Annotated in this window: 51 protein-coding genes (2 of these 51 running past the window's edge); 29 read left to right on the top strand and 22 right to left on the bottom strand. The window is 71.4% G+C overall.

The window, feature by feature from the left end; genetic code table 11:
- Window positions 1-197, bottom strand: partial view of an XRE family transcriptional regulator gene (locus tag ACWCWD_RS03300; protein ID WP_450769863.1) — the 5' end (the start) only. It extends 385 nt beyond the left edge of the window; 197 of the gene's 582 nt are visible here — the first part of the coding sequence; its start codon is at window positions 195-197; its stop codon lies beyond the left edge, outside the window.
- Window positions 198-244: 47 nt separating this feature from the next.
- Between ACWCWD_RS03300 and ACWCWD_RS03295 the strand changes: the two genes are divergently transcribed.
- The 4 genes from ACWCWD_RS03295 (at window position 245) to ACWCWD_RS03280 (ending at window position 4,562) form a co-directional block, all read left to right on the top strand.
- Window positions 245-1,237 (top strand): class I SAM-dependent methyltransferase, encoded by a 993-nt coding sequence (locus ACWCWD_RS03295; RefSeq protein ID WP_450769861.1) that lies wholly within the window; start codon window positions 245-247, stop codon window positions 1,235-1,237.
- 86 nt (window positions 1,238-1,323) lie between these two features.
- On the top strand, window positions 1,324-2,655 hold the full coding sequence (locus tag ACWCWD_RS03290) for a sensor histidine kinase (protein WP_450770355.1): 1,332 nt from the start codon (window positions 1,324-1,326) through the stop codon (window positions 2,653-2,655).
- Window positions 2,652-3,314: a response regulator gene (locus ACWCWD_RS03285; RefSeq protein ID WP_450769860.1), complete on the top strand. Its 663-nt coding sequence runs from the start codon at window positions 2,652-2,654 to the stop codon at window positions 3,312-3,314. The genes ACWCWD_RS03290 and ACWCWD_RS03285 overlap by 4 nt, the downstream gene beginning before the upstream one ends.
- Window positions 3,315-3,356: 42 nt before the next feature.
- Entirely contained in the window at window positions 3,357-4,562 is a 1,206-nt protein-coding gene (locus ACWCWD_RS03280) for a cytochrome P450 (protein WP_450769858.1), read from the top strand.
- A 40-nt stretch (window positions 4,563-4,602) separates the two neighbouring features.
- Here ACWCWD_RS03280 and ACWCWD_RS03275 read toward each other — a convergent pair whose 3' ends face one another.
- Both ACWCWD_RS03275 and ACWCWD_RS03270 read right to left on the bottom strand, forming a co-directional pair.
- A complete protein-coding gene (locus ACWCWD_RS03275; RefSeq protein WP_450769856.1) occupies window positions 4,603-6,243 on the bottom strand; it encodes an ABC transporter permease in 1,641 nt (546 codons plus the stop codon).
- Window positions 6,240-7,223, bottom strand: coding sequence for an ABC transporter ATP-binding protein (locus ACWCWD_RS03270; protein WP_450769854.1), 984 nt, complete (start codon window positions 7,221-7,223; stop codon window positions 6,240-6,242). Before ACWCWD_RS03270 ends, ACWCWD_RS03275 begins: the two co-directional genes overlap by 4 nt.
- A 314-nt stretch (window positions 7,224-7,537) precedes the next feature.
- Between ACWCWD_RS03270 and ACWCWD_RS03265 the strand changes: the two genes are divergently transcribed.
- Both ACWCWD_RS03265 and ACWCWD_RS03260 read left to right on the top strand, forming a co-directional pair.
- The gene (locus ACWCWD_RS03265; RefSeq protein WP_450770353.1) at window positions 7,538-7,954 is read left to right on the top strand and encodes a GbsR/MarR family transcriptional regulator; all 417 of its coding nucleotides are present in this window, start codon (window positions 7,538-7,540) and stop codon (window positions 7,952-7,954) included.
- A gap of 109 nt (window positions 7,955-8,063) precedes the next feature.
- A complete protein-coding gene (locus tag ACWCWD_RS03260; RefSeq protein WP_450769852.1) occupies window positions 8,064-8,840 on the top strand; it encodes a hypothetical protein in 777 nt (258 codons plus the stop codon).
- Window positions 8,841-8,924: 84 nt separating this feature from the next.
- Here ACWCWD_RS03260 and ACWCWD_RS03255 read toward each other — a convergent pair whose 3' ends face one another.
- On the bottom strand, window positions 8,925-9,803 hold the full coding sequence (locus tag ACWCWD_RS03255) for a diacylglycerol kinase (protein ID WP_450769851.1): 879 nt from the start codon (window positions 9,801-9,803) through the stop codon (window positions 8,925-8,927).
- 185 nt (window positions 9,804-9,988) lie between these two features.
- On the opposite strand from ACWCWD_RS03255, the gene ACWCWD_RS03250 reads away from it, so the two are divergent.
- A complete protein-coding gene (locus ACWCWD_RS03250; protein ID WP_450769849.1) occupies window positions 9,989-11,272 on the top strand; it encodes an adenylosuccinate synthase in 1,284 nt (427 codons plus the stop codon).
- 176 nt (window positions 11,273-11,448) lie between these two features.
- Here ACWCWD_RS03250 and ACWCWD_RS03245 read toward each other — a convergent pair whose 3' ends face one another.
- Window positions 11,449-12,963 (bottom strand): PstS family phosphate ABC transporter substrate-binding protein, encoded by a 1,515-nt coding sequence (locus ACWCWD_RS03245; RefSeq protein ID WP_450769848.1) that lies wholly within the window; start codon window positions 12,961-12,963, stop codon window positions 11,449-11,451.
- Between the two features lie 257 nt (window positions 12,964-13,220).
- Window positions 13,221-15,602, bottom strand: coding sequence for a serine/threonine-protein kinase (locus ACWCWD_RS03240; protein ID WP_450769847.1), 2,382 nt, complete (start codon window positions 15,600-15,602; stop codon window positions 13,221-13,223).
- A 444-nt stretch (window positions 15,603-16,046) separates the two neighbouring features.
- Between ACWCWD_RS03240 and ACWCWD_RS03235 the strand changes: the two genes are divergently transcribed.
- A complete protein-coding gene (locus tag ACWCWD_RS03235; RefSeq protein WP_450769846.1) occupies window positions 16,047-16,940 on the top strand; it encodes a glycoside hydrolase family 19 protein in 894 nt (297 codons plus the stop codon).
- Between the two features lie 156 nt (window positions 16,941-17,096).
- Window positions 17,097-17,669: a hypothetical protein gene (locus tag ACWCWD_RS03230; RefSeq protein WP_450769844.1), complete on the top strand. Its 573-nt coding sequence runs from the start codon at window positions 17,097-17,099 to the stop codon at window positions 17,667-17,669.
- 136 nt (window positions 17,670-17,805) lie between these two features.
- Here the strand turns inward: ACWCWD_RS03230 and ACWCWD_RS03225 are convergent, their stop codons facing one another.
- Window positions 17,806-18,051 carry a DUF6332 family protein gene (locus ACWCWD_RS03225; protein ID WP_450769842.1) on the bottom strand — a complete coding sequence of 82 codons (246 nt, stop codon included), beginning with the start codon at window positions 18,049-18,051 and terminating at the stop codon, window positions 17,806-17,808.
- Window positions 18,052-18,312: 261 nt separating this feature from the next.
- Between ACWCWD_RS03225 and ACWCWD_RS03220 the strand changes: the two genes are divergently transcribed.
- The 5 genes from ACWCWD_RS03220 (at window position 18,313) to ACWCWD_RS03200 (ending at window position 23,441) form a co-directional block, all read left to right on the top strand.
- Window positions 18,313-18,474: a hydrophobic protein gene (locus ACWCWD_RS03220; RefSeq protein WP_266707077.1), complete on the top strand. Its 162-nt coding sequence runs from the start codon at window positions 18,313-18,315 to the stop codon at window positions 18,472-18,474.
- A gap of 255 nt (window positions 18,475-18,729) precedes the next feature.
- On the top strand, window positions 18,730-19,083 hold the full coding sequence (locus ACWCWD_RS03215) for a PRC-barrel domain-containing protein (RefSeq protein ID WP_450769840.1): 354 nt from the start codon (window positions 18,730-18,732) through the stop codon (window positions 19,081-19,083).
- A 1,091-nt stretch (window positions 19,084-20,174) separates the two neighbouring features.
- Window positions 20,175-21,557, top strand: coding sequence for an aminotransferase class III-fold pyridoxal phosphate-dependent enzyme (locus ACWCWD_RS03210; protein ID WP_450769838.1), 1,383 nt, complete (start codon window positions 20,175-20,177; stop codon window positions 21,555-21,557).
- A gap of 274 nt (window positions 21,558-21,831) precedes the next feature.
- Window positions 21,832-22,521, top strand: a complete 690-nt coding sequence (locus ACWCWD_RS03205) for a GntR family transcriptional regulator (RefSeq protein ID WP_450769836.1) — start codon at window positions 21,832-21,834, stop codon at window positions 22,519-22,521.
- A 269-nt stretch (window positions 22,522-22,790) separates the two neighbouring features.
- Window positions 22,791-23,441 (top strand): hypothetical protein, encoded by a 651-nt coding sequence (locus tag ACWCWD_RS03200; RefSeq protein ID WP_450769834.1) that lies wholly within the window; start codon window positions 22,791-22,793, stop codon window positions 23,439-23,441.
- Between the two features lie 75 nt (window positions 23,442-23,516).
- On the opposite strand, the gene ACWCWD_RS03195 is transcribed toward ACWCWD_RS03200, so the two are convergent.
- The gene (locus ACWCWD_RS03195) at window positions 23,517-24,317 is read right to left on the bottom strand and encodes an SLATT domain-containing protein (protein ID WP_450769832.1); all 801 of its coding nucleotides are present in this window, start codon (window positions 24,315-24,317) and stop codon (window positions 23,517-23,519) included.
- Window positions 24,318-24,685: 368 nt separating this feature from the next.
- On the opposite strand from ACWCWD_RS03195, the gene ACWCWD_RS03190 reads away from it, so the two are divergent.
- The 3 genes from ACWCWD_RS03190 (at window position 24,686) to ACWCWD_RS03180 (ending at window position 26,478) form a co-directional block, all read left to right on the top strand.
- Window positions 24,686-25,021, top strand: a complete 336-nt coding sequence (locus tag ACWCWD_RS03190; protein WP_387371182.1) for a YbaB/EbfC family nucleoid-associated protein — start codon at window positions 24,686-24,688, stop codon at window positions 25,019-25,021.
- Between the two features lie 135 nt (window positions 25,022-25,156).
- Entirely contained in the window at window positions 25,157-25,756 is a 600-nt protein-coding gene (gene recR, locus ACWCWD_RS03185; RefSeq protein ID WP_450769830.1) for a recombination mediator RecR, read from the top strand.
- Window positions 25,757-25,818: 62 nt separating this feature from the next.
- On the top strand, window positions 25,819-26,478 hold the full coding sequence (locus ACWCWD_RS03180) for a DUF5063 domain-containing protein (RefSeq protein ID WP_450769829.1): 660 nt from the start codon (window positions 25,819-25,821) through the stop codon (window positions 26,476-26,478).
- 89 nt (window positions 26,479-26,567) lie between these two features.
- Here ACWCWD_RS03180 and ACWCWD_RS03175 read toward each other — a convergent pair whose 3' ends face one another.
- Window positions 26,568-27,332, bottom strand: a complete 765-nt coding sequence (locus ACWCWD_RS03175; RefSeq protein WP_450769827.1) for an SDR family NAD(P)-dependent oxidoreductase — start codon at window positions 27,330-27,332, stop codon at window positions 26,568-26,570.
- 108 nt (window positions 27,333-27,440) lie between these two features.
- Here ACWCWD_RS03175 and ACWCWD_RS03170 point away from each other — a divergent pair, with 108 nt between their 5' ends.
- The 6 genes from ACWCWD_RS03170 to ACWCWD_RS03145 all read left to right on the top strand — a co-directional run bounded on the left by ACWCWD_RS03170 (window position 27,441) and on the right by ACWCWD_RS03145 (window position 35,191).
- Window positions 27,441-28,130, top strand: coding sequence for a TetR/AcrR family transcriptional regulator (locus ACWCWD_RS03170; protein ID WP_450769826.1), 690 nt, complete (start codon window positions 27,441-27,443; stop codon window positions 28,128-28,130).
- 602 nt (window positions 28,131-28,732) lie between these two features.
- Window positions 28,733-29,983, top strand: coding sequence for a hypothetical protein (locus tag ACWCWD_RS03165; RefSeq protein WP_450769824.1), 1,251 nt, complete (start codon window positions 28,733-28,735; stop codon window positions 29,981-29,983).
- A gap of 233 nt (window positions 29,984-30,216) precedes the next feature.
- The gene (locus tag ACWCWD_RS03160; RefSeq protein ID WP_450769822.1) at window positions 30,217-31,488 is read left to right on the top strand and encodes an aspartate kinase; all 1,272 of its coding nucleotides are present in this window, start codon (window positions 30,217-30,219) and stop codon (window positions 31,486-31,488) included.
- Complete coding sequence (locus tag ACWCWD_RS03155) at window positions 31,485-32,564, top strand: aspartate-semialdehyde dehydrogenase (protein ID WP_450769820.1); 1,080 nt, start codon at window positions 31,485-31,487, stop codon at window positions 32,562-32,564. The genes ACWCWD_RS03160 and ACWCWD_RS03155 overlap by 4 nt, the downstream gene beginning before the upstream one ends.
- A gap of 552 nt (window positions 32,565-33,116) precedes the next feature.
- The gene (locus ACWCWD_RS03150) at window positions 33,117-33,701 is read left to right on the top strand and encodes a SigE family RNA polymerase sigma factor (protein ID WP_450770352.1); all 585 of its coding nucleotides are present in this window, start codon (window positions 33,117-33,119) and stop codon (window positions 33,699-33,701) included.
- Window positions 33,698-35,191: a hypothetical protein gene (locus ACWCWD_RS03145; RefSeq protein ID WP_450769818.1), complete on the top strand. Its 1,494-nt coding sequence runs from the start codon at window positions 33,698-33,700 to the stop codon at window positions 35,189-35,191. Before ACWCWD_RS03150 ends, ACWCWD_RS03145 begins: the two co-directional genes overlap by 4 nt.
- 52 nt (window positions 35,192-35,243) lie before the next feature.
- On the opposite strand, the gene ACWCWD_RS03140 is transcribed toward ACWCWD_RS03145, so the two are convergent.
- The gene (locus ACWCWD_RS03140) at window positions 35,244-36,137 is read right to left on the bottom strand and encodes an SURF1 family protein (RefSeq protein WP_450769817.1); all 894 of its coding nucleotides are present in this window, start codon (window positions 36,135-36,137) and stop codon (window positions 35,244-35,246) included.
- A 97-nt stretch (window positions 36,138-36,234) separates the two neighbouring features.
- The gene (locus ACWCWD_RS03135) at window positions 36,235-38,106 is read right to left on the bottom strand and encodes a S9 family peptidase (protein ID WP_450769816.1); all 1,872 of its coding nucleotides are present in this window, start codon (window positions 38,104-38,106) and stop codon (window positions 36,235-36,237) included.
- A 215-nt stretch (window positions 38,107-38,321) separates the two neighbouring features.
- On the opposite strand from ACWCWD_RS03135, the gene ACWCWD_RS03130 reads away from it, so the two are divergent.
- Together ACWCWD_RS03130 and ACWCWD_RS03125 are read left to right on the top strand one after the other, a co-directional pair.
- Window positions 38,322-39,134 (top strand): alpha/beta fold hydrolase, encoded by an 813-nt coding sequence (locus ACWCWD_RS03130; protein ID WP_450770350.1) that lies wholly within the window; start codon window positions 38,322-38,324, stop codon window positions 39,132-39,134.
- Window positions 39,135-39,196: 62 nt separating this feature from the next.
- Window positions 39,197-39,643, top strand: a complete 447-nt coding sequence (locus tag ACWCWD_RS03125) for a nuclear transport factor 2 family protein (RefSeq protein WP_450769815.1) — start codon at window positions 39,197-39,199, stop codon at window positions 39,641-39,643.
- 179 nt (window positions 39,644-39,822) lie between these two features.
- Here ACWCWD_RS03125 and ACWCWD_RS03120 read toward each other — a convergent pair whose 3' ends face one another.
- Window positions 39,823-40,617, bottom strand: a complete 795-nt coding sequence (locus tag ACWCWD_RS03120; RefSeq protein ID WP_450769813.1) for an SGNH/GDSL hydrolase family protein — start codon at window positions 40,615-40,617, stop codon at window positions 39,823-39,825.
- 452 nt (window positions 40,618-41,069) lie between these two features.
- Between ACWCWD_RS03120 and metG the strand changes: the two genes are divergently transcribed.
- Window positions 41,070-42,815, top strand: coding sequence for a methionine--tRNA ligase (gene metG / locus ACWCWD_RS03115; protein WP_450769811.1), 1,746 nt, complete (start codon window positions 41,070-41,072; stop codon window positions 42,813-42,815).
- Between the two features lie 208 nt (window positions 42,816-43,023).
- Here metG and ACWCWD_RS03110 read toward each other — a convergent pair whose 3' ends face one another.
- The gene (locus ACWCWD_RS03110) at window positions 43,024-44,181 is read right to left on the bottom strand and encodes a helix-turn-helix transcriptional regulator (RefSeq protein ID WP_450769810.1); all 1,158 of its coding nucleotides are present in this window, start codon (window positions 44,179-44,181) and stop codon (window positions 43,024-43,026) included.
- Between the two features lie 280 nt (window positions 44,182-44,461).
- Between ACWCWD_RS03110 and gltX the strand changes: the two genes are divergently transcribed.
- Both gltX and tatA read left to right on the top strand, forming a co-directional pair.
- Window positions 44,462-45,832: a glutamate--tRNA ligase gene (gene gltX, locus ACWCWD_RS03105; protein ID WP_450770349.1), complete on the top strand. Its 1,371-nt coding sequence runs from the start codon at window positions 44,462-44,464 to the stop codon at window positions 45,830-45,832.
- A 127-nt stretch (window positions 45,833-45,959) separates the two neighbouring features.
- On the top strand, window positions 45,960-46,229 hold the full coding sequence (gene tatA, locus ACWCWD_RS03100) for a Sec-independent protein translocase subunit TatA (protein ID WP_450769808.1): 270 nt from the start codon (window positions 45,960-45,962) through the stop codon (window positions 46,227-46,229).
- Window positions 46,230-46,335: 106 nt separating this feature from the next.
- On the opposite strand, the gene ACWCWD_RS03095 is transcribed toward tatA, so the two are convergent.
- A complete protein-coding gene (locus ACWCWD_RS03095) occupies window positions 46,336-46,569 on the bottom strand; it encodes a hypothetical protein (protein WP_327177043.1) in 234 nt (77 codons plus the stop codon).
- 521 nt (window positions 46,570-47,090) lie between these two features.
- Between ACWCWD_RS03095 and ACWCWD_RS03090 the strand changes: the two genes are divergently transcribed.
- A complete protein-coding gene (locus ACWCWD_RS03090; RefSeq protein ID WP_450769806.1) occupies window positions 47,091-50,006 on the top strand; it encodes a BTAD domain-containing putative transcriptional regulator in 2,916 nt (971 codons plus the stop codon).
- Between the two features lie 58 nt (window positions 50,007-50,064).
- Here the strand turns inward: ACWCWD_RS03090 and ACWCWD_RS03085 are convergent, their stop codons facing one another.
- From ACWCWD_RS03085 to ACWCWD_RS03050, 8 genes are all read right to left on the bottom strand, one after another.
- Window positions 50,065-50,244, bottom strand: a complete 180-nt coding sequence (locus ACWCWD_RS03085) for a hypothetical protein (protein ID WP_450769804.1) — start codon at window positions 50,242-50,244, stop codon at window positions 50,065-50,067.
- Window positions 50,245-50,296: 52 nt separating this feature from the next.
- Window positions 50,297-50,821, bottom strand: coding sequence for a luciferase domain-containing protein (locus ACWCWD_RS03080; RefSeq protein WP_450769803.1), 525 nt, complete (start codon window positions 50,819-50,821; stop codon window positions 50,297-50,299).
- A 16-nt stretch (window positions 50,822-50,837) separates the two neighbouring features.
- On the bottom strand, window positions 50,838-51,320 hold the full coding sequence (locus ACWCWD_RS03075; RefSeq protein ID WP_450769801.1) for a deaminase: 483 nt from the start codon (window positions 51,318-51,320) through the stop codon (window positions 50,838-50,840).
- A 26-nt stretch (window positions 51,321-51,346) separates the two neighbouring features.
- On the bottom strand, window positions 51,347-52,033 hold the full coding sequence (locus ACWCWD_RS03070) for a RibD family protein (protein ID WP_450769800.1): 687 nt from the start codon (window positions 52,031-52,033) through the stop codon (window positions 51,347-51,349).
- A complete protein-coding gene (locus ACWCWD_RS03065) occupies window positions 52,030-53,052 on the bottom strand; it encodes a formylglycine-generating enzyme family protein (RefSeq protein ID WP_450769798.1) in 1,023 nt (340 codons plus the stop codon). Before ACWCWD_RS03065 ends, ACWCWD_RS03070 begins: the two co-directional genes overlap by 4 nt.
- A complete protein-coding gene (locus ACWCWD_RS03060) occupies window positions 53,045-54,751 on the bottom strand; it encodes a WD40 repeat domain-containing protein (protein WP_450769797.1) in 1,707 nt (568 codons plus the stop codon). Before ACWCWD_RS03060 ends, ACWCWD_RS03065 begins: the two co-directional genes overlap by 8 nt.
- On the bottom strand, window positions 54,748-55,383 hold the full coding sequence (locus ACWCWD_RS03055; protein ID WP_450770347.1) for a GTP cyclohydrolase II: 636 nt from the start codon (window positions 55,381-55,383) through the stop codon (window positions 54,748-54,750). Before ACWCWD_RS03055 ends, ACWCWD_RS03060 begins: the two co-directional genes overlap by 4 nt.
- A gap of 91 nt (window positions 55,384-55,474) precedes the next feature.
- Window positions 55,475-56,229, bottom strand: partial view of an MFS transporter gene (locus ACWCWD_RS03050; RefSeq protein ID WP_450769796.1) — the 3' portion only. 520 nt of this gene lie beyond the right edge of the window; 755 of the gene's 1,275 nt are visible here — the last part of the coding sequence; the start codon falls outside the window, past its right edge; the stop codon is at window positions 55,475-55,477.

Below are 56,229 nucleotides of genomic sequence, written 5' to 3'. Positions count from 1 at the left end.
AGGGTGGTTCCGAGGGCGCGTGCGATGGTGCTGAGCTGATCGAGGCTGATCCGCCGGTGGCCGGTCTCGATACGGCTCAGGGTGGACGGGCTGAGGAAGCAGCGCGCGGCCAGATCGTCGAGCGACCAGCCCTGCGCGGTACGGAGTCCGCGTATCCGCTTGCGGACCAGGGAGTCGAGTTCACCGTCTTGCGTCATACGCAAGATGCTATGCGTTCCGCGCAAGGCCTGCGTAGGCTCGAAGCATGAGCGCACACGAGGAGCACCAGCACGGGCACGGCCACGGGCATCAGCACGACAGTGTCCACGGGCACGGGCACGGGCACGGCCACGGCCACGGCCACGGCCACGGCCACGGCCACGGCCACGGGCACGGGCACGGTTCGGGGGACGCCGACTTCTCCGTACTGACCGAGATGCTGGACCTCGACGCCGAGGTGCTGCGCGAGCACCTGGACGAGCTGACCGGCTGGATCGAGGAACTGGGCGGCGGGACGTCCGACGCGTCGGCAGGCCCCGGCCCGCGCGTGCTCGACCTCGGCAGCGGCACCGGCGCGGGCACCTTCGCCCTGCTCCAGCGCTTCCCCGGCGCCGAGGTCACCGCCGTGGACGTTTCGCCGGAGATGGCCGCCCGCCTGGCGGAGAAGGCCGCCGCGCTGGGGGCCGCCGGCCGTGTCCGTACCGTGGTCGCCGACCTCGACACCGAGGCCCTGCCCGCCGGGCCCTACGACCTGGTGTGGGCCTCCGCCTCGCTCCACCACATGGCCGACCCGGGGGCGATCCTCGCCCAGGTCCGCGAGGTGCTGCGCCCCGGTGGGCTCATGGTGGCGGTCGAGCTCGAAGGCTTCCCGCGCTTCCTCCCCGACGACCTCGGCATCGGCCGCCCCGGTCTGGAGAACCGCGTGCACGCGGCCCAGGCCGAGGGGCGGAAGGCCGCCGGGATGCACATGACCGAGGACTGGGGGGCGAGGCTGCGCGAGGCCGGGCTCGACGTGGTGGCCGAGCGGGTCGTCGACATCGACCTCGCCGCCCCGCTGCCCGCCGCCACCGGCCGCTACGTCCTGGCCTCCCTCACCCGCGTCCGGTCCGCGCTCGACGACGTACTCGACGCCGAGGACCTCGCTGCCCTGGACGCGCTCACCGACGCGGACGGCCCGCACGGCGTGCTGCACCGGGACGACCTCACCGTCCGCACCGAGCGGAGCGTCTGGGTCGCCACGCGTCGCGGAGCCGCGTAGTACCTGAGGGGGAGACCCCGGTATCCGCTTCCGTGGGGACGACCCGGGCCCGTGCCCCGCCCTACCGTGAGCACGTGACCGAGACCCTGACGCAAGCGAAGACGAAGGCGCCCGAACTCCGCTGGGTGCGGGGAGCGGTGGAGAGCCTGCGGGAGGACCTCCTCCAGGACGTGACGGCCTACCGCCCGCTGCCCCCGCTCAGCGACGAGGGGCCGCTGCTGCGCCGACTGCCCGCGAGCGCACGGGAGAAGCTCGTCTGGACCCCGCACGCCCTGGTGCTGACAGCCGCGGTGATCTGCCTGCTCTTCGGGCTGAACGCCGAGAGCGAGCAGTTCGTCCTCGGGGTGGTACCGGCGATTCCGGTGGTGCTGACGCTCGTCCGGCCGGTGGCGGCCTTCTGGGGGTCGATGGCCGCCACGGTGGTCGTCGCCCTCGCCGGTACGGGCTGGCCCTGGGGCCCGAGCAGCTTCTGGGGCCACCTGGTGGTCCTGGTGGTGTGCGCGGCCCGCACCCGGCCGCGTGCCGCCGCCGGGATGTGGGTGCTCACGCTGGTGCTGGGCATGCTGCTGGGGACCGTCGCGCCGTACCGGCTGGGCGTTTCCACCGCCGCCCCGATGTTCGTGGTGTCGGCGCTCGCCCTGCTCGTGGTGACCGTCGTCCAGGTCCGGCGCGAGGCCGAGCGCGAGGTGAACGAGGCCGAGCGGGAGGTGACGGTCCAGCGCACGGTGACGGCCGTCGAGCGCGACCGGCGCACGCTCCTGGAGGAGCGCACCACCATCGCCCGCGAGCTGCACGACGTGGTCGCCCACCACATGTCGGTGGTGGCGATCCAGGCCGAGGCCGCCCCCTACCGGGTGGAGAACCCGCCGCCCGAGCTGGCGCAGGCGTTCGTCACCATCCGCGAGAACGCGGTCGCCGCGCTCACCGAACTCCGCCGTGTGCTCGGTGTCGTACGGGCGGAGGACCAGGAGGCGCCGGACGCCCCGCAGCCCACCCTCGCCCGGCTCGACCGGCTGCTGGACAACGTCCGCGAGGCGGGCCTGGAGACGGAGAAGACGGTCACCGGGGCGGTACGCGAACTGCCGCAGGGCGTCGAGCTGTCGGCGTACCGGATCGTCCAGGAGGCGCTGAGCAACACCCTGCGCCACGCGCCGGGCGCCACCGCCGTCGTCGAGATCGCCTACGTCCTCGGCGGGCTCGGGGTACGGGTCGTCAACGGGCCGCCGACCGGCCCGGTCGACGCCTCGCCGGGCGCCGGGCACGGCATCACCGGGATGCGCGAGCGGATCGCGATGCTGGAGGGCGAGATGACCGCGGCGGAGACCGAGGAGGGCGGCTACGAGGTCGCCGTGTTCATCCCCGTGCCCCGGGCGGCGGACGGCGTCGCCTCCGCCACGGAAGAGGAGGCCGCCGCGTGAGCGACATCGGGGTTCTGATCGTCGACGACCAGATGATGGTCCGCGAGGGCTTCTCGGTACTGCTCAACGCCATGCCCGGGATCGAGGTCGTCGGCGAGGCGGTCGACGGGCGGCAGGCGGTCGAGAAGGTCGCCGCGCTCGCCCCGGACGTGGTGCTGATGGACATCCGGATGCCGGAGATGAACGGCATCGAGGCCACCCGCGAGATCGTCGCCGCCGACGCGGAGGCGAAGGTGCTCGTGCTCACCACGTTCGACCTGGACGAGTACGTCTACCAGGCCCTGCGCGCCGGGGCCTCCGGCTTCCTGCTCAAGGACGCCTCCGCCCGCCAACTCGCCGATGCCGTACGGGTGGTGGCCTCCGGCGAGGCGCTCCTCGCACCCACCGTGACGCGCCGGCTGATCGCCGAGTTCTCCAAGCTCTCCCAGGCGCCGAAACCCCCGGCGCTGGCCCGGATCGGGGACCTCACCGAACGCGAGACGGAGGTACTGGTACTGGTCGCGCAGGGGCTCTCCAACGCGGAGATCGCCGCGCACCTGGTGGTCGCCGAATCCACCGTCAAGACCCATGTGAGCCGGGTCCTGGTGAAGCTCGGGCTCCGCGACCGCACCCAGGCGGCGGTCTTCGCCTACGAAGCGCGCCTGGTCACGCCGGGGTAGGGCCGGTCCTCGCGCGGGGGCACCTGCCGGTAGCGTCGGGTCATGCACGTGTCCTTCGACCCCTGGTCACCCGCGTTCGTCGCCGATCCGTACCCCGCCTACGCCGCGCTGCGCGCCGCCGGCCGGGTCCACTATTTCGAGCCGACCCGGCAGTGGCTGATCCCGCACTACGCCGACGTGTCGGGGCTGCTCCGCGACCGGCGGCTCGGCCGGACGTATCTGCACCGCTTCACCCACGAGGAGTTCGGCCTCACCCCGCCTCCCGCCGCGCACGAGCCGTTCACCACCCTCAACGGCCAGGGCCTCCTCGACCTGGAGGCACCCGACCACACCCGCATCCGGCGCCTCGTCTCCAAGGCGTTCACGCCGCGTACGGTCGAGCGGCTCGCGCCCACCGTGCGGCGCCTGGCGGCCGAGCTGGTCGACACGTTCGTGGCCGAGGGCGGCGGCGACCTGCTCACGGCGGTCGCCGAACCCCTGCCGGTCGCCGTGATCGCCGAGATGCTGGGCGTCCCGGAGTCCGACCGGGCGCTGCTGCGCCCCTGGTCGGCCGCGATCTGCGGGATGTTCGAGCTGAACCCTTCGGAGGAGACCGCGCGGGCGGCGGTTTCGGCGTCCACCGAGTTCTCCGCGTACTTGCGCGAACTCATCGCCGTACGGCGGGAGAAGCCGGGCGAGGACCTGATCTCCGGTCTCATCGCCGCCCACGACGAGGACGAGCGGCTCACCGAGCAGGAGATGATCTCCACCTGCGTGCTGCTGCTGAACGCGGGCCACGAGGCGACCGTCAACACCACCGTGAACGGCTGGCGCACCCTCTTCCACCACCCCGAGCAGCTCGCCGCGCTCCGCGCCGACCACGGCCTGCTGTCCACAGCTGTGGAAGAACTCCTGCGCTACGACACCCCGTTGCAGATGTTCGAGCGCTGGGTGCTGGACGACATCGAGATCGCCGGTACGGTCGTCCCGCGCGGCTCCGAGGTGGCGCTGCTCTTCGGCTCCGCCAACCGCGACCCGGAGCGCTTCGCCGACCCGGACACCCTCGACCTCTCCCGCCCGGACAACCCGCACATCACCTTCGGCGCGGGCATCCACTACTGCCTGGGCGCCCCGCTGGCCCGCATCGAACTCGCCGCCTCCTTCGGCGAGCTGCTGCGCAAGGCGCCGGGGATGCGGCTGGCCGAGGAGCCGGAGTGGCACCCGGGGTACGTCATCCGGGGGCTGAAGGAGCTCCGCGTGGAGGTGTGATCCCCGGGTCGTGTCCGCCGCCCGGACCTGCGGGGCTCGCTCACCCCCGCAGGTCCCGGCGGCGCAGTGCGGCGAGGCCCGCCGCGACCAGGGCCGCGGCCACCGCCGTTAGCGCGATCAGGGCCGCTGCCCGCAGGCCGGCGCCCGGGAGCTTCGGCAGATGGGTGAAGGGCGACACGTCCAGCACCGCCTGCGGCAGGTCCACCGCCGGGCCGATCCAGCCGAGCGCCAGGCAGAGCCCGGCAGCGCCCCAGGAGCCGGCGGCGGCGATCCGGGGCGCCGCCCCGTACAGCAGCACGGCCACCCCGCCCAGCAGCCAGATCGCGGGGAGCTGGACCAGGGCGGCGCCGAGCACCGCCGGGAGGCGGTGGCCGTAACCGGCGGCGAGGCCGAGGCCGCCGGCGCCCATCACGAGGACCGAGCCGCCGAACGCGATCAGCAGGTGCCCGCCGGCCCACGCGGTCCGGGCGGCGCCCGCCACGAGGACGGGTTCGGCCCGGCCGCCGGTCTCCTCGGCGAGCGGCCTCAGCGCCGAGGAGACGACGTACAGGGCCGCCACCATGCCGAGCATCCCGGCCATCGCGGCGAGGAACGCGTCGGTCAGCCCGGCCGCGCCACCCATCCGCGCGATGATCTCGCGGGTCTGCTCGTTGTCGCCGACGAGGTCGGCCGCCCCGTCCGCCAACCGCCCGAAGACGAGCCCGGTGACCGCGAACGACACGGTCCAGCCGGCCAGCGAACCGCGCTGGAGGCGCAGCGCCAGCCCGTACGGGGTGGCGATCCGGCCGCTCGCGGCCCCCGGGCGGGTGGCGAAGAGGCCGCTGCCCAGGTCCCGCCGGCCGGCGAGTACGACGGCCAGGGCGAGGAGCGCGCCGGTACCGGCCACGAAGACCAGCAGCACCCACCAGCGCTCCCCGGCGTACGCGCGGGTGTTCTCCACCCAGCCGAACGGGGAGAGCCGGGTCAGCACGGAGGAGGCGCCGGTGCTCGCCGCGTCACCGGCGGCCTTCAGGACGAACGCGGCGCCGATGGCGGCGGCGGTCACCCCCTTCGCGGCGCGGGCGCCCCCGGTGAGCTGGGCGGCGACGGCGGCGGTCGCGGCGAAGAGCAGGCCCGTACCGGCGACCGCGAGGCCCAGCGCGTACGCACCGGGGCCACCGCACCCGGCGGCCGTCAGCAGGAGCACCACGAGCGCGGCGAGCGCCAGATCGGCCACGGCGGCGGCGAGCAGGGCGGCGGTCAGCGGGGCCCGGCGGCCGACCGGCGCGGCGGAGAGCATCTCCTGGCGGCCGGTCTCCTCCTCCTCGCGGGTGTGGCGCACGACGACGATCAGCGACATCACGGCGGCCAGTCCCGCCCCGAAACCGCCCATCCGCCAACTGACGAGCGCACCGGCGGAGTCGCCGAGGACGGGTCCGTACAGCGCCCGGAGGCTGCCGTTGGCGTTGGTCGTCGCGGCGAGCGCGGCGCGGTCGGCGACCGCCGGGTAGAGGGAGGCGAAGGAACCGGCCACGGAGGCGAACGAGCCGCCGATCGCCAGGAGCCACACGGGGATCAGTACCCGGTCCCGGCGGAGCGCGAGCCGCAGCAGGGCGAGGGTGCCGGTGAAGGGGCCCGAGCGGGCGGCGATGGTGTCGCCCGAACCGGTGCGGGGCAGCGCGCCCGAAGCGGCCGAGGTCATCGCGGGGCCGCCTCGTCCTCGACGCGGCCGCTCTCGTCGCGCTCGTTTCCGTCGCGGTCCGGGGCTGGGTCCTGGTCGCGCTCGTCCTCCGGGGAGCCGTCCGCCGCGTAGTGGCGCAGGAAGAGTTCCTCCAGCGTCGGCGGGGCGCAGCTCAGTGCGCGTACCCCGGCGGCGGCCAGCGCGGCGAGGACCGCGTCGAGTTTGTCGGTGTCCACCTGGCAGCTGATCCGGGTGGACCGCACGTCGAGTCCGTGCACCCCGGGCAACGCGGCCAACCCGGCAGGTACGGAGACGAGTTCGGCGGTGATGCCGGTACGCGCCAGATGCCGCATCCCGGCCAGTGAACCGGACTCCACCGTGCGGCCCCGGCGGATGATGCTCACCCGGTCGCAGAGGGTCTCGACCTCGCTGAGGAGGTGGCTGGAGAGCAGCACCGTGCACCCCCGGTCGCGCGCCTCGGTGACGCAGTCGCGGAACACCGACTCCATCAACGGGTCGAGCCCACTGGTCGGTTCGTCCAGGATGAGCAGTTCCGCGTCGGAGGCGAACGCGGCGACCAGGGCGACCTTCTGGCGGTTGCCCTTGGAGTACGTACGCCCCTTCTTCGCCGGGTCCAGTTCGAACCGCCGGATCAGCGCGTCGCGCCGGTTCCGGTCGAGTCCGCCGCGCAACCGCCCGTACAGGTCGATGACTTCGCCGCCGGTGAGGTTCCGCCAGAGCGTGACGTCGCCCGGTACGTACGCGAGCCGGCGGTGCAGGGCGACCGCGTCCTGCCAGGGGTCTTGGCCGAGCAGCCGCGCGGTGCCGGAGTCGGCGCGCAGCAGGCCGAGCAGGACCCGGATGGCGGTGGATTTCCCGGCTCCGTTGGGGCCGAGGAAACCGTGCACCTCCCCGTGGTCCACGGTGAGTTCGAGACCGTCCAGTGCGGTGGTCCGGCCGAACGACTTGTGCAGTCCGGACACGGAGATGGCCGTCGTCATGGTTCTGAACGTACGCTGGTTTCACAAATTTCTGAAGTTAAAGAACCGTATAAAGTCGGGAGCCGGGTGACCTCCGGAGCCGGGTCGTGTGGGACACCCCTGAGGGGCAGGCCGGGCCGCGTGAGCCGGGGTGAGCCGGATCGGGAGGATGGGGCGCGGTGGGCGAGGCTGTGGGCGGTACGGGCGGTACGGGCGGTACGGGCGGTACGGGCGCGGACGTTCGGGACGGGGACGTCCGGGACGAGGACGTTCGGGACGGGGAGGCGCGGGACGGGGAGGCCGTCTCGCGGTTCGTCGAGCGGTTCGCGGCCGACATGACGGAGGCGGGCATGCAGCGCATGGCCTCCCGGGTCTTCGCCGCGCTCCTCGCCGACGACGACGCCACGATGACCTCGGCCGAACTCGCCACCGAGCTGCGGATCAGCCCGGCCGCCGTCTCCGGCGCGATCGGCTACCTCACCCAGGTCGGCATGGTCGGCCGCGAACGCGAACCGGGCTCCCGCCGCGACCGCTACCGGCTGCACCACGAGATCTGGTACACCACCTTCGCCGGACGCGACCGGGTCATGACCCGCTGGGAGCAGACCCTCCGGGAGGGCGCCCGCTCCCTCGGCGAGGACACCCCGGCGGGCGCCCGGCTCGCGGAGACGGCGGAGTTCTTCGAGTTCGTGCAGTCCGAGATCGTCACGATGATGGAGCGGTGGAAGGCCCGCCAGGACGCCCGCCGGTGACCGAGGGGCCGGAGGCGGCGGCGATACTGGCCGCCGGTCGTCTTTGGCCGCCGGTCGTCTTCTTGGTCGTTGGCCGCCGATCCGTGCACGAGCGCCGTGGAGGCATCGCATGAAGATACGGCCCGTGCGGCCACGCACCGCAGTGGTGGGCGGCGTGGTCCTCGCCGGAGTGCTGGCTCTGGCCGGGGGCGCGGAAGCGGTCGCCCGGCACGTGGTGGACGGGCGGGTGGAGAAGCTGGCCGGCGAGCGGCTGGGTTCCGAGGTGACGGCCGACACCGACGGCTGGGGTCTCGTGGCGCTCGCCCGCGGCGAGCTGGGCACCCTCACCCTGCACGCGGATGATGCCGCGCTCGACGGATTCGACGGGGTCACGGTCGACGCGGAACTCCGGGACCTCGTCGTCCCCGACGGGGACGGCCGGGCCTCGGTGTCCGGCAGCAGCGCCCGGGCCGAGGTGCCGACCGGCGCCCTGCGCGAGCGGGTCACCGCGGCCGGCGGCGCGTTCGCGGCGATGGTCGGCGACGTCGAACCCCGGCCCGGGGACGGGACGCTGCGGATCATGCTGGGTCCGGGCGGCCTCGGTCAGGCCGACATACGGCCCGAGCTGCGCGACGGCACCGTCCGCTTCACGCTGGCCGGCGCGAAGATGCTCGGCGTGGACGCCCCGAAGTCGCTGACCGCCCGCATCGAGTCCGCCCTCACGGGCCTGTCCCCCGCCGGTGCGGGCGGTACGGGCGGTGGCGCGGCCGGTCCGGATGCCGCGGCGGACGCGCTGGGCCTTCGCCCCACCGCCGTCACGGTCACCGAGGACGGGCTGCGGGTGGACCTGAAGGGCGGACCGGCCACGTTCGACCAGGACGCCGGGGCTGAGGGCGGGGGTCGCTGAGCCCACGCGAGCCGAGGCCGTGGCCGGGGCCGGGCCGCCGGGGCAGGGCCACCGGGGGCAGGGCCGGGGCCAGGCCCACCGGCCTCAGGCCGCCGCCTCGGCCGCCGGCACCATCAGCCCCCAGGCGTCCGCCCACACCGTCCACGTCCGCCGTCGGACCGGGCCGTGGAGCTGTATGTCGGCGCGGTAGCGGAAGTCGGGGCCGGAGACCGTCACCGCCTTGGCCTCCGCCGTCACGGTCTCGCCGCTCGACGTGCGTACCACCACCTCCGCCAGGCCGCCGCCGCTCCGCGAGGTCACCGTGACGCCCTCGACGGCACGGTCCAGGTCGTTGAGGAGGACCCCGTCCGCTTCCACGCGGAGGCGGTAGCCGGAAGCTCCGGAGGGGGTTGCCGCCGGGACGGGGCGGACGAGGGTGCGGACCAGGGAGAGGCAGGTGTCCCAGACGGCCGTGACACCGGTGTGCGGTGCCGCCCCCGGGCCGTCCGTGGTCTGGCCGGGGGCGGGCGGCGGCGCCGGGACGTCCACGCCGCCCAGGACCACCCCGTCGCTGTCGTCCACGAGCAGGTCGAGCCGGTGCACCGCCCCGTCCAGTGCCGTACGCGCCGCCGCCACCGCGCCGCGCGGCACACCGAGGGCGTGGGCGAGCCGGAGGGCGGGCGGGGCGCCGACGGGGACGAGCGCCAAGGCGCTGTCGGAGAGCTCCCGGTCGCGGTGCAGCTGGGCCACCGCGCGGAGCAGAGCGTGGTCGTCGCCGATGACCACCGGCCGCCTGCTGCCCCGCCGGGACAGGGCGCGGGCGAACTCCTCCGGGGTGTCCGGAAGGGAGATCTTGGCGTGCGCTCCGGCGTTCAGCACGTCCTTCGCGATACGGACGGACTCGCCGTCGGTCCGGCGGGCAACCGGGTCGATGACCACCAGCAGCTGGTGGCCGTCGTCGCCGGGGGGCTCTGCAGCCGACACCTCGGTCCTTCCTCGGGTAGCATCTTGGTGCAAGAGCCCCTTGCGCTATTGCGCCAGGGGCTTCGTCTATTCCGGGGCACCCGGTTCGACGGCTCAGGCTTTGTCGTACATCGTCGTATGGCAAGTACGACCTTTACGTACGCCCCTGACCTTGGACATGCCCCGCCCGGAAGGGGTGTACGCCTGTGCCCGCACTTGTGCTGCTCGGTGCTCAGTGGGGTGACGAGGGCAAGGGGAAGGCCACCGATCTCCTCGGTGGATCCGTCGACTATGTGGTGCGATACCAGGGCGGCAACAACGCCGGTCACACGGTTGTCGTAGGCGACCAGAAGTACGCACTGCATCTCCTCCCCTCCGGAATCCTGTCACCGGGTTGTACCCCGGTGATCGGTAACGGTGTCGTGGTCGACCCCGCGGTGCTGCTCTCCGAGCTGAGCGGACTGAACGAGCGAGGCGTCGACACGTCCAAGCTTCTGATCAGCGGCAACGCTCATTTGATCACTCCGTACAACGTCACGCTCGACAAGGTGACGGAACGCTTCCTCGGCAAGCGGAAGATCGGCACGACCGGCCGCGGAATCGGCCCGACGTATGCCGACAAGATCAACCGTGTCGGTATTCGCGTCCAGGACCTCTACGACGAGTCGATCCTCGTCCAGAAGGTCGAGGCGGCCCTGGAGCAGAAGAACCAGCTTCTGGCCAAGGTCTTCAACCGCCGCGCGATCGAGGCCGAGGGCATCGTCGAGGAGATGCTCCAGTACGCGGAGCAGATCAAGCCGTTCGTCGCCGACACGACGCTGATCCTCAACAACGCCATCGACGACGGCAAGGTCGTCCTGTTCGAGGGCGGGCAGGGAACCCTGCTCGACGTCGACCACGGCACGTACCCCTTCGTCACCTCGTCGAACCCGACCGCGGGCGGCGCCTGCACCGGCGCCGGCGTGGGCCCGACGAAGATCAGCCGGGTCATCGGCATCCTGAAGGCGTACACCACGCGCGTCGGCTCCGGCCCGTTCCCGACGGAGCTGCTGGACGCGGACGGCGAGGCGCTGCGGCGCATCGGTGGCGAGCGTGGTGTCACCACCGGCCGTGACCGTCGCTGCGGCTGGTTCGACGCCCCGATCGCGCGCTACGCGACCCGGGTCAACGGTCTGACCGACTTCTTCCTCACCAAGCTCGACGTGCTCACCGGCTGGGAGCAGATCCCGGTCTGCGTGGCGTACGAGATCGACGGCAAGCGCGTCGAGGAGCTGCCCTACAGCCAGACCGACTTCCACCACGCGAAGCCGATCTACGAGAACCTGCCGGGCTGGTCCGAGGACATCACCAAGGCGAAGACCTTCTCCGACCTGCCGAAGAACGCGCAGGCCTACGTGAAGGCGCTGGAGGAGATGTCGGGCGCTCCGATCTCCGCGATCGGTGTCGGCCCCGGCCGCACCGAGACGATCGAGATCAACTCGTTCCTGTAAGGAGCCCGCAGGGGCCTGTCGGGGCTCCCGAGGGACCCCCGTACGACGACGGCCGCGGGCCGGGGCACGTTCTGTGCCCCGGCCCGCGGCCGTTTGTTCGTGGTGGCCGTTTGTTCGTGGTGGCCGTTTGTTCGTGGTGGCCTTTTCGTCTGTGGCGGCCGTCGGGGAGTGGGGCGTCAGGAGCCGGGAACGTCGCCGCACAGGGGGTACGCCTGCGGGGCCGAGCAGGGCACGTGGCCGTGGGTGCGCAGGACCTGCTGGTCGTGGCTGTTCACGTAGTCGAGGAAGCGGGCCGCGAGCGAGTCGGGGGCCGGGTCCCGGTACGTGTACGCGTACTCGGCCACCCAGTACGGGTAGCCGTTCGTGGTGATCTTCTCGGGGGACGGTTCCTCGGCGTCGATGGTGATGCGGTGCAGCCCCTTCGGGGCGGCCGCGCCGGTGCGCAGCTCGCTGTAGCCGATCGCACCGTCGACGGTTCCGACGGTGCGCAGCACCTCGTCGGTGCTGCCCAGCTCGCACCGGGTGACCAGCGCCTTCGGGTCGTCCCGGGTGAGGCAGTCGCGGGAGGAGGTGGGGATGGGCTCGTTGCCGCCCAGCACCCGGCGCTGGAGCGCCACCCGGGTGCCCGAGTTCGCGTCCCGGCTGACGAGCCGGATCTCCAGGTCCGGGTTGCCGGGGAAGTGGTTCCAGTTGCGGATCTCGCCCCGGTAGATCCGGCGTACGTCGTCGAGCGACAGATCCTTAACCCGCACCTTGTCGTTGACGACGAGGGAGAACAGGACGACGGCGACCCGGCTGTTCTCGTGCAGCTCCGGGTAGCCGCCCGGCTTCGGGCCGTCGGCGAAGACGACCGTGGCGGGGGAGGAACCGCGTTCGTCGAGCAGCCGGACTCCGGCGTCACTGCCGTGCATGTCCACGTCGATCGAGGAGCCCTCGCACGCCTGCGTGTACAGCTTCGCCAGCTCGGTCACGGCCGGCTGGAACGCGGTGGAGCCCACCACCCGCAGGGAGCCCCGCGCGCACTCCACCGGCGGCGGGGTGCGGTCGAGCGCCAGGATGATCGTGGAGAGGGTGACGACCCCGATGGTCAGCGCCACGGTGATGGACCGGGCGGCCCTGCTGAACACCGGTGGCTTCTCGTCGGGACGGGCCGCGCTGTTGACGCGTACGTCCCCGTCCCGGATGCCTCCGACGACCCGGATCGGGCTGCCCACCTCGCCGCCGGTGAGCAGCACGAGGAGCTTGAAGTGCTGGTGGCGGTTGAGGGGCACCCGGGGCAGCCGGATCAGACCGCCCTCCTGCCGCATCCCGGCGGCGGGGGTGAAGTGCTCCATCAGATGCCCGGTCTCGACGGGCTGGGTCACCGCTATCCCGCGCACCGTACGGTCGGTGAACTCCACCGTCAGGCCGTGCCGTTCGATGCCGGTGTAGTCGTCGCGGGAGATGGACTGCGAGCCGTCGTTCTCGATGCGCAGCAGCACGAGGGTGGCGTCCGACATGTCGGGGGTCTCGTCGAAGAGCCCCAGCCGGACGTTGACGCCGCTGCCGATCGGGGTGTCCATCTGGACGCGGTACCCGATGCGCCGCTGGGCCGGGATGCGGCGCTCGTACCAGAGCACCCCCACGGAGACCAGCACGCCGACCGCGGCGGTCGCGACGGCCACGACGTTCTCGGCGCTCAACCATTCCACGGCTGCCTCGCACCCCTTCGTGCGTACCGAACCGGGCCCGCTCGGCGCGCCCTTGGGCGGCCCACCGTACGAGCGGGAGGGCGGGGACGGAGCGGGGGAGCGTGTGTTGTCGGCGGGTGTTCGCCCCTTGTTCAGCTCGGCGCGGGAGCGGGCGGGGAGGTGCGGGGAGGTGCGGGGAGGTTCCGGCGGTGGGAGCTGGTTCGGACGGATGGGGGTCTGGTTCGGGCGGGTGGGCTCTGGTTCGGGCGGGCGGGGTGTCAGAAAGCCCGGTAGTACTCGGCGGGTTCGCCGTCCGCGCTCATGCTGTGGACCAACAGGCGTTCGCGGCCTTCGAAGGTGTCGATCCGCAGGTACTGCGAGCCGCTGGAGAAGCAGTCGGGGTCGGAGCGGTCCGCTGCCGAGAGCATGTCCGGTCCGGCGACCAGCAGTTCGCCCGCTCCGCCGACGACGGCGGTGCCCGCGCAGGCGACGGGGCCGACGGTCGGCAGACCGGTGTCGGGGTCCAGCTTCGGGGTTCTCGATACGTACCGGATGAGCGGGGCGCCCACCGGCCCCTGGGCGACGGTGAGGTCGTACCGGTACGGATGCCTCTCCCTCGGGCCGAGCTCGGGCATGGGGGCACGCTTCCAGTACCCGAGGAAGGCGGCCGGGACCGCCCGGGGCCCGCTCGCGGCCCGCCGGAAGAGGGAGTGGACCGCCCCGGAGGTCCACTCCATGACGTCGGGCGAGCGCACGGCCAGCGTCTGGTGGGCGGCCGGGGTGCAGCGGCCGGCGGGGATGCTGATGCGCACGTCGCTCTCGCCGAAGACGATGTGGTCCTCGTCGGCGTCGACGAGGACGGACCGGCCCATGCAGAGGCGTTCGCCGAACACCTGGACGTAGGTGGCGGTCCTGTGGCCTCGGGTGCCCTGCCGGATCTCGATCCGGCCCGTCTCGTACGGGGCGTCGTCGGCGCCCTTGAGTACGCCTTCCCAGGCGCCGAGGTAGACCTCGGGGACGTCGCCGGGGCCATTGGGCCCCCAGGGGCGGGAACCGTAGCTGCCGTCGCCGATGCCGTCGTCGCCGGTTTCGGAGCCCACGTCGGTGCCCATGTCGGTGCTCTGCGCGGGGTTGCCGAAGCCGCCGAGACCGACGAGGCGGCTGAATCCGCCGAGCCCACCGGTGGTGTAGTGCTGGAGGGCCAGGCCCGCGCCGAGCAGCCCGCTGACCGCGCAGGCGGCGAGCAGGGCGGTGCGACGGAGGACGCGGCCGCCCCCGTGAGTGCGGGTGGCCTCCCAAGGAGGTGCCGGGGGCCTTGTCGGGGGCGTCGGCGGGCACGTCGGCAGGGATGTCGGTGAGGGCGTCGTCGGGGGCCTCTCCCGGCGGGCGGCCGTGCGCGTCTCCTGGGGTGTCGTCGGGGGTGTTTCCGCAGGTGGCGTCGGGCCGCTGGGCGGGGTGTGTACCGGGTGGGCGCAGGGTGTGGCGCGGGGTGTGGGGTCCTCCGTCGATCGGTGTGGGGGGACGGTGGGTTCGGGGGCGGCGTGACCCGGAGCGGTGGGCTCAGGGGCGGAGTGGCCCGGCGTGGTGGCTGCCCGGGTGAGGTGGTCAGGGTCGGCGCGGTCAGGGTCGGGACGGTCAGGGTCGGGACGGTCAGGGTCGGGATGGTCCGGGGCTGGTGTCTCCGCGTCCAGGAGCCGGGGCGCCTGGGATCCGAGCAGGGCCAGGAGCTCGGGCGGCAGCCATGGTTGGGGCCGCCTCGCCGACCGGGCGGGGGCCGACTTCGCCAGGGCTGCGGCGGTGGGGCGGCGGTGTGGGTCGCGATGCAGGCAGGACCGCACCAGGGGGCCGAGTTCGGCGGGAAGCGCGGCCAGGTCCGGCTTGTTGTTCGCGATCCGGAACATGATCGCGTGGACACCGCTGTCGGACGCCCCGAAGGGCTGTACACCGGTCGCCGCGTACGCGAGGACCGCGCCGACGCAGAAGATGTCCGAGGCGGCGGTGACCTTCTCGCCCCGTACCTGCTCCGGTGACATGAACCCCGGCGAACCGATCACCGCTCCGGTGCTGGTCAGGCCGCCGTCCGTGACCGTCTCCACGGCCCGGGCGACACCGAAGTCGATGATGCGGGGGCCGTCCACGGTGAGCAGGATGTTGGACGGTTTCAGGTCGCGGTGGACGAGTCCTGCCGCGTGGATGTGGGCCAGCGCCCGCCCGAGCCCGGCGGCCAGGAAGCGTACGGAGTTCACCGGCAACGGCCGCACCTGCGTGGCGGGTTCGGGTCTGCCGCGCTCGGCGGCTTCCCCGTGCCCCTCCGCCCAGGTGCGCGAGGCGCGTCGTTTGTGCCGGTCGCCCACGACGGTACGGAGCGAGGGGCCGGGTACGTACGCGATGGCCACCCACGGAAGGGCGGCTTCCGTGTCCGCCGCGATGACCGGTGCGGTGCCCGCGCTGCCGACGCGCTCCAGCGCGGCGACCTCCCGGGCGAACCGGATCCGGAACTCGTCCACCACCGCGAACTGGGCGTGCACGACCTTCACCGCCACGGTCCGCCCGCCCTCCGCGCGTGCGAGGTAGACGCGTCCCATCCCTCCGGTGCCGAGGCGTCCGAGAAGCCGGAACGGGCCTACCCGAGGAGGATCTTGAGGAGTCAGCGGGTCCACGCCCGGATACTCGCATATCGGTCGCCCGGGTGGCGCGGTACCGCGCCCCGGCGGCCGGACCCGGAGTGGGCCAGGAGGCTGCCGCGCACCGGCAGATCCTGTCGTGCACCCGTGGCCCGTGGCCGGTCGCCCCTTCGAACTGAGTTGCGGTGAGGGGGCGTCGGGGCAGGGCGGGGCTGCTCGGATTCTTTCTCGGGGCGCCGGCCGGCGCACTGGTGAGAACTCCCCAACACCCTGATGTTTAGGCCCTGTTGAGAGGCTGTCTCGGTCTCTCTCCGGCGCGGGGGATTCGGAGAGGGAGCTCCGGTGCGAAGCGAATGAAGCTTGGTCCAGACCTTGACAGGTCCAGACCAGTCTCGCTTGAGTGTCCGCACCCCCACAAGACGGCGCGCCCCCGGACCGGTCAGAAGTCCGGACGCAGCGTCGCACCGAAGGAGTGATCACGTGTTCCGACGCGTCATGGGCCTTCTCGTCGCGGCAGCGGCCGTAGCGGCCACGGTTGTCGTCCTTCCCGCCAGTACGGCCTCCGCCGCGACCTGCGCCGCCGCCTGGAACTCCTCGTCCGTGTACTGGGGCGGCGACTCCGCCTCCCGCAACGGCCACAACTGGACCGCCAAGTGGTGGACCCAGAACGAGGTTCCCGGCACCACCGACGTCTGGGCCGACGCCGGCACCTGTGGCAGTGGCGGCACCACCGACCCCGGCACGCCGAGCACCTCCGGCTTCGTCGTCAGCGAGTCGCAGTTCAACCAGATGTTCCCGAGCCGGAACTCCTTCTACACGTACTCCGGGCTGACCGCCGCCCTGAGCGCCTACCCCGGCTTCGCCAACACCGGCAGTGACACCGTCAAGCGCCAGGAGGCGGCCGCCTTCCTCGCCAACGTCAGCCACGAGACGGGCGGGCTGGTGTACGTGGTCGAGCAGAACACGGCCAACTACTCGCACTACTGCGACACCTCGCAGTCCTACGGCTGCCCCGCGGGCCAGTCCGCGTACTACGGCCGCGGCCCGATCCAGCTGAGCTGGAACTTCAACTACAAGGCCGCCGGTGACGCCCTCGGCATCAACCTGCTGGCCAACCCCAACCTCGTCCAGACGGACGCGGCCGTGGCCTGGAAGACCGCTCTCTGGTACTGGAACACCCAGAGCGGCCCGGGCACGATGACGCCCCACAACGCCATGGTCAACGGTGCCGGGTTCGGTGAGACCATCCGCTCGATCAACGGCTCCATCGAGTGCAACGGCGGCAACCCCGCCCAGGTGCAGAGCCGCGTCAACTCCTACCAGTCGTTCACCTCGATCCTGGGTGTCACCCCCGGTTCCAACCTGAGCTGCTGATCCCCTTCCTTCTCCGAGGCCGCTCCACGAGCCGCCTCCGCGCCACCGTCTCCACCTCCTCCTCCGCTTGACCTGGCGGGGGGTGCGACCGGCCCCCGGCCGTGCCGCACCCCCCGCTTCGGCGTTCCTGAGGCGGCGTTGGCAAGATCCGTGTGCATGACATCCGAGACATCCGACAGCGGCAGCCTGCCCACCCCCACCACGACCGCCGAGCGGATCGCCCTCGTCGACCACGTGCTCGGCCTGCCGTTCCCGCAGGGCGACGAGGCCGAGGACAGCGGGGTACGGAGCAGCGGTCCCGGCCACCATCTGCTCATCCTGCGGGCGAGCGAGGACTTCTGGGACGGCCGGGAGGAGGAGACGACGGAACCGGCCGAGGAGGAGATCGAGGCCGAGTTCAGCGCCGTCGCGACGGCGCTCACCGAACGCTGGGGCGAACCCGAGACGGTCGACCTGTGGCCCTGGTTGGCCGGTGACGACGAGACGGAGGTGGCCTCGGCGGCCCCCGAGCCCCTGGGGCAGCTCTGCAACCTGGCCGGCAGCATGCAGGTCTGGCACATCCCCGACACCACCCGCTGGCTCGGCCTCACGGTGGGCCAGGCCGACCCGGAGTTCCCGATCTGGCTGCTTGCCGCGGTCGGTGAGAACGAGGTCCTGGAGACAGGGGGCCTCGGCGACGGGAAGACCGGGGACGGCGAGACCGGGGACGGCGAGGGTTCCCGCCTCTGAGCCCGGGGCCGGAAGGCATCGGCGACGGAACGTGCTCAGGTACCCGTCCCGTTGGCGGATGCGGATGCGGATGCGGATGCGGATGCGGATGTGGATGTGGTGTCGGTGACGGCGGTGGCGATGGCGGCCGTGGGGCTCAAGGGTGGAATCGGCCGAACCGCCACAGCACATGCACGACGCGGAGCACCGCGAGCAGCCCTCCGACCGAGGCTCCCGTGATGAGCAGAGCCCTGTCGACGGTGTGGGAGAGGTCCCAGACAACTGCGGGGCCCGCGATCGCGCCGAACACGACGGCTCCGAGGAAGCACGCACTGACCAGCGCGTAGCCGATCTCCACGGTGATCTCGTCCCGGTCTTCCTGAGTCCTTCGCCCCGTTCCCATGGCCAGAGCGTGGCAGCAGGCACGGTCCAGGTCCAGTGGGTGGGGTTGAGCTTGAGGCCGGGGCCGGGGCCGGGGTGTGGCTGTGGGCGTGGGTGTGGGAGTGAGCGTGGTGGGGTGGCGGCTCCGTGGGGGAGAGGTGCGGTGGGGGGCGAATTCCCGGAGGGCGCCTGCGCTTGCCCCGTAAAACCTGGAAGAAACAGAGGAGTTTGTGTGTGTGGGGCGAAGTTGTAGGGGCAACAGAAGCTCTGGAGGTTGATAATCATGGTTCCCCTGCTTCTCGTTCTTCTTCTGGCCGTCATTCTTTTCGGTGCTGGATTCGCGCTCAAGGCGCTGTGGATCGTCGCAGCGATCGTCCTTGTTCTCTGGCTGATCGGCTTCGTGGCCCGCCCGAAGGGTGGCAGCCACCGCTGGTACCGCTGGTAGTTCGCACGAAACCGCCGTATGAGTAATTCGCTGTAGCAAGAGGGTCCGCTCCCGATGGGTGGGCCCTCTTTCGCGTTTCTCGATTCTTTTCGGTGCGGGGCGTCAGAGCTTTTGCGTCACAAGTGAAGGGAATTGGGGTGCATGGGTCGGGCCATGCCGGGCAAGCGAAGGTCAGGACGGAAACCGCACGTACGGTGGAATTCCCGTCCGACTGAGCCTGACATCCCTTCCGGCAACGAGAGAGGAAGCCTGGAGATGAGCGAGAACATCTGGGGCTACCAGCCCACGGCCGGCCACACCGCCGGCAACGACCTGATCGGCTACAAGGTCGAAGCGACCGACGGCAGTATCGGCAAGGTCGACAAGCACTCCGACGAGGTCGGCTCCTCCTACCTGGTGGTCGACACCGGGGTCTGGATCTTCGGTAGGCACGTCCTGCTCCCGGCGGGCACGGTGCGCCGAGTCGATCCGGAGGAGAAGAGGGTCTACGTGGACCTCGACAAGGAGCAGATCAAGAGTGCTCCGGAGTTCGACAAGGACTCGCACCTGGGGAACCCCGAGTTCTTCGAGACCACGGGTGAGCACTACGGGCGGCACCGTCGCATCTGACGCAGCCATGCGTCACACCTGACGCCTTCATGCGTCAGAACGGGCCTTTGTTTCACGTGACTTCGTCATCCATGAGGTGGCGCCCCCGAGGGAAAGTCACCGAGCCGAGACCGCAGCCAGGATCGAGGCGCCGGATTGCGGCGCTGGATCCCGGCAACCGGTTGATAGGGCCTGATGGGCCGGACCGGGCAGAGTTTCTCTGCCCGGTCCGGCCCGTTTTCCGTGCGCCCGAGTCTGCGCAGAAGACGTATCGATGTATTCGGCGATGGTTTCGATGAGTTGCGCCGATCCGTCCCGCACCACAGAGTTCCTCCAGGCGCAGAGCGTTGCAGTTTTCCGTCGTGGAGCCGCTGTCGGGTATCCCCACTTCGGGAGGTGATTCGGGAGGGTGGATCGCACACTCGGAGCGAGAGTGATCCACACGGCGAGCAAGCCGAGCAGGGCGCGGGCGTTGGCCCGACTGTTGGCCCAGGCGGTGGCCCGGCGGACTGCGATCGAGGTGTGCGCCGGTGTCCGTGAACTTTTCATGGGGGTGCCCTTTCTCCGCGCTGGCCACCCGAGAAGAGGAGCCAACATCCTTGTTCCGTCACTCCTGTACAGAGCACCGCCGTGTCGGAAAGGTTGATGTGCCCAAGGCCCACATCGCACGATCGAGTGATGGCCCCGTCGACGGTGGCTGTTGCTGTCTGGGGCGGGGTCAGGGATCGGCCGACTTGGCGTGAACGGATGTGGTGAACTGGCGGATGGAACAGCAGTATTGACGAAGGTGAGGCGAATGTCCGCTAAGTCCGAGTCGGTGAAGTTGGCCCAGAACCCAGATGCTCCGGGATAAAACCCCAGGTCGGGAAGGGTGCTCCCCGCGCGTGCGGGGATGGTCCCTGCGCGGGCCCGCACGGGAGCTGGTGTCGCCGGTGCTCCCCGCACCTGCGGGGATACCCCCAAGTCCGCCACCGCCCCACGCACTCCCCGCGCCCGCCCACGCCGCCCGCCTCCCCTCACCCACCCCTCCTCCTCACCCACCCCTCCCCCCACGTCAACTCCCCACCGCACAGTCATGGAACCCGGCACCCCCACCCCCTACGCTCGCCGTCATGACCGCTGAAGCCCTTCGTGGCGCCCGAGACCCGTTCGTCGACCAGGCCGCCGGTGCGGCCGTGAAGGCTGCCGACCGGGCGCACGTCTTCCACTCCTGGTCCGCGCAGGGCCTGCTCGATCCGCTCGCCGTGGCGGGGGCGGAGGGGTCGTACTTCTGGGATTACGACGGGAACCGCTACCTCGACTTCACGAGCGGTCTCGTCTTCACCAACATCGGCTACCAGCACCCGGTCGTCGTGGCCGCGATTCAGGAGCAGGCGGGCAAACTCGCCACCTTCGCACCCGCGTTCGCGATCGAGGCCCGGTCCGAGGCGGCGCGGCTGATCGCCTCCCACACGCCGGGAGACCTGGACAAGATCTTCTTCACCAATGGCGGGGCCGAGGCGGTGGAGAACGCCGTGCGGCTGGCGCGGGTGCACACCGGCCGTACGAAGGTGCTGTCGGCGTACCGCTCGTACCACGGGTCCACCTCGACCGCGATCAACCTCACGGGTGATCCGAGGCGTTGGGCGTCCGACACCGGGTCGGCGGGGGTGGTGCGGTTCTGGGCACCGTTCCTGTACCGCTCGCCGTTCTACGCGACGACCGAGGCGGAGGAGTGCGCCCGCGCCCTCCAGCACCTGGAGGACACCATCGCCTTCGAGGGGCCCGGCACGATCGCGGCGATCGTGCTGGAGACCATTCCCGGTACGGCGGGCATCATGATCCCGCCGCCCGGCTACCTCCCGGGCGTACGCGAGATCTGCGACCGGTACGGCATCGTCTTCGTGCTGGACGAGGTGATGGCCGGCTTCGGGCGTACCGGTGAGTGGTTCGCGGCCGACCACGAAGGGGTGGTGCCGGACTTGATGACCTTCGCGAAGGGAGTCAATTCGGGCTACGTGCCGCTCGGCGGCGTCGCGATCAACGCCGAGATCGCGGCCACCTTCGAGACCCGCCCGTACCCCGGCGGTCTCACCTACTCCGGGCACCCGCTGGCCTGCGCCGCCGCCGTCGCCACGATCCGGGTGATGGAGGAGGAGAAGGTCGTCGAGCGGGCCGCCCGCCTCGGCGAGAAGGTGCTCGGGCCGGGGTTGCGCGAGCTGGCCGAGCGCCACCCGTCGGTCGGTGAGGTGCGGGGCGTGGGCGCGTTCTGGGCGCTGGAGCTGGTACGGAACGGGGAGACGCGCGAGCCGCTCGTCCCGTACAACGCGACCGGGGAGGCTGCGGCGCCGATGGCAGCTTTCGGGGCGGCGGCGAAGAAGCGGGGGCTGTGGCCCTTCATCAACATGAACCGCACCCATGTGGTGCCGCCCTGCACCATCAGTGACGCCGAGGCGATCGAAGGCCTCGCGGCACTCGACGAAGCCCTCACGGTCGCCGACGGCTACACGGCCTGAACCACGTGGGCACGGTCGGACGCGCACCGGAGCGGCAGGACACGCACCGGCGCGGTCGGAAGCGCACCGCGCCGCCTGAATCGGCGCCACGCGCCGCCCACGCCACCGCGAGAGAAATGCCCGTTGTGGGCCCATCAGGCCGGAAAATCTCCTGTCCGAGGTGACGTGCCCTCACATCTCTCCCTGTGTCACCCTTTCCTCCCGCCCTGCCCGGATCCGGGCAGGGCGGGCCTGCCTTAAGGTGTCCCGAACAGAAAAATGGGGAGGGAACGGGATGAGCCCGCACGGAGGTGTGACCCGCAACACGCTGCGCCGCCAGATCTCCGGTGCGCTGCGTGACGAAGTGCTCGCGGGGCGTCTGCCGTCGGGCAAGGAGTTCACGGTCAAGCAGATCGCCGAGCAGTACGGGGTCTCCGCGACCCCGGTCCGCGAGGCACTCTTCGACCTCGCCTCGCAGGGCCTCCTCGTCTCCGACGAACATCGCGGGTTCCAGGTCCGCGCGTTCTCCGCCGAGGACTACCGCTCCATCGTGCAGGCGCGTTCCGTCATCGTGGAGGGCGTCTTCAGCGGCTGCCACCCGATCGCGGTCCGGGGTGAGGCGATGGTGTCGGTACGGCGCCGTGCCTCCGAGGCCGCTCGCGCGGCGAAGGGCGGCGACCTCGACGTACTGATCGGGTACGACCTGAGGTTCTGGCGCGAGCTGAGCGCTTTCCTGGGCAACCCGAACATCAGCGACTTCCTCGCGACCCTCCGCGTGCAGGGCTGGGTCTTCCTGGTGCACCGGCTCCGTACGAGCGCCGAGCGGAACCGGTTGCTCTGGCTCGATCACGAGGCGCTCGCCGACGCGGTCACCTCCGGGGACCGGGCGGGGGTGCTGGCGATGCTGCGCGGGTACTACGCCCGGGAGCAGGAATGGGCGGAACGGCTCCTGGCCGTCGAAAGGCTCGCGACGGACGGCCGCTGAGGCGTCCTCCCGTACGCCCCGCGCCCGGCAGGACCCGTACGCCCCCGAGTACAGCGGCCCGGCGCAGCCATCCGGCGCAGCGAACCTGGCGCATCGGCCCGGTGCGGCGACCCGTGTGACCCGGTACGCCCCCTGCGGCCCGTGAGGCGTCGTGCCCGCGCCGTGTCCGGATTCGTCCTGGTCCCGTGACCGCAGAGACCCTGTGCGTGGCCCACCTGCCGCATTACGCTGTCCCGACGAGCGCCCAACCCGTGTGAGAGCGAGACTTCGTGGCCTGTGACCTGTGGCTCGTCCCCCTCGTCGATGTGCTGTGCCACAGCCCCGACAACCCGTTCGCCGAAGAGATCGCCGTCTTCGACAACGCGCTGGGGGAGGCCGGTCTGCCGCCCGTCCCCGTGTACGCGTACATGCCGGGCCTCACCGGGGACGTGGCCCCCGTCGCGGGGTTCGACTACGAGGCGCTGCACTATCTGCGCCGGGCCTATCTGCTCCAGCTCAGCGGGCTGGCGGTCACGCCCGTCGACGGACTCGGCGGGGACTACGAACAGCTCCTGGAGATGTTCGAGCAGAGCGCGCAGCAGTCGCACCTGGTCTGGCACTTCGACCACGCGGGGGCGTACGTCCCGGTGGACTTCCCCGTTCCGCTCTCCAACGACGAGCTGCTGGAGGGCGGGGGACCGCTCGGGTCCTCGCACGGTCTGCTGCGCGAACTGGAGTTCGTCGCCCCGGCCATCGGCATCGACCCGGCGAACCCGCCGGCCCCGCCCGCGCCGCCCACCCGGCCCACCGAACTGGAGGAGCCGGCCGCCCCCATCGCGTACGACGTGAGCCCGTTCGCCCGGGAGCGGCACGTCTGGCTGGGCCTGAACGCGGCCGCGACCCGCAGCCTCGCGCAGGGATCGATGATCATCTTCAGCTGACGGAGCGCGCCCCCACCGAAGCGAAACCGCCGGAGACGGAATCCCCGAAGCGGGAACCCCCGGAGGCCGGGCCCCTCACCGGGGCGGCTCCGGCGGCCGTTGCCGGGGCATGTTCGGCCGGGTCACCGCGGGCATCGAGAAGCGGCCCGGTGGCCCGGTCTGCTCGCCCCGGCCAATACCGGCGCCCGTCACCAGGGACTGCATCCCCATGGGGGCGGGCCCGGCGCGGAACTCCACCATCCAGTCCGCCGTCTCGGACCGTACGAGCTCCGTGATGTCCTCGGAGAAGCGCCGCAGCACCCCGAGGCAGCGTTCGGCCGCCTCGCTCGCGGTGCCCTCGGTCGGGCCGAGCACCTCGCGTACGGACTCCGAGGCCCAGTCGAACTGGAGCACCTGGAGCCTGCGCTGCACGGCCTGCGCGGTGGCCAGATCCCTTATCCAGCCGGAGGTCAGGCCGAAGTACCGGTCGCAGGCCATGCAGGCCGCCCCCAGCAGCAACGAGAAGTAGCCGTACCCCGCCGAGCCCTCCAGCGCGCCCGTCAGGTCGAGCAGCGGCAGCGTCGCGCCCGCGACGACCCCGACCGAGGTGCCGACGCGGAGTCCGCGTGCGCCGCGCCGCTTCCAGGTGCGGTCCCTCAGGTACCAGGCCGCCGTCTCCAGCGCGCCCGTCTCGACCCACCGGTACAGCTCGTCGAGGCGTTCGGCCGGTTCGCCCCAGTCGCCGAGCGGGAACGGGCGCGCGGCGAGATCGCGTCCCGGTCCCGCCGGGCCGCCCGGTTCCGGGGCGGAATGCGTGACTCCGGTGCTGTCACCGGATGACCCCGCAGCGGATTCCTTGCGGGGCGGCCCCTCGGGCGGCATCTCCGGCTGGCTCACCGGGGCACTCCTCTGCACTCTGCGTGGAACTACGGAGGGTCTGTCTCGGGTATCTCCACTGACTCTCACCGACTCCGCCGTCTGGCTCGCTGCGCCGGCTCCGCCCACGGGCTGCGCTGACTCTGCGTGCCCGGCGGTGCGATCGTGTGTGGCGGTACGCATGCCCTTCCTACCGCCGAATGGTGGGCCGTGGGAGCGAAATCGCGGTATTACAGCGTGCTGACGGCCTCTGGTCAGGTATAGGGCGTTTTCCTGGGGTCGAGAATCTCACTCGAAAGAGTTGCTTCCGATGGGTGGAGCGGGGCACCCGGCAAGCACGTAGGCTCGTTTTAGCCAAACATCCGCCCTCGAAAAGCCCAGGAGTGACCATGATTCCCGGTGGTGGTCAGCCCAATATGCAGCAGCTGCTGCAGCAGGCCCAGAAGATGCAGCAGGATCTCGCGGTGGCTCAGGAGGAGCTGGCGCGGACCGAGGTGGAGGGCCAGGCGGGCGGCGGTCTGGTCAAGGCCACGGTGAACGGCTCCGGCGAACTGCGCGCCCTCGTGATCGACCCCAAGGCGGTGGACCCCGAGGACACCGAGACCCTGGCCGATCTCGTCGTCGCGGCGGTCCAGGCGGCCAACGAGAACGCCACCGCGCTCCAGCAGCAGAAGCTGGGCCCGCTGGCGCAGGGCCTGGGCGGCATGCCCGGACTCCCGTTCTGAGCCGTCCCGGCCGCTGGGACGGCTGACGCGCGAGCGGTCCCGCTGACGCCGAGGCGGTCGAGCCGGTCGGCACCCCTATTGGTACCCACGCGTACCCACTACGGTACGAGCAGGAATTGAAGGAAAGGCGTTCCGTTGTACGAAGGCGTTGTTCAGGACCTCATCGACGAACTGGGCAGGCTCCCGGGCGTCGGTCCCAAGAGCGCGCAGCGGATCGCCTTCCACGTTCTGCAAGCGGAGCCGACCGATGTGCGGCGCCTCGCCCATGCCCTCCTGGAGGTCAAGGACAAGGTCCGCTTCTGCTCGATCTGCGGCAACGTCGCGCAGCAGGAGCAGTGCAACATCTGCCGCGACACCCGCCGCGACCTGACGGTCATCTGCGTGGTCGAGGAGCCGAAGGACGTCGTCGCGATCGAGCGGACGCGTGAGTTCCGGGGCCGGTACCACGTGCTCGGCGGCGCCATCAGCCCCATCGAGGGCGTCGGACCCGACGATCTGCGCATCCGCGAGCTGCTGACCCGGCTCGCCGACGGCTCCGTCACGGAGCTGATCCTGGCGACCGACCCGAACCTGGAGGGCGAGGCCACCGCGACGTACCTGGCGCGGATGATCAAGCCCATGGGGCTCCGTGTCACCCGTCTCGCCAGTGGTCTGCCCGTGGGCGGCGACCTGGAGTACGCGGACGAAGTGACCCTGGGCCGCGCCTTCGAGGGGAGACGGCTTCTCGATGTCTGACGCGGGTACGTTGCAGAGGTTCCAGTCACCGTTCGTGCAGGTGCCCACCGGAGGTTCCCTCGATGTCTGACGCCACGCTGAACTCCGTCACGCAGGACCCGGACGACTTCGCCGTCCAGATCGCGGACCAGATCAAGACGTTCATCGTCGCGGTCACCGAGGTGTCCAAGGTCGACGAGCCGGAGGAGGCCGTTCCGGTCCTGCTCCTCCAGGTCTCCCAGCTGCTGCTCGCGGGCGGCCGGCTCGGCGCGTACGAGGACATCCTCCCGGACGAGCGGTACGAGCCCGACCTCGGCGCCGAGCCGGACGCGGACGGCCTGCGGGAGCGGTTCGCGGCCCTGCTGGAGCCGATCGACGTCTACTCCGAGGTCTTCGACCCGTACGAGCCCCGCAAGGCGCCCGTGCCGCACCGGATCTCCGACGACCTGGCCGACCTCGTCACCGACCTCGGCCACGGTCTCGCCCACTACGAGGCGGACCGTACGGCCGAGGCGCTGTGGTGGTGGCAGTTCTCGTACTTCTCCAACTGGGGCTCGACGGCCTCCGCGACCCTGCGGGCCCTCCAGTCGCTGATCGCGCACATCCGCCTCAACCAGCCGCTGGCGGAGCTGGACGGGCTCGACACCGACCAGGACCCGGGCGACGACGACCTCGCCGAGGCCGCGGGCCTGGTCATGGTCCAGGAGATCGCGGGGCCGCTGGGGCTTCGCCCGGTGAAGTAGCGGCCGGACCCCACGGACCGTACGGCCCGGGGCGCAGCCCCAGCCTTACGGGCCAGGGCCCCACGGACCGTACGGCCGCGGGCGGCGGGTCAGACCGCCGACCAGCCGTTGTCGACGGCGAGGATCACGCCGTTGATGTTGCTCGCCGCGTCCGAGGCGAGGAAGACGATCGCCGCGGCCTGCTCCTCGGCGGAGGCGGGCTTGCCGACGTTGCCCATGTAGGAGCCGAGGACGGCCGGGCCGAGCGCGTCGCGGTCGGCGTTCACCTGGATGTTGGTGATGGTGCCGCCGGGGGCGATGGCGTTGGTGCGGACGCCCTGGGCGCGGTACATGACGGCGGTCGACTTGGTGAGACCCGCGATGCCGTGCTTCGACGCGGTGTACGCGGCGCCCGCCGCCGAGCCGCGCAGGCTCGCCTCCGACGCGGTGTTCACGATCGCGCCCTTTCCGGCCGCCAGCATGTGCGGGAGCGCGGCCCGGGTCAGCAGGAACGGCGCGGTGAGGTTGACGCGTATGACCCGCTCCCACTCGGAGTCCGTGACGTCCGCCGCCGCCGACATGGAGTCCATGATTCCGGCGTTGTTGACCAGCACGTCCAGGCCGCCGAGGGCCTCGACGGAGGTGCGTACGACCTCGTCCACCACGGTCTGCTCGCTCAGGTCGCCCACCACCGCGACGGCCGTGCCACCGTCCGCCGCGATGTCGGCGACGGTCTGTTCGGCCCGCGCCTTGTCCAGGTCGGCGACGAGGACCTTCGCGCCCCGGGCGGCGAACTGGAGGGCGGTGGCCCGGCCGATGCCGGAGCCCGCGCCGGTGACCACGACGCTGCGGTCCTGGAAGTCGTTGGTGCTCATGGTGGTGCTCCCTCGCGTTGGTGTTCCGTATCGGACTGTACGGTTTCTTGGCGCGTAGTGCCAGAAAGTCATCCCGCGCCATAGTGCGGAGATCGTTAGGCTGGGGCCATGGGAGACGCTCCGACCTCTGCCGCGCAGTCCGTCCGCGCCGGCCGCCCGCCGCTGACCGAGCGCCGCAAGGCGGCCACTCGGCTGGAGATCGCGGAGGTCGCGGTGCGGCTCTTCGCGGAGAAGGGCGTCGCCGCCACCTCCGCCGACGAGATCGCCGCCGAGGCAGGCGTCTCGACCCGCACGCTCTGGCGGTACTTCCCGACCAAGGAGGCGTGCGTACAGCCGCTGCTCGCGGTCGGCGTCGACTCGCTCGCCGAAGCGCTCCGGCACAGCTCCGGCGACGAACCGCTGATCGACGCACTGGAGGCCATGCGGCCCGACACCATGCGCCCCACCGCCGGTTCGGAGGACGTACTCAGCCTGGTCAGGCTGACCCGTACGGAACCGGGACTCCGGGCCGTGTGGCTCCAGACCCACCTGGAAGCCGAGCCGGTCCTCGCGGAAGCCCTCGCCGAGCGCACCGGGGAGTCGCCGGACGCGCTGGCACCCCGGGTCGCCGCCGCCATGATCAACGTCGCGTTGCGGGTCGCGGCCGAGGAGTACGCCTGGAAGCGGGAGCGGACGGACCGCACCCTGGACGAGGTCGCGCGCGACGCGCTGCGGATCGCGGCCGGGGCCCTGCGGCAGGGGCCCGACTCGGGCTCAGGCTCGGGCTCAGGCTCTGGTGAGGGCTCCGGCTCCGTCTAGGGCTCCGGCTCCGTCGAGGGGGCCGGGGCGGCCGGTCGGTGACAACTCCCGTGCGGAGTCGGTCCGGCACGGCCGATCGGTGACAGCCTCTCGGTGAGCGACCGCCCGAGGGGTGTCTGCAGGGCGAGTGAGTCCACGGACGAGTGATTTCAGGGGCAGTTGATTGCCGCTCGGCTCGGGCGTTCTTCCGCAGGTCCGCCCGGAGCTCAAGCCCCGCGCTCCGAGCACCGAGTCACGAGCCCCGAGTTACGAGCTCCGAACCCCGGGCCTCGAACCTCGAGCCCCTTTCTGTAGGAATGGGTGGTCAGGTTGAATCCCACCCACCCACCCTCCCCATCGAGCGGGCCAAGTCCCGCGCGTCAGCAGGCGGATGGGGGCGTGTACGCACTTGGAGTGGCTTTCCGTGATCGGCTTGCGCCGGAGCGTGATGGCGCTCTACGTTCGCGTTGAGCAACCTCAAACCTCAGAAAACGGACGACCCCGGTGGTGTCAGCAAACACCGGCCGGGGTCTGACCGAAGCGAGATCGCAAACGTTCGAAAGAGACGATCCCTCATGGCTGGCGCCAACATTAGTGCTGCCCTGTCCACCCCTGGCCATCCCATGGCGAAAGCCGGGTACGGCAAGCGCCACGCGCCCGACCAAGCGCCCCGGCAGGCCCGCGACTTCGGCCATCTCCCGCCGAGGGAGGCAGCCATCGGTGCGTACATCGACCGGCTGCCCGAAGGCGCCGCCATCGGCTACAAGACCCTCGCCGAAGAGCTCCCCGACTACGGCCAGCAGGCCTGCCGCAGCGCCCTCGACCGGCTGACCCGCGCGGGCCATCTCCGCCGCATCAAGGTCCACTTGACCGGCGCCAACGGCACCTTGCACTGGGTGACCCGGACCTACTTCTCCCGGACCGCGCGGAACGCCGCCTGGTGGGCGGAGTTCGTACGGTTCGTGCGCGGGATCGACGTGACCGGCCAGTTGCCCGCCCCGACGGTGGTGCCGGACGCGGGAGTTCCGGACGTGGACGGTCCGAGGCCGGACACCGGCGCGCGGAACACCGGCGCGCGGAACACCGGCGCGCAGAGCACCCCGGCCCCGGGCGCGCGGGTGCCGGGCGCGGCCCCCTGGTACACGGCCCGGCCGGCGGAGGCCGAGGCCCCGCCCCAGCAGCCTGCCGCGCCCCCTGCCGACGCCGAGCCCCCGACGGCGCCCCCGGCCGACGCCGCGCGCACCGGTGAAGTGGCCGCGGTGGTCACCTCGTTCGGCGAGCTGATGGCGGGCCGCATGGACGCACCGCCGCCGGGTTCCGCCGCCGCCCTGGCCCTGGAGGCCGGGGCCGGGGCGCCCCGCTCGGAGGCGTACGACCTGCTCGCCGCGCTCGGCGGCCGGGACCCCCGGCTCCAGCTCTCCCGCGACGAGTGCACCGCGCTGGAGCCCCTCGTCGGCGAGTGGCAGGCCCGGGGCCTGAACCGCGACCGGATCACCCACGTCCTCTCGTCGGGGCTTCCCCCGGCGGTGCACTCCGCCGTTGCCTTCCTGCAGAACCGACTGGAGAACAAGATGCCCCCCACCCAGCAGCCCGCACCCGACGCACGGCCCGAAGCGGCGCACGAGGAGATCGCGGGGGCGCTGATGATGTGCCTCTTCTGCGACGAGGACGAGACCACGACGACCCTGGTCGACGGGGTCTGCGGAGACTGCCGCACCGCCATCGACCAGGACGAGGCGAGCGGCGCCACCGGCGACGTACCCGACACCTTCCTCGCCCGCCCCCGGCAGCAGCAGGACGTCGCCGCCCGGGTCGCCGAACTCCGCGCGGCGGCGGGCCGCCCGACGACGGTGCCGGTACCGCGCCGGTACTGAGGGGCCGGTCCCGGGTGGTTCCTGGCTTGCGGAGGCGGCGCGGACCGTGTGGGCTGGAACACAGACGCGCGTGGTGGCCGGTGAGATGGGCATAGGCCCCGTACGAGCGGCTCGGGTCGACACGCCGGACCATTTGGTGGGCGGGACATCTCACCATCTGGTAAGGGCGGGGAGATTCCGGGCCGCTCGTTAAACTGAGCCGACCGCAGTAACGGAATGAGCGAGGAGCGCACGTGGGCCTGGTCGTGCAGAAGTACGGAGGCTCATCCGTAGCCGATGCCGAGGGCATCAAGCGCGTCGCCAAGCGAGTCGTCGATGCCAAGAAGAACGGCAACCAGGTGGTTGTCGTGGTGTCTGCGATGGGCGACACGACGGACGAGCTGATCGATCTCGCCGAGCAGGTATCGCCGATGCCTGCCGGGCGTGAGTTCGACATGCTACTGACCGCCGGAGAGCGGATCTCCATGGCTCTGCTGGCCATGGCGATCAAAAACCTGGGTCACGAGGCCCAGTCGTTCACGGGCAGCCAGGCCGGTGTCATCACCGACTCCGTCCACAACAAGGCGCGCATCATCGATGTCACGCCCGGCCGCATCCGGACCTCGATCGACGAGGGCAACATCGCCATCGTCGCCGGGTTCCAGGGTGTGAGCCAGGAGGGCAAGAACATCACCACCCTCGGCCGCGGTGGGTCCGACACCACCGCCGTCGCCCTCGCCGCGGCGCTGGACGCCGAGGTCTGCGAGATCTACACCGACGTGGACGGCGTCTTCACCGCCGACCCCCGGGTCGTCAAGAAGGCCCAGAAGATCGAGTGGATCTCCTTCGAGGACATGCTGGAGCTGGCCGCGTCCGGCTCCAAGGTGCTGCTGCACCGCTGCGTCGAGTACGCACGCCGATACAACATCCCGATCCACGTCCGCTCGTCCTTCTCCGGACTGCGCGGCACCTGGGTCAGCAACGAGCCGCAAGGGGACCAGCAGGTGGAGCACGCGATCATCTCCGGAGTCGCCCATGACGTCTCCGAGGCCAAGATCACCGTCGTCGGCGTCCCCGACAAGCCGGGTGAGGCCGCCGCGATCTTCCGCACCATCGCCAACGCGGAAGTCAACATCGACATGGTGGTGCAGAACGTCTCCGCCGCCGCGACGGGGCTGACGGACATCTCCTTCACCCTGCCCAAGGCCGAGGGCCGCAAGGCCATCGACGCCCTGGAGCGGGCCAAGGGCACCATCGGCTTCGACTCGCTGCGCTACGACGACCAGATCGCCAAGATCTCGCTGGTCGGCGCGGGCATGAAGACCAACCCGGGCGTCACCGCCGGATTCTTCGAGGCGCTCTCCGACGCCGGTGTGAACATCGAGCTGATCTCGACCTCCGAGATCCGCATCTCGGTCGTCACCCGCGCCGACGACGTCAACGAGGCCGTCCGCGCCGTGCACACCGCCTTCGGCCTCGACAGCGACACCGACGAGGCCGTCGTCTACGGAGGCACCGGCCGATGACCGCACGCCGCCCCTCGCTCGCGGTCGTCGGTGCGACCGGGGCGAGCGGCGGCGTCATGCTCCAGATTCTTTCGCAGCACGCGGACGTCTGGGGCGAGGTGAAACTGATCGCCTCCCCGCGTTCGGCCGGCCGCAAGCTGGCCGTACGCGGTGAGGAGAAGGAAGTCCTCCCGATCGGTGAGGACCTCTTCGACGGCGTCGACATCGCCGTCTTCCTGGTGCCCGACCGGGTCGCCGCCCTCTGGGCGCCCGTCGCCGCCTCCCGGGGCGCCGTGGTCGTCGACGGCTCCGCCGCCTTCCGCCTCGACCCGGACGTGCCGCTGGTCGTCCCCGAGGTCAACCCGCACGCCGCCCGCACCCGCCCGCGCGGGATCGTGGCCTCGCCGGACTGCACCACGCTCTCGCTGATCGTCCCGGTCGGCGCGCTGCACGCCGAATTCGGCCTCCGCGAACTGACCGTCTCCACCTACCAGGCCGTGAGTGGCCAGGGCCGCGACGGCATCGCCGCCCTGCGCGAGGAGCTCGGCCTGGTCGCCGGCAGCCTCGCCGCCGGTACGGAGCTGGGCACCCGCCCCGGAGACGTACGCCGCGTCCTCGGCGACCGGCCCGCAGGCCCGTTCCCCGCCCCCGTCGCGCTGAACGTCGTGCCCTGGGCGGGCAGCGACGCGGGCGACGGCTGGTCCTCCGAGGAACTCTCCATCCGCGCGGAATGCCGCAAGATCCTCGGCCTGCCGGACCTGCGCACCGCCATCACCTGTGTGTACGTCCCCGTCGTCATCACGCACTCGATGTCCGTGCACGCCCGCTTCGAGAACGAGGTCACCGTCGACCGGGCCCACGAGATCCTGGCCACCGCCCCCGGCGTCGTACTCGTCGACAGCCCCGCCGAGGGTGAGTTCCCGACCCCGGCGGACGTGGTGGGCACCGACCCCACCTGGGTCGGCCGGGTACGCCGCTCGCTGGACGATCCGCAGGCCCTGGAGATGTTCCTCTGCGGGGACAACCTGCGAAAAGGCGGGGCCCTGAATGTGGCCCAGATCGCCGAATCCCTCGCGGCCTCCGTGGGCGGGTCCTGAATCCCGGCACTGTTTTGCCGCGCGGTTTCGGTCCGGGCCCGTTTCGGATGATCTTTCGGGGGCCGTCTTCGCCTGCCGGGGGCTGTCTCCCGGTCGTCTTCCAGCCCTCTCCGGGCTCTCTCCCGGCTCTCTCCGGGCCCTCTCCCGGGCTCTCCTCAGGGCCGCAGAAATTCGTACGCTATCGAAATGTCTCATCGAAACAGTTTTGTGGGATCTGTGAAGGTCACATGTTCAATTCGGCTTCCTTAACCTCTTGAGCTGGGGCGTTGTCATATCCGACGATGAGCCTGTGGTCCTGTGCAACCGTGAGTCGGCAGTTCGGCGTCTTCGCCGTCACTTCTTGCGCGACGGGCGCACCAATAGGGCAATTGGGGAAGAGCGGGTACGTATGAGGGCGAGTCGCACAGAGCTGAACGCGCTGCCGCACGCGTACAACCCTGACGGGGGGCAGTGTGTCCAACTTGCGTGGCAGAGGTTCTCGAAATCCCGGTGGTCGGCCCCTTGCGAGGGGTCTCCGTGCTCCCGCTCCGCAGGCCCCGCGCGGTCGGCGGCATGCCGGTGATCGCCCCGCTGGGCGCCGCGAGCACGACGAGCCCCGTGCGGCTCCCCTCGCAGCGCGAGGGTGCTGAAGAGGCGGTGGCGGCCGGAACGACGGTCGACCATCTGACCGAGACCTACCGCGCCCACTACCGTTCGCTGCTCGGCCTCGCCGCGCTCCTGCTGGACGACACCGCCTCCTGCGAGGACGTCGTGCAGGAGGCGTTCATCCGCGTGCACTCCGCCCGCACCCGTGTGCGCGAACCGGAGAAGACGCTCGCCTACCTCCGGCAGACCGTCGTCAACCTCTCCCGCTCCGCCCTGCGCCGCCGCATCCTCGGGCTGAAGCTCCTCTCCAAGCCCATGCCGGACATGGCCAGCGCGGAGGAGGGGGCGTACGACCAGCTGGAGCGGGATGCGCTGATCAAGGCGATGAAGGGCCTCCAGCGGCGCCAGCGGGAAGTGCTGGTGCTGCGCTACTTCGCGGACATGACCGAAGCGCAGGTGGCCGACACCCTCGGTATCTCGCTCGGTTCGGTGAAGGCGTACGGTTCGCGCGGGATCGCCGCTCTGCGCCTGGTGATGGAGGCGCAGGCATGAGCGGCGGCCCCCTCAGCCACGAGCCGGACCGGACGGGAAGCGGAACTGTGAACCACGGGCCGAACACGAGCCATGGGGCGAAGGCGGACCATGGGCCGGAGTCGAGTTCCGGCCCCGAACGCCCGGCGGAGGCCGCCGAGCCGACCGGCCGTACCCTCGGAGCCGACGAGGAGCACGGCCCTCCGGAGTGCACACCGTCCGGTCGGTACGACGAGACTCCCGGCCGTACGGGCGGCGAAGCCTCCGACCGGCACGAGAGGGCGCCCCGCGCGCTCGACGGCCTGTCCCGCCCCCGCGAGGAGGCGGCCGGCTCCCGCGACGAGGCTTCCGGGGCGGGCGCTCCGGCCCCACGGACCCCGCTCTTCCTGGCACGCCCCGGAGCCGCCGGCGCCGGCTTCGGCGCCGGCTTCGGCGCCGACGGCAGAAGCCCGAGCAGCGGTGACCCGAACGCTGGTGACCCGAACGCCGGTGACCCGAACGCCGACGACGGCGACACGGCCGACGAACAGCTGCTGCGGAACCTGCTGCGGGGAGCCGTTCGCGACCTTGAACCCACCGAGAACGCACTGGAGCACCTGCACCGGGCCATACCCGCCCGTCGGGCGCGCCGCCGCCAGGCGGTCGTCGGCGCGGCCGCCGCGGCCCTGCTGATCGGTACCGCCGTGCCCGCCTTCGTCCACGTGGCAAGCTCCGGGAACGCGGCCGCCGCAGCGCCCACGCTCGCCGGACACACCACGAACTCCCAGAGCCAGCAGGGCGACGCCTCCGGGGCGGCGGTGGGGGAGAAGCCGAGCGACGGACAGCCCGCGCAGGGGACGAGCGGCCCGCACGAGGGAACGCCCGACCTCGGCGGTACCCCGTCCGCGAGCGAGGACCCGGCCGACCCCGGCAGCACGCACTCCGGAGCCGTCAGCCAGGAAGAGCTCGCCTCGATCGCCGCCCTGCCCGCCTGCGGGCCCGGCCAGCTCGGCGTCGTCTCGGCGTCCACCGGAACGGCGGACTCGAACGGCACGGTCTACGGGACCTTCCGCATCGCCAACCGGTCCGCCGCGAACTGCTCGGTCAGCAGCCCGGGCACGGTGGGCTTCACCGTGTCCGGCGCCGCCGACGCGACGAAGATCCAGGTCGTGCAGCACGTGATGGGCGACCCCGCCGCCGGACTGCCCGACCCCGCCGTCGAGCCCGCGGCGGTGCTGCTGAGGCCCGAGATGTCGTACGAGGTGCGGTTCGCCTTCGTACCGACCGACACCTGTCCCACGGACACCGCCCCCACACCCACGCCGACCGGGACCACACCGCCGGGCGCGGGCGCCGTGGAGGACCAGCCGGCGAGCGTGGAGACGCAGTCGCTGCCGGACGACGCCGCCCCGGCCGAGGGATCCATCGCCGTGACGCACACCCCGGAAGCGGGCGCGCCGACCGGCGAGACCACGATCAGCAACGCCTGCGCGGGCACGATCTACCGGACGGGCATCGTCGCGGAGCCGTAGGAGCCGAGCAGCAGTAGGAGCCGACTGCCTCGCGCGGAGGGCCGGCTCGGGGTCATCCGCTGCGCGGCGGAGTCCCGGACGCGGTGCCGACGCGTTCACCCGGTTCAGCACCCGGTTCAGGAGCTACCGGCGCCGGTCGGGCGGCGGCGGCCGGGTCGGGGACCAGGCCCAGGGCGATGTCCCGGGCCGCTTCGGCCTCGCGCCGCAGCAGACGGAACCACATGAAGAGCACGAACGCGGCGAAGACGAACCACTCCCCGGTGTAGCCCAGGTTCTGGAAGGCCTTCAGGTCGAGACCGCTGCCCTCCACCGCCGCCGCCGGAACCGCCTTCATGCCGTTGCCGGAGTCGTCCGCGCCGCCGATGCCGCTCGCGGGGAGCGTGACCCAGGCGTCGTACACGTCGTACGGCACGAGGTTCACCAGCGTCGCCGCGCTGATGATGCCGAGCTCCCCGTCGGGAAGGCCGCCCGCGTTGTTCACACCGGAGCTGGTGGCGCTCTCCGACGCCTGGAGGTCACCGGTCACCGTGATCTCACCGGTGGGCGCCGGGGGAACCGTGTTGTTCTCCCGCGCGCGCTCCGGCTCGCCGGGCATCCAGCCGCGCACGACGGGCAGCGCCTTGCCGCCGTCCGTACGCAGCAGGTCCAGGACGTAGAAGCCGTTACGGTCGTCCAGCTCGCGCCCAGGGACCAGGAACTGGTCCGCGAACGTCCCCGTCGCCGTGGCGGGACGGCCCGACGTGACGGTGTCCACGGGCAGCAGCGAGTCCAGCGGCTTCGCCTGGCGGGTGCCCGGGGCCGGCTGCTTCTCGGCCTGTTCGTGCGACTGCACGCGGTCCTCGAAGCGGCCGAGCTGCCAGGTGCCCATGAACACGCAGAACGGAATGGCCAGCACGACGAAGAGGTTGATCCCCCACCATCGCGGGGTCAGCAGGAACCGGTACACCCCTTTACCGTACGGTCCCCGCCCGGCCGGCCGGGAGCGGGGGCGCCCATTTATCCGGCCCTTACGGGCGCGCCCCGGTCCCGGTGCGGGTGTCCGGCTACTTCTCCGAGGCCGTCGTCGCGGTGGTCGTCGAGGCCGTTTCCCGTGCGGGCTTCGGCAGATGCCGCAGCGCGAAGTCCAGCTCCAGACCCACCTGCTTGATCCGCTCCTCCACCACGAGAGAGCCGTGACCCGCGTCGTAGCGGTAGACCTCGTGCACCGCGCCGCGGGCCTTGAGCCGGTCCACGTAGTTTTCCAACTGACGGATGGGACAGCGCGGATCGTTGACGCCCGCCGAGATGTAGACCGGCACACGCACCGCGTCCACGTACGTCAGCGGCGACGACGCCTCGAACCGCTCGGGGACCTCCTCCGGGGTGCCGCCCAGCAGGGTCCGGTCCATCGCCTTCAGGGCCTCCATCTCGTCGTGGTACGCCGTGACGTAGTCCGCGACCGGGACGGCCGCCAGCCCCAGGGCCCAGGCGTCCGGCTGGGTGCCGAGACCCAGCAGGGTCAGATAACCGCCCCAGGACCCACCGGCCAGGATCAGCCGGTCCGGATCGGCGAGACCCGACTCGACCGCCCACTCCCGGACCGCCGCGATGTCCTCCAGCTCGATCAGCCCGACCCGGTGCTTCAGCGCGTCGGTCCAGGCCCGGCCGTACCCCGTCGAGCCCCGGTAGTTCACCCGTACGACCGCGAAGCCGTGGTCCACCCAGGCCGCCGGGCCGGACGCGAACGCGTCACTGTCGTGCCACGTCGGCCCGCCGTGGATCTCGAAGACCGTCGGGAACGGGCCCTCGCCCGACGCCGGTGTCTGCACCAGCGCGTGCACCCGCCCGCCCGGCCCCTCCACCCACGCGTCCCGCACCGGCACCGAGCCGGGGGCCTTCATCCCCGGCGGGTCCAGCACCACCGCACCCGTGGTCGAGCGGACGACCGGCGGCAGGGCCGCCGAGGACCAGAGGTACTCCACCGTCCCGTCCGGGCGGGCCGTGGCACCCGACACCGAACCGGCGGGCGTCTCCACCCGCACCGGCGCCGACCCGCCCGGCTCATGGCGCCACAGCTCGCTGCGGGCCTCGAAGCCGTGCTCGACCAGGATCGCCGAGGCGTCCGGGTACCACTCGGCACTCACGTCGCCGGGCAGATCGATCGCCAGCTCCGTCTCCGTGCCCGCGACCGGGTCCCAGATCATCGGCTCCCAGCGACCCCGCCGCTGGTGCCCGACCAGCAGCCGGGTGTCACCGGCGACGGGAGCGAACCCCATCACCGCCAGACCCAGCTCCTTCGTACCGCCCTCGGTGTCGTCGAGCTCGGCCACCGTCGAGCCGTCCGGCCGTACCACCCGCAGCGCCGAATGCATCGCGTCGCCGTGCTCCGTGTGCTCCAGGGCGATCAGGCTGCCGTCGTACGACAGATCGCCGACACCGGCCGACTCGCGGTGCCGGTAGATCTCCACGTCCTCCGCGCCACCCGGCCGCGCCAGATGGATCGTGGTCCCGTCCTCGTCGGTGGACCGCCCGACGACCGCGCTGCCGTCCCGCCCGATCGCGAGGCCCGCCGGATACGACGGCTCAAGACCCGGCGCCGCCGGAACGTCCTCGCCGCCCCCGAACGGCTGCCGCATCCACACCCCGAACTCGTCCCCGTACGACGGTGCGTCCGGATCGTCGGAGCTGCGGCCGTCGTCGAACCACCAGATCCACTCGCCGTCGGGCGAGAGCGCCGCGTCCGTGGTTCCGTCGGGCCGGTCCGTGACCATGCGCTGCTCGCCGGTCTTCCGGTCCCATGCGTAGATCTCGTACGTACCGGTCGCATTGGACACGAACAGGCTGCGGTCCGGGGCGTCCTCCGCCCAGTCGGGCAGGGAGACGCGCGGTGCACGGAACCGCTTCTCCCAGTCGGGCATGGCTTCTGCGCTACTCATGCCCCCATCAAACCCGATGGTGAGGATCCGGTGCACGGCCCTTCCCGGAAGGCGGGAACGACTCCGGGGAATGCCTGGCGACCGACCTACGGCGTTCCGACCGTGGACAGCCGTGATCAGCCGTGGACAGCCGTGGACAGGCCGTGGTTAGACTCCCGCAACCAGAGCCCGAGGAGGGATTCCGCGTGCAGGTGAACCGTGACGGCGTGGATCTGATGATCAGTCATCGACCTGGACGAGGGCGTCCGTTGCTGGTCGTTCCAGGGGTCATGGCCGACGCCGCCTCGTGGCAGCCGGTCGTCGACGCCCTGCGGACCACGCACCCCGTCCATGTGCTCAACCGGCGTGGCCGCCGGCCCAGCGGACCGCTGGGTAGCGGGTACACGGTCTCCACCGAGGTCGAGGACCTGTCGCACGTGCTCGACGTACTCGACACCGGCAGCGGGGTGGACCTGTTCGGCTGGAGCTACGGCGGACTCATCGCCCTGGAGGCGGCGAGGAAGCACCCCGCCATCTCCTCGCTCACGCTCTACGAGCCGGTGGTGCGCCCCTTCGGCGCCCAGGCGCTGGAGGCGCTCCACCGGGCGGATCTCGCGGGAGACCTGGACCGGGCGGTGGAGATCGTGAACCTGGACGTCTCCGGCTTCTCCGCCGCCTACGTGGCGGAGCTCAGGCAGACCTCGACCTGGCAGGTGCTGCGCCCGCTGGCCGCACCGCTCGCCCGTGAGCTGGCCGCCCTCAACGCCCACCCCGCCGACCTGCCGGGCTACGGCGACCTGCGCATGCCGGTCACGCTGCTGCTCGGCGGCGACAACGAGGGGACCGCGCCCTACGGGGAGCCGTTCGCCCGGATCGCGGCAGCGATGCCCCGCGCGCGCGTGCGGGTGATGCCGGGGCAGGGGCACCTGGCCCACGCCGTGGACCCGGGGGCGCTGGCCCGCGCGATCGACGAGTCGCTGCGGTGGGCCCGGAGCGAGGGGGCCGCCCCCGATGCTTCCGCGGTGCCGCCCGCGCGTCCTGCCGGGTAGCGGGCTGTCCGCCGTCCTCGCAGGTCAGAGCGATTGTCAGTGGTGGGGTTCAGACTCCTTGCATGACTGCAGAGATGAGCGCGGGCACGGTCTCGACCGCTGTTCTGCGCAAGGCCGTGGAGACGTACTGGACCGCCGCCGACGCCCGTGACTGGGAGACGTTCGCGGCCACGCTCGACGACGACGTGGTGTACGAAGTGCCGCAGACCCGCGAGGTGGTCCGGGGCAAGGAGAGATGCGTCCGGTTCAACCGGGAGTACCCGGGCGACTGGCACGTGCGCATCGACCGGATCGTGGCCGACCTGCCCGAGCACCCGGCCGGAGCGGGAGAGCCCGGGCTCGGTGGCCAGGCCGCCGCGCGCACGCTCTTCAGCGTGGGAGGCGCGGAGTTGGACGGCATCCACTTCTTCTCGTTCGACACCAGGGGTCGTATCACCGCCGTCACCGACTTCTGGCCGGAGCCGTACGAGCCGCCGACCGGGCGCGAATACCTCGTCGAGCGCTTCTGACGGGCCCAACGCCCCCGACGGTGAACGGGGTTCGACGGCCCGGAGCGTTCGACGGCCCGACGCGTTGACGACCAGGTGTGTTGACGGCCCGGCGCGTCGCACGGCACAGGGCCCCCGCGCCGGCCTGCGGCGGAGGAGCCCTGTGCGTGTGGGGGGTGGCGCTGCGCGGGTCGTCGTCGCTAGAGCGCCGACTGGAAGGCGGGCAGGTAGCCGCCCGACTGGCCGGCCGCCTTCGGGTGGTAGGAGTTGTAGACCGGCAGCGTGACGCTGTTGAGCCAGGCGTCGCCCGAGCAGAGCTCATGGCCGGTGAACTCGTCCACCACGCTGGAGTAGGTGAATCCGGCGTTGGCCGCGCGCTTGGCGATGACGGAGTTCAGTACGTCCGCACCGTTGTTGATCGCCTTCCGCGCGTTCTCGCTGAGGCCGAGGATGCAGCTGCCGGAGATCTTGTAGAAGCGGGGGTAGCTCAGCACGACCACGTGCGCCGAAGGGGCCTTGGCGTGGATGGAGCCGTAGAGGGAGTCGAGGCTGCCCGGCAGGACGTTCTGCGCCTTGGTGACGGCCGCGTTCACGCTGCTGATGCAGGTGGCCTCGCTCGACAGGACACAGGTCTGCATGACATCGGCGAAGCCGACGTCGTTGCCGCCCACCGAGATGCTGACCAGTGCGGTCGACGAGCTGAGCGCGCTCAGCTGGCTGCCGGCGACGCTCGACGTCGTCGCGCCCGAGCAAGCGACGAAGGCGAAGGAGGAAGGGGAGTTGGCGGCGGCCCAGAGGTACGGATACGCCTTGGTCGAACGGTGGCAGTCGCCGCTGTCCGAGATGTAGCTGCCGGCGCCCACTCCGGAGGAGTAGGAGTCGCCGAGAGCGACGTAACCGCCCGTAGCCGCGGAGGCCGGCTGAGCGGCTCCCAGCGCGGCGACGGCCGCGATGGCCAGAGTGGAAAAGGATGCCCAGAATCTACGCACTGACATGGCCGGTGGCCCCTTCGGAAGGGTGGGGGTGCGAGGGGAGTTCGTGGCGCATCCAGTTTTTAGCAGCTCGAAGTACCGACCGGTAGCGGCCGCGCGAGAAGTCGTCTGATATGCCCGAATGATCGTTCGGTGGGCGTAGCTCCGCGCGTAGATAAACCCTGAACACCGGTCAAAATCGGGGCACTTGGGGGCGCAGTGCGGGAGTGCGCGCTGTCGGGCGAAGCGACGTCCGGTGGGGTTCCCTGACGCGTTCGGGTGTCTGCGGAGTCCTGACGGGCCGCCAAAAACCACTCGCACGAGTGGGTCGCGCCCTGCCTACGATGGCGCTCACCGAGGACCCCCCGCCACGGCCGTACCACCCGGGTGCACCGTTCTGCGGTCACGCTCCGTGGTGTACCCGTGCGACGTCCTGCCGGCCCGGCCCGTACCGGACTGAAGAAGGAAGCACCACCATGGCCCGACACCTGATCACCAGCGCCCTTCCGTACATCAACGGGATCAAGCACCTGGGCAACATGGTCGGGTCGATGCTTCCGGCCGACGTGTACGCCCGGTACCTCCGGCTGACCGGGCACGAGGTCCTCTTCATCTGCGCCACCGACGAACACGGCACCCCGGCGGAACTGGCCGCCCACACGGCCGGCCTCCCGGTCGCCGAATTCTGCGCGCGGGCGCACGCGGCGCAGAGGGCCGTGTACGACGGATACGCCCTCTCCTTCGACCACTTCGGCCGCAGTTCCTCGCCGCAGAACGCCGAGCTCACCCAGCACTTCGCGCGCCGCCTCAAGGAGAACGGCTTCATCGAGGAGCGCTCGGTCCGTCAGGTGTACTCACCCGTGGACGGGCGCTTCCTGCCGGACCGCTACGTGGAAGGCACCTGTCCGCACTGCGGGGACGAACGGGCACGTGGCGACCAGTGCGAGAACTGCACGCGCGTCCTCGACCCCGCCGACCTGCTGCACCCCCGCTCGGCCATCAGCGGCTCCACCGACCTGGAGGTGCGCGAGACCCGCCACCTCTTCCTCCTCCAGTCCCGGCTCCAGCAGGAGGTCGAGGCGTGGATCGACGCCGTGGCCGACAGCTGGCCGCACCTGTCCGCCTCGATCGCGCGCAAGTGGCTGACCGAAGGCCTCCACGACCGGGCCATCACCCGTGACCTGGAGTGGGGCGTTCCGGTACCGGCCGACACCTGGCCCGAGTTGGCGGCCGAGGGCAAGGTCTTCTACGTCTGGTTCGACGCCCCGATCGCCTACATCGGCGCCACGAAGGAGTGGGCCGAGGCCGCCCCGGTCGATCCCCGCGATTCCCTCCCTCGCCGTGACTGGCGGAGCTGGTGGTACGAGGCCGACGACACCGTCCGCTACACCCAGTTCATGGGAAAGGACAACGTCCCCTTCCACACCGTGATGTTCCCCGCCACCGAACTCGGCGTGTGTGAACCCTGGAAGAAGGCCGACATCGTCAAGGGCTTCAACTGGCTCACCTACTACGGCGGGAAGTTCTCCACCTCCGCGCGGCGCGGGGTCTTCACCGCCGACGCCCTGGAGGTGCTGCCCGCCGACTACTGGCGCTACTACCTCGTCGCCCACGCCCCCGAATCCGACGACTCCGCCTTCACCTGGGAGCACTTCGCCGCCTCCGTCAACAAGGACCTCGCGGACACCCTCGGCAACTTCGTCAACCGCACCCTCGCCCTCTCACGGAAGAAGTACGGCGACACGGTCCCGGCCGGACGGGCCGCCGGCGAGCCGGAGGCGCGGCTCGGCGCCGAGGCCGCGCGGCTGCTCGCCGAGTACGAGGAGCACCTGTCGGGCCTCCACTTCCGCAAGGCGGCCGCCGCCCTGCGGTCCCTGTGGGCGCTGGGCAACGCCTACCTCGCCGAGAAGGAGCCCTGGCGGGAGGCGAAGACCGACCCGGAGGGCGCGGCCCTCACCCTGCGTACGGCCATGAACCTCGTCCGGCTGCACGCGATCGTCTCCGAACCCGTCGTACCGGCCACGGCCGAGGCCCTGCGCGCCGTGTTCACTCCGGTGGAAGGCGGACCGGGCGGGTGGGCCGACGCGACCTGGGTCACGGCGGACGAGGCCCGGACGCTGGACTTCCTGCCGGCCGGAACCCCCTTCTCGGTGCCGCCGCTGCTCTTCTCCAAGATCACGGACGAGGACCTGGAGTCGTACCGCACCCGTTTCGGCGCCTGACCCGCCCGCCGTCCGCAGCTGCCGGGCGCGGGGAACGGCCGGGCGCTGGGGGAACGGCCGGGCGCAGAGGAGGGGCAGGGCGCATGAGGAGGGGCCGGGCGCAGGGGCTATGGGGAGTCCCTGTGCCCGACCCCTAGATCGTTCGCCATCCTTCACGTCCCGTACAGGAGTTGGCCTTGGCGTGAAGGCGCCAGGGCGTAAATGCGCCTCAGGAATCGCCGTGCTCCACCTGCGGAACCTGCGGCACCTCTGGCGCCGACGGGACCGGCGGCGTCTGGTCCTCGCCCGGAACGGGCGGTGCGTTCTCCAGCCAGCCGTTCCGCGCCGCGTGCCACCCGAGCTGGAAACGCGTGGACGCCCTCACCTGCGCCATGAGCCTCTGGAGGCGGCGTTGCACGGTGCGATGGCCCATGCCGAGCTGTCGGGCGATGGCTGAATCCGTCAGCCCGAGGTGCAGCAGGGCGAGGATTCTGCGGTCGATGGGATCGGGGAGGGTGCCGGAGGCGTCCTCGGGAACCGAGGCCGTACCGGCGGGGCGCAGCAGCGTGCCCCGCTCGAACTGCGCCTCGAAGAGGGAGCTGAGGGCGACGAGCAGCCCGGTGCGGTGGACCACGAGAGCGACCGGCTCGATCTCCTCGCGTTCCGGATCGAGCGGGAGCAGCGCGACCTGCCGGTCGACGATGACCAGCTTGATCGGGAGTTTGTCCACCACGGAGATCTGCTGGCCCTGGGAGACGTAGGCGTCCAGGGCCTTCGAGATTCCCGGGCTGTCCAGCCAGTCGCGCTCGATGACGGACCGCAGCGCGATCCCGCGCCGCATGAGGACGCCCTCGATCTCCGCGTGGTTGTCCTCGTGCGTGATCACGGAGTGCTCCGGCTGCGCGAGCGGCATCAGGTTGCACACCTCGCTGGTGGCCTGCTCCTGCATCAGCAGCAGCCTGCGGCGGATGGCCGCCGCCCCCGAAAGCACCTCGACCGGGGCCCCCGACGCGTGGGCCTGGGCGGAGCGGTGCCGCTCGGCGAGGGCGGCCATCAAGGACTCGACCTGGTGCAGGGAGGACCGTCGGGACTCCAGCAGCGGGCCGAGGGCGAGTACGGGGGAGGTCGCCCGGTAGCGCGGTACGCCTCCTCCGGGGGAGGCGGAGCTGGCGAGGCCGCGCACCACCAGGGACTCCAGGGCGTCGCGTACGGCGGTGAGGGGAGCGGCCAGTTCCTTGGTCAGCAGCGCGGGCTCGCTGTCCGGGCGGTCCACCAGGAGCCGGTAGAGGGCGTCCTCCAGCGGGTCGAGCCCGAGGAGCGTGAGCAGCGCGTTCCCGGTCTCCCCGGTCGCCCCGGTCTCCCCGGAATTCCAGGTCTCCCCGGGCATCCCGGACTCCCCGGTTTCCCCGGCGTCCGGCTCGCCGGACACGCCGCCCGCCGGGCGGAACCCGGTGGCGTTCAGCGGGGTCTCCGGCCGGGTGTGGGCTCGAACATGGTCCCCGCCCCCTTGCTGCCGCCCGCGCAATTGTGCTGATCAGGATATCTGTTGGTCATCTCGCGGAGTAGATCTGTGGACAGCGGCTGCCCGGGGCTCACGGCCCGTCGGTAGGGTGGGCGGTATGTCTGATGCTCCGGTCCGTGTCCGTTTCGCCCCGTCCCCCACCGGCATGTTCCATGTCGGCGGAGCCCGCTCCGCCCTCTACAACTGGGCCGTGGCCCGACAGTCGGGCGGCACCTTCGTCCTGCGCGTCGAAGACACCGACGCGGCGCGCAACAAGCCCGAGTGGACCGACGGCATCATCAACGCCCTGGCCGCGATCGGCATCCACGAGGACGATCCCGCCTTCGAGGGCCCTTATTTCCAGTCGCACAACGCCGCCCGCCATACCGAGGCCGGGCTGCGGCTGTACGACGCCGGCCGCGCGTACTACTGCGACTGCACGCGTGAGCAGCTCAAGGAACGCACCGGCTCGGAGCACCTCGGATACGACGGCTTCTGCCGTGACCGCGGCCTGGCCCACGAGGAAGGGCGGGCGCTGCGCTTCCGTACCCCGGACGAGGGCGAGACCGTCGTGGTCGACCTGGTGCGCGGCGAGCCCGCGTTCCCGAACAGCGCCATCGAGGACTTCGTGATCGCCAGGGGCGACGGCTCCCCGGTCTTCCTGATCGCCAACGTCGTGGACGACCTCGACGAGGGCGTCACCCTGGTGGTCCGGGGCGAGGAGCACCTCTCCAACACCCCGAAGCAGCAGTTGCTGTGGGAAGCGCTCGGCGCCGAACCGCCCCGCTGGGCGCACCTCCCGGTGATCGTCAACGAGAAGCGCCAGAAGCTCTCCAAGCGCCGCGACAAGGTGGCGTTGGAGGACTACCTCGCCGAGGGCTTCCTCCCCGAGGCGATGGTCAACTACCTCATGCTGCTCGGCTGGGGTCCCGGCGGAGACCGGGAGATCCTCCCCTACGAGGAGATGGAGCAGCTCTTCCGCATCGAGGACGTCAACACCTCACCGGCGTTCTTCGACGTGAAGAAGCTGACCGCCTTCAACGGCGAGTACATCCGTGCCCTCGCGCCGGAGCAGTTCGCCGCGGCCTGCGCACCGTGGCTGATCGCCCCGCACGCCCCCTGGGCCCCGGATGCCTTCGACACGGCCGTCTTCGAGGCGGCGGCCCCGCTCGCGCAGACCCGGCTGACGGTCCTCTCCGAGATCACCGCCTGCGTCGACTTCCTCTTCCTGGACGAGCCGGTCCGCGACGAAGCCTCCTGGACCAAGGCGATGAAGCCCGGCGCGGACGCCATTCTGCGGGACGCCCGTGGAGCGCTGGAAACCACTCCGTGGCAGGCGGACGACCTGAAGTCGGCGCTGGTCGCGGTCGGTGAGCAGCACGGGATGAAGCTGGGCAAGGCCCAGGCGCCCATCCGCGTCGCCCTCACCGGCCGTACGGTCGGGCTGCCGCTCTTCGAGTCCATGGAACTCCTCGGACGCGAGCGGGTCCTCGGCCGGCTGGACGCTGCTTCCCGGAGGCTGGCCGCACAGGCGTAAATCCGGTACGGGCGGGCCCCACCGTCCGCCCCGTACTTCTTGTACCGTTGCGTTCAAGCAGCAACCATCTGGGCCGGGCGGGCGGCGTGCGAGCGCCCACGGCCGACACGAGGAAGGCGGGCTCGGCATGCTCCGCAATGGACTGGAACCCTGGCACGTGCTGATCCTGGCGGTCGTGGTCATCGCGCTGTTCGGATCGAAGAAGCTTCCGGAGGCCGCGCGGGCCCTGGGCAAGTCGGCGCGCATCCTGAAGAGCGAGGCGCAGGCGATGAAGAACGACGCCGCCCCGGCAGCCGCCACCGCCCCGGCCGCCACCCAGGCCCCGGCCGCCGCCGCTCAGCCCGCGCCGGCGCCCGCCGCCGCGATGGCGGCGGAGCCGCGACCCACGGAGGGCTGACCCCGCAACGAGGGCTGACCTCGCAACGCCCGCGCCCCCTGCCCCGCCGGTCCTCAGCGACCGCGGGACAGGGGGCGCGTCCGTGCGCTGTCCCGAACCTTCCGGATCAGGGGCTGGCGGGGTCGAACCCGTACGCCACGGGCTCGTCCTGCGCATAGGGGTCGCGGCGGTACACGTACAACGCGTCCACCATGAATTCGTCGCCGTCCGGGGATTCGACGCGGCAGGGACGCGTCACCTGAAGGACCGGGGGCTGGTCGGGAACCCGCATGCGAAGACCGTCGGCAGGTCCTCCGGCGAGTTCGGCTGTCTCCCACATCGTCGCAGTGTGAAGATCCATGCCCACAACTTTACGGGCTGTGCCGCGCCCCTTTGGGGAGCATCGAACAACCGCTACGTCTTCTTGCCGTGCAGGTCACCGCAGCTGTCGCTGCCGTCGCCCCCGCCCCGGGCGCCGCTGCCGTCACGGTTTCCGTGAGCACCCGGGCCGTCTCCGGGGCGCCGTCCTCACGGTTCGACAGCTCGACGGGGGCCGGGACGCGTCCTGGGGCCTTTCGTCCGGATCATCGCGGCTCGCGCGCCCGGGTGCCGCACCTCGCGGCGTTGTCGTCCCCCGACGTCCGCACGACAGCCCCGTACCGGTCCGCGGGGAAGCGTAGGGCTAAGCTCCGTAGCACGTCAGGGGCGCGACCTGCCGCTTCCAGCGAGGGACAAGAGGTGGCGGCCGTGGGGGCGAATTCCAGTGGGATCCAGTTCCACATTCTTGGGCCACTGCGGATCGAAGTCGACGGGGAGCCGTTCCCGCTGACCGGAACACTGCCCGCGTGCGTCCTCGGCGTGCTCTTGCTGGAGCGTGGCCGCGTGGTGCCCTTGCACCGGCTGGTCACCGCTGTCTGGGACGACGACCCGCCGGAGACCGGTTCGCACCAGGTCCGCAAAGCGGTCTCCGTGCTCCGGAAGAGGCTGCCCGGCGGTGAGCGGCTGCTGCTCACCGAGAGCGGCGGCTACCGCGCGGTCGTGAACGAGGAACAGGTGGACGCCGGGCTGTTCACCATCCGACTCCGCCGGGCCGAGGAGGCCGAGAAGGCGGGGCTGGTCTCCAACGCCACCGAGGAGCTGGGGGCGGCCGGGGACCTGTGGCGGGGACGGGTGCTCCAGGGGCTGGGAAGGTCCGTCCTGGAGAGCGTCTCCCTGGCATGGGAGGAGAAGAGGCTCGCCGCGGCCGAGCACCGGGCCCGACTGCTGCTGGATCTCGGGCAGTCCGCCACGCTGGTCGGCGAGATCCGCGCTCTTGTGGAGCAGGCGCCGCTGCGGGAGGCGCTCCGGGGTTTGCTGATGCTGGCGTTGTACCGCAGCGGGCGCCAGGCCGAGGCACTGGTGGAGTTCGCGGCCATCCGTGACACGTTGGCACGCGACCTGGGCGTATCCCCGGGCCCCGAACTGCTCGCCCTGCACGAAGCGGTGCTGCGACAGAGTCCGGAACTGCACGTCCCCGCACCTCGGCGCGGAGCGTCCGACGCACCGCCGTCGTTCGTGCCCCCGGTGCAGAGCCCGTGCACGCTCCCGTACGACGTTGCCGATTTCACCGGCCGCGAAGCCGAACTGGAACGGCTGGCCTTCCTCAGCGAGCAGAGCCGGAGCGGTGGGACCCGGATCGTCGCGGTGGACGGAATGGGCGGTACGGGAAAGACGGCGCTGGCCGTGCACGCGGCGCATCTGCTGCTCGCCGACTATCCGGACGGACAGCTCTACGTCGACCTGCACGCCTACACCCCCGGGGAGGAACCCGAGAACCCCGCATCCGTGCTGGCCGCGCTGCTACGGACCCTGGGAGTCGAGTCCAGCCGTATCCCCGAGGACATGCCGAGCCGCATCGCGCTCTGGCGGGCGGTCACCGCGCGTCGGCGCGTGCTGCTCCTCCTGGACAACGCCGCGACCGCGGAGCAGGTACGTCCGCTGATACCCGGGTCCGCGCACTGCCTGGTCCTCATCACGAGCCGCACCCGGCTGGTGGAGCTGGAAGGCACGTCCTGGCTTCCGCTCGACCTCTTGTCGGCCGAGGACAGCGCCGAACTCGTCGCCCGCTCCGTGGACCGCGAACGTCTGGCGGCGGACCCCGGGGCGGTGGACGAACTGGTCCGGCTCTGCGGGTACCTGCCGCTGGCGTTGCGTATCGCCTCCGCCCGGCTGTGCCAGCGTCCGCATTGGTCGGTACGGAAGATGGCCGATCTCCTGCGGGACGAGAGCCGCCGGATGCGGGAGCTGCGAAGCGGTGAGCAGAGCGTGGCGGCGGCGCTCACGCTGTCCTTCCGGTCGATGTCCGAAGACACCCGCAGGGCCTTCCAACTGCTGGCGGCACACCCCGGATCGAGCCTGGCGGTCGACTCGGCGGCGGCTCTGCTCGGCACCGGAGTGGACGAGGCCGGTGAGATCCTCGAACACCTGCTGGACGTCCAGCTCCTGCGCCAGCGGGACCGGGACCGCTACACCTTCCACGACCTCGTCCGCAGCTTCGCCCGCTCGCTGTCCGGCGACGAGGACGGGGTCCCGGAGGAAACCCGTCAGGAGTCCGCCGAACGTCTGCTGCGCCACCTGCTGTGGTCCTCGGAGAACGCGTGCCGGCACCTGTTCCCGCAGCGGGCGGCCTATCCGGTGCCGCTGCCCGACTCAGCCGGTGTACACCTTCACCGGTTCGACGACGCGGCCGCCGCGTTGCAGTGGTTCCGTGCTGAACACTCCGTCCTCGGCGACGCCCTGGGTCTGGCCGAACGCCAGGGGCTGCACGAGTACACGGTGCTCCTCGCCCGTAACTTCGTCTTCCACCTGCACAACCAGGGCTATCAGGAGGAGTACGCGCAGGTGTGCGTCACGGCCGTGGAGGCGGCCCGTGCTCTGGAGGACCCGTTGCTGCTGGGCCTGTCCCTGACGAACCTGGCCGCCGCCTGCTGGCAGCTGGACCGTTTCCGTACCGGGTGGGCCGCGCTGGCGGAGGCCCTGGAGCTGGCCCGCCGACTTGCGGACAGCCGTGCCGAGGCGGCGGCGCTCAGCAGAATGGGGGGATTCCAGTGGAGCCTGGGGGAACTGCCGGCGGCACTCGCCTCCTACCGGGCGGCGGTCGCCCTCCACCGTCGGCACGACAGTGAGCGGGAGACCGCCGAGACGCTGACCAACCTGTGCGACGTCAGCGTTCTGCTGGCTCACCCGGCGCAGGCTCTGGAGGCGGGCCGGGAAGCCGTCGCGATCGCACGGCGGATGAAAGACCGGGTGCTGGAGGCCAGCGCGCTGGCCGAACTCGTGCCCGCGCTCCTGGTCTCCGGAGAGGCGCGCAGCGCCTCGCACCACGCGGAGCTGGCCCTGCACCGGGCCGATGAGCTGGAGGCACCGCCCAATATCGTGCGGGCGCTCCTCGCGCGTGCCACCGTGCGCTTTGCCGAGCAGGACGTGGCCGGCGCCCGGGTGGACGCGGAACGTGCGCTGAACCTTTCGCAGTTGCACAACTTCCGTACCCGGGAGGCGAGCGCCCTGAATCTCCTCGGCCGTGTGCAACTGGCGAGCGGCGAGGCGGCCGAGGCGTACACCAGCCATGCGTCCGCGTGGCGGATCGCCTCCCCGATCGGCCTGCGGCTGGAAATGGCGGCCGCCTTGGCCGGGAAGGCCGCGGCGCGCTACGCACTGAAGGACCCGGCAGGGGCGGCGGGTTTTGCGCGCGAGGCGTCCTCACTCCGTGCGCGGATGGGCCTTCTGTCTCCGGAGCCGCCTGAGACCCTGGCGGGCTGAAGCCGGCGGCTGAGCCGTTCGGGGCGCCGCGCCGCGTGCGTGCCGGGCTCCGCCGGCGTCAGTCCTGTACGGCGTCCGCAGTCGGGACGGGGTCCACGCCGGTGGGGCCGATGCCGGTCGCGACCACGGAGTGGTGCTGGGCAGTCGGTGAGGTGGCCTGCTCGGCGGTGTAACCGGTGACGAGAACGGTGGCCAGGAGCGCGGGGAGAACGGTCACACGCATGGAGAACTTGGTCATTTTCTGATCCCTTTCGCGACTGCGGTCGGTGGCGATGTGAGGGATCTTGGTTTCAGCGTCTCCCTGGACGTTCCCGCTGGGTTCCCGCCGGGCGGAGCACAGCCGGGTTCCCCTGGCGGGGCACGGGGGTGAGACCTCGTCTGGCGTACCAGTAGGAGGCGTGCAGCAGCTGCCAGAGGACCTCCGTCTCCGCCTCGTCCCGGGGACCGTAGAGGAGCACCCCGCCCCCTGACCCCGGGGGGACGGACACGCCCCAGCCGGCTGCCACCACCGCTGCGGTCCAGTGGTCGTCCAGGCGCACGTGCAGGCTTCCGTCGTAGGCGGGGTGGCGGTGGGCGAACTCCGTGCCCTCGAAGAAGGCCGCTGCGGGACCGTGGGCGTAACGGGGGATTAAGTGGCAGGCGACCGAGCCCTCATGGCAGCCCCAGGAAGCGGCGACACGGACCCCGTGGAGAGCTGCGACGCGCTCGTCCAGGGCCCGTTGGCAGTGTGCGGGGGCGGTCTGGGTGAGCTGCTGCGGAGGTTCCGTCCCGATCCGCGGTGCGGGGTCCTCGCGTGCGGGGAGCCGGATCGTCATGGGGCTGTGCCGTCCTTCACGTGAGCCCGTCGCACGGGTGGTCAGAGATGGAGGGGAGGGGGAGGTGGCGATTGGCGGCGCGGGCCGCCTCCGCCAGTGACGCGTGGTACTCGACGCGTACGCCCGCCGCACGCAACCGGTCGAGACCGGAGCAGGACGCGACGAACAAGGGAGGCTCGCGCCACGCGACGACCACTCTCCCAATCCCTGCCGCGATCAGCAAATCCGCACAGCTCAGGGGGGAATTGGCGCGCTGACTGCATGGTTCGAGCGAACAGTAGAGAGTCGCCCCGGTGAGGTCGGTGCCGGGCGGAAGCCGTCGCAGAGCGGCCTCCTCGGCATGGACCCGTGTCCCGTCCTCGCGGGAGTACCCGGTCGCCAGCACCGTGCCCCGGCCGTCGGCGACGACGGCACCCACCGAGTAGGCGGTGGGGGAGGGCGGGCAGTGGTGGGCGAGCGCGATCGCCGAACGGAGCAGCGCGGTGTCGGCGGCCGTCATGCGTCGCGGACCGTGCGAGGACGGATTCACCGTGTCGCCTCCATGGGCTGGGGCCGGACGAAATAGCGCAGCAGGACGGTGTCGCCGTAGGCGCGTGCCTCGGCGAGCCGCAGTCGGTGCGAGGGATACGCGCCGGGCCCCAGGAAGCGGGGGGCGGCAGGCGCACCCACGAACAGGGGGGCCACGGCAAGGTGCACCTCGTCGGCCCTGTCGGCCGTCAGGAACGACGTGTGCACCTCCTGGCCGCCTTCCACGAGCAACTGGCCCACACCTCGCGCCCGCAGGTCCCTCAGGAGCGCGTCCACGTCGACACCGGGCCCCGTGGGGACGACCTCCGCGAGTCCCGCGAGCCGGTCCGCCAACGCGGGCGCGACAGGCGCGGGGCAGTAGACCAGTTTGTGCTGGGAACCCTGCCACAGGGCGTGTTCGCGGCCGAGATTCCCGGAACGGGTGACCACCACGCTGGTCGGGAGAGGGGGCAGGCCGCGTGCGACACGGCCGGCACGGCGCTCGGCGGAGACCACGCGCAACCCCGGGTCGTCCTTGCGCAGTGTGCCGGCACCGATCAGGATCGCGTCGCTCTCGGACCGTACCGCGTCGACGCGGTCGAGGTCGGCGGGGCTGGACAGGACGAGTCGTTCGGGCCTGCTGTCGTCGATGTGGCCGTCCAGGGACACCGCGCAACTCAGCACGGTGTACGGGCGTTCGTTCATCGCTGTCGTACTCCACCGGGCGGAAGGTCTTCGGCGAGCCGGAAGCCCATCGCGTAGATGGGACGCCGGTACCAGCCGTGGCGGCGTCGCGTTCGGGCCAGGTCCCCGTAGCGGGTGAAACTGCCGCCGCGGGCCACTCGGTAGTCGTCGCCCTCGGCGCGGGTCAGATCGTCGGCGACGGTCTCACCGCCCGGGTAGGGGCGGTAGGGGTCGCCGGTGTACTCCTCGACGTTGCCGCCCATGTCGTCCGCGCCGAAGGGGCTGCGGCCGGCCGGGTGGACGCCGACGGGGGTGGTCGTCAACGGCCCCCACTCGACGGTGTTGACGAGGCCCGGCGCGCAGGGTTCGTGATCGCCCCAGGGGTAGGCGAGGCCGTGCGGGCCGGCCGCCGCGTACTCCCATTCCGCCTCGGTGGGGAGCCGGAAGGCGCGCCCGGTGCGGCGGGTGAGCCAGGTCGCGTAGGCGTCGGCATCCTCCGGGGACACCGTCCACACCGGATGGTTGGAGAGCGCGGCGGGGTAGGCGCCGAACATCCACGAGGAGGGAGGTGCGACGTCGGGGCGGTCGAGCAGGAAGGCGCGGTACTCGGCATTGGTGACCGGATAGCGGCCGATCCGGAAGGCGGGCAGGGCGACCTCGTGGTCCGGGGCCTCCTTCGCGATCCAAGCGCGGACCACGCCCACGCTCCGCCATCGGGCCGCCACCGCGTCGACCTGCTCGGCGGGAAGCCCCAGCCGGACCTGTGCGGCCGGGACGTCGACCATGGCGGGGTCATCGGTACGGACACGGGGGTCACCGAGCAGGCCCAGCAGCGAGCCCGCGGCGAGGCGTACCGGGTACGCGGCCCGGGGGTCCTCGGCCAAGGCGGCGAGCGCCTGGGGCGTCTTCCCCGCGAGCCGGGCGCACTCCCGCCCGAGCCGCTCGTGGCCGACGCGGTCGACGAATGAACCGGGCAGCCCCATGGCGGCGCGGTCGGACACGTCGTTGGGGTTGGCGACCGGAGCCTGAGTGTCAGTCACCGACCGTGTCCTCACCGGCCGGGACGGGGTAGACGTTGCCGTCGTAGGAGGACGCCAGGAATCGGTTGTCCGTGGTGTCGTAGTGCAGGGAGGAGATACCGGCGGTGGTGGGCCGGGTCACGTGCGTCCACTGTCCGGTCGGGGTGTGCAGGACGGCGACGGTCCCCGCGTAGGAGCCGGTGGCCACGAAGGCGCCGTCGGAGGACGCGGCGATCGACTTGATCGAGTGATCGTGCGGAGTGGGCAGGGCCGTGGCCTCCGTACCCTTCCACAGCCGCAGCACACGGTCCCTGCTGATGCTGGCGAAGCGCCCCTGCGGAAGGGCGGCGCAGCCGTTGGCGATCCGCGTGTGGGCTTCCTGGACGCGACCGACCTGCTGGAGGGTGCGGGTGTCGAACCAGCTGGCGGACGCGTCCGCGCACACCGCGAAGAGGACGGTGCCGGAGACGGCGACACCCTTGACGGCGTTGCTGTGCAGCTGGATCTCGGCGACCGGTTCGAGAGGACCGGACGCCGGCACGGCGAAGACGAGACCCTCGCCGGTGTAGGCGCCGAAGACGACGTGCGGTACACCGTTCCGCTCGAAGGCGGCGCCACAGTTGAGCGGGGAGTGGTGCTGGTGCAGGGCCTCGCCGGTCACCGCGTCGAATACCTGGCCGAGCTGTCCGCCGGTGAGGACGCGGCCACCCACTTCGACGAGGAAGTTGCACAGGCTGCCGGGGCGTCCTGCGGCCTCGCCGTCGGCCCACACCTGGCCGGCGTCGCCGACTGTCAGAACGGGGCCGTTCGCCGGGCGGATCACGGCGTTCACGCACTGCGTGCCCTGGACCCCGGACAGGTCCCAGGTGCTCGTGGTGAGGTCGTACGTGGCGTACGTGGAGCCGAAGGTCGCGAAAGCGAGCGTGTCCGGACCGGTGAACGCGCAGGAACGGGCCCATATCTCCGCGGGGAACTCCGCACTGTGCCGCAACCGGGGGCCGGCCTCCGCCAGGTCCCAGACGCGCAGCGTGCGGTCGTAGCTCAGGCTGACGAGAGAGCCGCTCGCCGCGTGGGCGACCAGGCGCTTGATGCCCGCCGCGTGGGCAGGGAAGTGCTCGACCGCGTCACCGCTGATACGGATGATCGCGCCGTCGTCGTTGCCCGCGTACACGGTGCCGTCCGGAGTGATGGCGATCGTGTCGGTCTCGACTCCGTCGAGATCGATGTCGGCGGTCATGCCACCCGTGGCCGGCGACCAGCGCTTGATGGTGCCGTCGTCACTGGAGGAGAGCAGTTCACCGGTGGCGGGAAGCCACTCGACCGAGATGACGTCGGCGGTGTGCCCTTCGAAGCGGTGCAGCAGGGTCCCGGAGAGGTCGAAGACCCGTACGACGTGGTCACGGCAGGCCGTGGCGATCAGCGGCTCCTCCGGGTGGAAGACGGCCATTTCGACGTCGTCCTTGTGGTCGGCGAGCACCGCGCGCAGCTGGAGGTCCGGCACGGACCACAGGCGCGCGGTGTAGTCACTGGAGCCCGTCACCAGAAGGGTGCCGTCGGGAGAGAACGCGACCTGGTTGGCGAGGTGGTCGTGATGGGCCCGGGCCAGCGGGGTGCGCCCGACCGCGTCCCACAGGATCACCTGGTTGTCGTACCCGGCGGTGGCGACCAGACGGCCGGCGAAGGCGGCGACACCGCTGATGGGACCGTTGTGCTTGATCACGCGGACTTCTCCTCCAACTGGATGGTGTGCAGGGTCTTCTCCGCTTTCGCGGAGAGATAGACGATGTTGTGGGCGGTGGCGAAGACCCCCGTGGGCACGGTGTTCCTGACACGGATTCCGAGACGGGTCAGCTCGCCGACCTTCTTGGGGTTGTTCGTCAGCAGGTCGACCTCTTCGTGGCCCAGAGCACGGAGCATCTGAGCGGCCGCCGTGTAGTCCCGCAGATCCTCGCCGAGGCCCAGGGCACGGTTGGCCTCGTAGGTGTCGAGCCCGCCGTCCTGGAGCCGGTAGGCGTCGATCTTGTTGTACAGACCGATGCCGCGGCCCTCCTGACGCAGATAGAGGAGCACGCCGCCGACCTCCGTGATCCGTTCGACCGCCTCCTGGAGCTGCGGCCCGCAGTCACAGCGGGCGGAGGCGAACACATCGCCCGTCAGGCATTCCGAGTGCAGGCGGACGAGGGGGACGTCGCGGTCCGGGCCGAGTTCCAGGGCCAGGTGCTCCCGGCCGTCGACGAGCCCCTCGAACGTCACCATCTGCGACGTCGCTTCCGGGCCGGTACCCGCACCGAGCGGAACCCGGACTCTGGTCCGTACCCGGGCGGCTCGCCCCCGGGCGGGCTCTGTGTTCATGGTCTGCCGCGGGTCCGGCGTGCGGCAGGTGTGTTCGGTGAGGGCGGGAGAGGACATGCCTCCTCCTCTTTCTTCGGTCGGACGGAGCTGTTCAGACGGTCGTGGACGTGGGCTTCTCGGCCCAGTGCACGCGGCTGCGACAGAGATGCCCGACGGCACCGCAGGTCGCGATCCCCAGCAGGAGGAAGGTGAGCGAGGAGCCGGCCAGCCGGTCGAACAGCGGCGTGAGCACGGGAGACAGGAGTGAGGCTGCCCCGGTGATCAGCCACATGAGGCCGGAGGCCCGTCCCAGCACGGCGCCGGGAAGGTACTTCACCCGCATCATCACGACCGTGCTCAGGACCGCGCCCTGGCCCAGGGCGCCGACGGCCATGGCGACCAGGAAGACGGGGAAGGACGGGGCCGCGGCCAGCAGCAGCAGCGAGCCGGCCCGTGCCGTCATCCCGAGGACCAGTGCTGTCCACGGGCGCAGTCGGGTCCTCTGCGCGACCAGCAGGTTGCCGGCGAGCATGCAGGCGTTCATGACGGTGAGAGCGAGACCGACCGCGTCCCCCGAAAGGTGCCAGCTTTTCCCCAGGGCGAACACCAGCAGTGAGTTGAGCCCAGCCCCGCAGGCGATGTTCAGGACCACCTGGACGACGAGCATCTCGCTCAGGCGACGGTCCTGCGTGACGGCCCGCCAGCCCTCGGACAGCTTCCACTGGGTGCCGGAGCCGCTCTGCCGTGCGGCCCGCGGGGGGTGCACGCCCAGAGCCCAGACGAGGATCGGTGCGAAGAAGGTCGCCAGGTTGAGCCACAGCAGCCCGGTGTACCCGATGAACGACAGGGAGGCGGTGACCACGAGCG

It is taken from the genome of Streptomyces sp. NPDC001493, assembly GCF_053597235.1.
The sequence above is the reverse complement of the archived record's forward strand: the minus strand, read 5'-3'. Positions and strand labels throughout refer to the sequence as shown.

What these genes read in the sequence shown, in the direction of transcription:
- ACWCWD_RS03295 (WP_450769861.1), top strand. Translation starts at nt 245, where the DNA reads ATGAGCGCACACGAGGAGCACCAGCACGGGCACGGCCACGGGCATCAG.
- ACWCWD_RS03280 (WP_450769858.1), top strand. Translation starts at nt 3,357, where the DNA reads ATGCACGTGTCCTTCGACCCCTGGTCACCCGCGTTCGTCGCCGATCCG.
- ACWCWD_RS03275 (WP_450769856.1), bottom strand. Translation starts at nt 6,243, where the DNA reads ATGACCTCGGCCGCTTCGGGCGCGCTGCCCCGCACCGGTTCGGGCGAC.
- ACWCWD_RS03270 (WP_450769854.1), bottom strand. Translation starts at nt 7,223, where the DNA reads ATGACGACGGCCATCTCCGTGTCCGGACTGCACAAGTCGTTCGGCCGG.
- ACWCWD_RS03265 (WP_450770353.1), top strand. Translation starts at nt 7,538, where the DNA reads ATGACGGAGGCGGGCATGCAGCGCATGGCCTCCCGGGTCTTCGCCGCG.
- ACWCWD_RS03260 (WP_450769852.1), top strand. Translation starts at nt 8,064, where the DNA reads ATGAAGATACGGCCCGTGCGGCCACGCACCGCAGTGGTGGGCGGCGTG.
- ACWCWD_RS03230 (WP_450769844.1), top strand. Translation starts at nt 17,097, where the DNA reads ATGACATCCGAGACATCCGACAGCGGCAGCCTGCCCACCCCCACCACG.
- ACWCWD_RS03225 (WP_450769842.1), bottom strand. Translation starts at nt 18,051, where the DNA reads ATGGGAACGGGGCGAAGGACTCAGGAAGACCGGGACGAGATCACCGTG.
- ACWCWD_RS03220 (WP_266707077.1), top strand. Translation starts at nt 18,313, where the DNA reads ATGGTTCCCCTGCTTCTCGTTCTTCTTCTGGCCGTCATTCTTTTCGGT.
- ACWCWD_RS03215 (WP_450769840.1), top strand. Translation starts at nt 18,730, where the DNA reads ATGAGCGAGAACATCTGGGGCTACCAGCCCACGGCCGGCCACACCGCC.
- ACWCWD_RS03210 (WP_450769838.1), top strand. Translation starts at nt 20,175, where the DNA reads ATGACCGCTGAAGCCCTTCGTGGCGCCCGAGACCCGTTCGTCGACCAG.
- ACWCWD_RS03205 (WP_450769836.1), top strand. Translation starts at nt 21,832, where the DNA reads ATGAGCCCGCACGGAGGTGTGACCCGCAACACGCTGCGCCGCCAGATC.
- ACWCWD_RS03190 (WP_387371182.1), top strand. Translation starts at nt 24,686, where the DNA reads ATGATTCCCGGTGGTGGTCAGCCCAATATGCAGCAGCTGCTGCAGCAG.
- ACWCWD_RS03180 (WP_450769829.1), top strand. Translation starts at nt 25,819, where the DNA reads ATGTCTGACGCCACGCTGAACTCCGTCACGCAGGACCCGGACGACTTC.
- ACWCWD_RS03175 (WP_450769827.1), bottom strand. Translation starts at nt 27,332, where the DNA reads ATGAGCACCAACGACTTCCAGGACCGCAGCGTCGTGGTCACCGGCGCG.
- ACWCWD_RS03170 (WP_450769826.1), top strand. Translation starts at nt 27,441, where the DNA reads ATGGGAGACGCTCCGACCTCTGCCGCGCAGTCCGTCCGCGCCGGCCGC.
- ACWCWD_RS03165 (WP_450769824.1), top strand. Translation starts at nt 28,733, where the DNA reads ATGGCGAAAGCCGGGTACGGCAAGCGCCACGCGCCCGACCAAGCGCCC.
- ACWCWD_RS03155 (WP_450769820.1), top strand. Translation starts at nt 31,485, where the DNA reads ATGACCGCACGCCGCCCCTCGCTCGCGGTCGTCGGTGCGACCGGGGCG.
- ACWCWD_RS03150 (WP_450770352.1), top strand. Translation starts at nt 33,117, where the DNA reads ATGCCGGTGATCGCCCCGCTGGGCGCCGCGAGCACGACGAGCCCCGTG.
- ACWCWD_RS03145 (WP_450769818.1), top strand. Translation starts at nt 33,698, where the DNA reads ATGAGCGGCGGCCCCCTCAGCCACGAGCCGGACCGGACGGGAAGCGGA.
- ACWCWD_RS03135 (WP_450769816.1), bottom strand. Translation starts at nt 38,106, where the DNA reads ATGAGTAGCGCAGAAGCCATGCCCGACTGGGAGAAGCGGTTCCGTGCA.
- ACWCWD_RS03130 (WP_450770350.1), top strand. Translation starts at nt 38,322, where the DNA reads ATGATCAGTCATCGACCTGGACGAGGGCGTCCGTTGCTGGTCGTTCCA.
- ACWCWD_RS03125 (WP_450769815.1), top strand. Translation starts at nt 39,197, where the DNA reads ATGACTGCAGAGATGAGCGCGGGCACGGTCTCGACCGCTGTTCTGCGC.
- ACWCWD_RS03120 (WP_450769813.1), bottom strand. Translation starts at nt 40,617, where the DNA reads ATGTCAGTGCGTAGATTCTGGGCATCCTTTTCCACTCTGGCCATCGCG.
- metG (WP_450769811.1), top strand. Translation starts at nt 41,070, where the DNA reads ATGGCCCGACACCTGATCACCAGCGCCCTTCCGTACATCAACGGGATC.
- ACWCWD_RS03110 (WP_450769810.1), bottom strand. Translation starts at nt 44,181, where the DNA reads ATGCCCGGGGAGACCTGGAATTCCGGGGAGACCGGGGCGACCGGGGAG.
- gltX (WP_450770349.1), top strand. Translation starts at nt 44,462, where the DNA reads ATGTTCCATGTCGGCGGAGCCCGCTCCGCCCTCTACAACTGGGCCGTG.
- tatA (WP_450769808.1), top strand. Translation starts at nt 45,960, where the DNA reads ATGCTCCGCAATGGACTGGAACCCTGGCACGTGCTGATCCTGGCGGTC.
- ACWCWD_RS03095 (WP_327177043.1), bottom strand. Translation starts at nt 46,569, where the DNA reads ATGGATCTTCACACTGCGACGATGTGGGAGACAGCCGAACTCGCCGGA.
- ACWCWD_RS03085 (WP_450769804.1), bottom strand. Translation starts at nt 50,244, where the DNA reads ATGACCAAGTTCTCCATGCGTGTGACCGTTCTCCCCGCGCTCCTGGCC.
- ACWCWD_RS03080 (WP_450769803.1), bottom strand. Translation starts at nt 50,821, where the DNA reads ATGACGATCCGGCTCCCCGCACGCGAGGACCCCGCACCGCGGATCGGG.
- ACWCWD_RS03075 (WP_450769801.1), bottom strand. Translation starts at nt 51,320, where the DNA reads ATGACGGCCGCCGACACCGCGCTGCTCCGTTCGGCGATCGCGCTCGCC.
- ACWCWD_RS03070 (WP_450769800.1), bottom strand. Translation starts at nt 52,033, where the DNA reads ATGAACGAACGCCCGTACACCGTGCTGAGTTGCGCGGTGTCCCTGGAC.
- ACWCWD_RS03055 (WP_450770347.1), bottom strand. Translation starts at nt 55,383, where the DNA reads ATGAACACAGAGCCCGCCCGGGGGCGAGCCGCCCGGGTACGGACCAGA.